The organism is Mesorhizobium sp. M0028, from assembly GCF_040323855.1.
GTDB lineage: Bacteria > Pseudomonadota > Alphaproteobacteria > Rhizobiales > Rhizobiaceae > Mesorhizobium.
Window position 1 is genome coordinate 55960 of sequence record NZ_JAMYVG010000021.1, and the last position, 53670, is coordinate 109629.

61 protein-coding genes and 1 pseudogene (1 of these 62 only partly in view) are annotated in these 53670 nt (G+C 63.2%); 29 read left to right on the forward strand and 33 right to left on the reverse strand.

Features of this window, described 5'->3' with window-relative positions; all coding sequences use genetic code 11:
• Positions 1-477: the 5' portion of a glutathione S-transferase family protein gene (locus NKJ93_RS27275; protein ID WP_023678968.1), read on the reverse strand. Its footprint begins 216 nt before the window's first position; only the first 477 of its 693 coding nucleotides appear in the window; the start codon lies at positions 475-477; its stop codon lies off the left edge, out of view.
• Between the two features lie 161 nt (positions 478-638).
• Here NKJ93_RS27275 and NKJ93_RS27280 point away from each other — a divergent pair, with 161 nt between their 5' ends.
• Positions 639-1445: an undecaprenyl-diphosphate phosphatase gene (locus NKJ93_RS27280; protein ID WP_023718827.1), complete on the forward strand. Its 807-nt coding sequence runs from the start codon at positions 639-641 to the stop codon at positions 1443-1445.
• Positions 1446-1539: 94 nt separating this feature from the next.
• Positions 1540-2775 carry a flavin-containing monooxygenase gene (locus NKJ93_RS27285; protein ID WP_352592275.1) on the forward strand — a complete coding sequence of 412 codons (1236 nt, stop codon included), beginning with the start codon at positions 1540-1542 and terminating at the stop codon, positions 2773-2775.
• 126 nt (positions 2776-2901) lie between these two features.
• Here NKJ93_RS27285 and NKJ93_RS27290 read toward each other — a convergent pair whose 3' ends face one another.
• From NKJ93_RS27290 to rsmI, 4 genes are all read right to left on the reverse strand, one after another.
• Positions 2902-3177 carry a metallothionein gene (locus tag NKJ93_RS27290; RefSeq protein WP_352495436.1) on the reverse strand — a complete coding sequence of 92 codons (276 nt, stop codon included), beginning with the start codon at positions 3175-3177 and terminating at the stop codon, positions 2902-2904.
• Between the two features lie 44 nt (positions 3178-3221).
• On the reverse strand, positions 3222-4259 hold the full coding sequence (locus NKJ93_RS27295) for a complex I NDUFA9 subunit family protein (protein ID WP_352495437.1): 1038 nt from the start codon (positions 4257-4259) through the stop codon (positions 3222-3224).
• Between the two features lie 216 nt (positions 4260-4475).
• Entirely contained in the window at positions 4476-4853 is a 378-nt protein-coding gene (locus NKJ93_RS27300; protein ID WP_023718831.1) for a YraN family protein, read from the reverse strand.
• Complete coding sequence (gene rsmI, locus NKJ93_RS27305) at positions 4846-5772, reverse strand: 16S rRNA (cytidine(1402)-2'-O)-methyltransferase (RefSeq protein ID WP_352592278.1); 927 nt, start codon at positions 5770-5772, stop codon at positions 4846-4848. The genes NKJ93_RS27300 and rsmI overlap by 8 nt, the downstream gene beginning before the upstream one ends.
• Positions 5773-5947: 175 nt before the next feature.
• Here rsmI and NKJ93_RS27310 point away from each other — a divergent pair, with 175 nt between their 5' ends.
• Entirely contained in the window at positions 5948-6130 is a 183-nt protein-coding gene (locus tag NKJ93_RS27310) for a hypothetical protein (protein WP_352592280.1), read from the forward strand.
• Between the two features lie 7 nt (positions 6131-6137).
• The gene (locus NKJ93_RS27315; RefSeq protein ID WP_023718834.1) at positions 6138-6326 is read left to right on the forward strand and encodes a hypothetical protein; all 189 of its coding nucleotides are present in this window, start codon (positions 6138-6140) and stop codon (positions 6324-6326) included.
• 187 nt (positions 6327-6513) lie between these two features.
• On the opposite strand, the pseudogene NKJ93_RS27320 reads toward NKJ93_RS27315, so the two are convergent.
• The 5 genes and pseudogenes from NKJ93_RS27320 to rph all read right to left on the reverse strand — a co-directional run bounded on the left by NKJ93_RS27320 (position 6514) and on the right by rph (position 9824).
• Positions 6514-6835 (reverse strand): annotated as a pseudogene (locus NKJ93_RS27320) (low molecular weight protein tyrosine phosphatase family protein).
• Positions 6836-6840: 5 nt separating this feature from the next.
• Positions 6841-8004 carry a radical SAM family heme chaperone HemW gene (gene hemW / locus NKJ93_RS27325; protein ID WP_352592286.1) on the reverse strand — a complete coding sequence of 388 codons (1164 nt, stop codon included), beginning with the start codon at positions 8002-8004 and terminating at the stop codon, positions 6841-6843.
• Entirely contained in the window at positions 8001-8663 is a 663-nt protein-coding gene (rdgB, locus tag NKJ93_RS27330) for an RdgB/HAM1 family non-canonical purine NTP pyrophosphatase (RefSeq protein ID WP_352592289.1), read from the reverse strand. The genes hemW and rdgB overlap by 4 nt, the downstream gene beginning before the upstream one ends.
• Positions 8663-9073 (reverse strand): VOC family protein, encoded by a 411-nt coding sequence (locus tag NKJ93_RS27335; RefSeq protein WP_352592292.1) that lies wholly within the window; start codon positions 9071-9073, stop codon positions 8663-8665. The genes rdgB and NKJ93_RS27335 overlap by 1 nt, the downstream gene beginning before the upstream one ends.
• 34 nt (positions 9074-9107) lie before the next feature.
• Positions 9108-9824 (reverse strand): ribonuclease PH, encoded by a 717-nt coding sequence (gene rph / locus NKJ93_RS27340; RefSeq protein ID WP_352592295.1) that lies wholly within the window; start codon positions 9822-9824, stop codon positions 9108-9110.
• Between the two features lie 132 nt (positions 9825-9956).
• On the opposite strand from rph, the gene hrcA reads away from it, so the two are divergent.
• The 6 genes from hrcA (at position 9957) to NKJ93_RS27370 (ending at position 15411) form a co-directional block, all read left to right on the forward strand.
• Complete coding sequence (gene hrcA, locus NKJ93_RS27345) at positions 9957-11069, forward strand: heat-inducible transcriptional repressor HrcA (protein ID WP_352592298.1); 1113 nt, start codon at positions 9957-9959, stop codon at positions 11067-11069.
• A gap of 33 nt (positions 11070-11102) precedes the next feature.
• Entirely contained in the window at positions 11103-11300 is a 198-nt protein-coding gene (locus NKJ93_RS27350; RefSeq protein WP_023718841.1) for a hypothetical protein, read from the forward strand.
• A gap of 101 nt (positions 11301-11401) precedes the next feature.
• Complete coding sequence (locus NKJ93_RS27355; protein ID WP_352592301.1) at positions 11402-12754, forward strand: PQQ-dependent sugar dehydrogenase; 1353 nt, start codon at positions 11402-11404, stop codon at positions 12752-12754.
• Positions 12755-12841: 87 nt separating this feature from the next.
• Positions 12842-13459 (forward strand): LysE family translocator, encoded by a 618-nt coding sequence (locus tag NKJ93_RS27360; protein WP_352495441.1) that lies wholly within the window; start codon positions 12842-12844, stop codon positions 13457-13459.
• 163 nt (positions 13460-13622) lie between these two features.
• Complete coding sequence (gene cysK, locus NKJ93_RS27365) at positions 13623-14603, forward strand: cysteine synthase A (RefSeq protein WP_023718844.1); 981 nt, start codon at positions 13623-13625, stop codon at positions 14601-14603.
• A gap of 184 nt (positions 14604-14787) precedes the next feature.
• Positions 14788-15411, forward strand: coding sequence for a glutathione S-transferase family protein (locus NKJ93_RS27370; RefSeq protein WP_023718845.1), 624 nt, complete (start codon positions 14788-14790; stop codon positions 15409-15411).
• A 15-nt stretch (positions 15412-15426) separates the two neighbouring features.
• Here NKJ93_RS27370 and NKJ93_RS27375 read toward each other — a convergent pair whose 3' ends face one another.
• Positions 15427-16683: an RNA polymerase sigma factor gene (locus NKJ93_RS27375; protein ID WP_352481371.1), complete on the reverse strand. Its 1257-nt coding sequence runs from the start codon at positions 16681-16683 to the stop codon at positions 15427-15429.
• Positions 16683-17036, reverse strand: coding sequence for a YciI family protein (locus NKJ93_RS27380; RefSeq protein WP_023718846.1), 354 nt, complete (start codon positions 17034-17036; stop codon positions 16683-16685). Before NKJ93_RS27380 ends, NKJ93_RS27375 begins: the two co-directional genes overlap by 1 nt.
• A gap of 259 nt (positions 17037-17295) precedes the next feature.
• On the opposite strand from NKJ93_RS27380, the gene NKJ93_RS27385 reads away from it, so the two are divergent.
• The 3 genes from NKJ93_RS27385 (at position 17296) to NKJ93_RS27395 (ending at position 20795) form a co-directional block, all read left to right on the forward strand.
• Complete coding sequence (locus NKJ93_RS27385; RefSeq protein WP_352592304.1) at positions 17296-18255, forward strand: TAXI family TRAP transporter solute-binding subunit; 960 nt, start codon at positions 17296-17298, stop codon at positions 18253-18255.
• Between the two features lie 63 nt (positions 18256-18318).
• Positions 18319-20415 (forward strand): TRAP transporter permease, encoded by a 2097-nt coding sequence (locus NKJ93_RS27390; RefSeq protein ID WP_352592306.1) that lies wholly within the window; start codon positions 18319-18321, stop codon positions 20413-20415.
• Complete coding sequence (locus tag NKJ93_RS27395) at positions 20412-20795, forward strand: DUF1850 domain-containing protein (RefSeq protein ID WP_352592309.1); 384 nt, start codon at positions 20412-20414, stop codon at positions 20793-20795. The genes NKJ93_RS27390 and NKJ93_RS27395 overlap by 4 nt, the downstream gene beginning before the upstream one ends.
• Here the strand turns inward: NKJ93_RS27395 and NKJ93_RS27400 are convergent.
• The 5 genes from NKJ93_RS27400 to NKJ93_RS27420 all read right to left on the reverse strand — a co-directional run bounded on the left by NKJ93_RS27400 (position 20708) and on the right by NKJ93_RS27420 (position 23143).
• The gene (locus NKJ93_RS27400) at positions 20708-21232 is read right to left on the reverse strand and encodes a DUF4166 domain-containing protein (protein WP_352592311.1); all 525 of its coding nucleotides are present in this window, start codon (positions 21230-21232) and stop codon (positions 20708-20710) included. The genes NKJ93_RS27395 and NKJ93_RS27400 overlap by 88 nt on opposite strands.
• Positions 21190-22308, reverse strand: coding sequence for a saccharopine dehydrogenase family protein (locus NKJ93_RS27405; RefSeq protein ID WP_352592313.1), 1119 nt, complete (start codon positions 22306-22308; stop codon positions 21190-21192). The genes NKJ93_RS27400 and NKJ93_RS27405 overlap by 43 nt, the downstream gene beginning before the upstream one ends.
• A gap of 50 nt (positions 22309-22358) precedes the next feature.
• Positions 22359-22739: a thiol-disulfide oxidoreductase DCC family protein gene (locus NKJ93_RS27410; RefSeq protein ID WP_502895944.1), complete on the reverse strand. Its 381-nt coding sequence runs from the start codon at positions 22737-22739 to the stop codon at positions 22359-22361.
• 129 nt (positions 22740-22868) lie between these two features.
• Complete coding sequence (locus tag NKJ93_RS27415) at positions 22869-22997, reverse strand: hypothetical protein (RefSeq protein ID WP_352592319.1); 129 nt, start codon at positions 22995-22997, stop codon at positions 22869-22871.
• The gene (locus NKJ93_RS27420; protein ID WP_023718851.1) at positions 22997-23143 is read right to left on the reverse strand and encodes a hypothetical protein; all 147 of its coding nucleotides are present in this window, start codon (positions 23141-23143) and stop codon (positions 22997-22999) included. The genes NKJ93_RS27415 and NKJ93_RS27420 overlap by 1 nt, the downstream gene beginning before the upstream one ends.
• A 407-nt stretch (positions 23144-23550) precedes the next feature.
• On the opposite strand from NKJ93_RS27420, the gene NKJ93_RS27425 reads away from it, so the two are divergent.
• The 3 genes from NKJ93_RS27425 (at position 23551) to ligD (ending at position 27545) form a co-directional block, all read left to right on the forward strand.
• Positions 23551-24057 (forward strand): YciE/YciF ferroxidase family protein, encoded by a 507-nt coding sequence (locus NKJ93_RS27425; protein ID WP_023718852.1) that lies wholly within the window; start codon positions 23551-23553, stop codon positions 24055-24057.
• Positions 24058-24182: 125 nt separating this feature from the next.
• Positions 24183-25034 (forward strand): non-homologous end joining protein Ku, encoded by an 852-nt coding sequence (gene ku / locus NKJ93_RS27430; RefSeq protein ID WP_352592321.1) that lies wholly within the window; start codon positions 24183-24185, stop codon positions 25032-25034.
• Between the two features lie 9 nt (positions 25035-25043).
• Entirely contained in the window at positions 25044-27545 is a 2502-nt protein-coding gene (gene ligD / locus NKJ93_RS27435; RefSeq protein ID WP_352592324.1) for a DNA ligase D, read from the forward strand.
• Between the two features lie 224 nt (positions 27546-27769).
• On the opposite strand, the gene NKJ93_RS27440 is transcribed toward ligD, so the two are convergent.
• Entirely contained in the window at positions 27770-28444 is a 675-nt protein-coding gene (locus NKJ93_RS27440) for an ArsR/SmtB family transcription factor (protein ID WP_352481377.1), read from the reverse strand.
• A gap of 68 nt (positions 28445-28512) precedes the next feature.
• Here NKJ93_RS27440 and NKJ93_RS27445 point away from each other — a divergent pair, with 68 nt between their 5' ends.
• The 3 genes from NKJ93_RS27445 (at position 28513) to NKJ93_RS27455 (ending at position 29497) form a co-directional block, all read left to right on the forward strand.
• The gene (locus NKJ93_RS27445; protein WP_352481378.1) at positions 28513-28728 is read left to right on the forward strand and encodes a DUF1127 domain-containing protein; all 216 of its coding nucleotides are present in this window, start codon (positions 28513-28515) and stop codon (positions 28726-28728) included.
• Between the two features lie 95 nt (positions 28729-28823).
• Complete coding sequence (locus NKJ93_RS27450) at positions 28824-29156, forward strand: NIPSNAP family protein (protein ID WP_023718857.1); 333 nt, start codon at positions 28824-28826, stop codon at positions 29154-29156.
• Positions 29153-29497, forward strand: a complete 345-nt coding sequence (locus NKJ93_RS27455; protein WP_352592326.1) for an antibiotic biosynthesis monooxygenase family protein — start codon at positions 29153-29155, stop codon at positions 29495-29497. Before NKJ93_RS27450 ends, NKJ93_RS27455 begins: the two co-directional genes overlap by 4 nt.
• 6 nt (positions 29498-29503) lie before the next feature.
• Here the strand turns inward: NKJ93_RS27455 and mbfA are convergent, their stop codons facing one another.
• Positions 29504-30487, reverse strand: a complete 984-nt coding sequence (mbfA, locus tag NKJ93_RS27460; protein ID WP_023718859.1) for an iron exporter MbfA — start codon at positions 30485-30487, stop codon at positions 29504-29506.
• A gap of 181 nt (positions 30488-30668) precedes the next feature.
• On the opposite strand from mbfA, the gene NKJ93_RS27465 reads away from it, so the two are divergent.
• The 3 genes from NKJ93_RS27465 (at position 30669) to NKJ93_RS27475 (ending at position 32912) form a co-directional block, all read left to right on the forward strand.
• Positions 30669-30986 (forward strand): hypothetical protein, encoded by a 318-nt coding sequence (locus tag NKJ93_RS27465; RefSeq protein WP_023718860.1) that lies wholly within the window; start codon positions 30669-30671, stop codon positions 30984-30986.
• Positions 30987-31188: 202 nt separating this feature from the next.
• Positions 31189-32166 (forward strand): threonine/serine dehydratase family protein, encoded by a 978-nt coding sequence (locus NKJ93_RS27470; protein WP_352495447.1) that lies wholly within the window; start codon positions 31189-31191, stop codon positions 32164-32166.
• 92 nt (positions 32167-32258) lie between these two features.
• A complete protein-coding gene (locus NKJ93_RS27475) occupies positions 32259-32912 on the forward strand; it encodes a glutathione S-transferase family protein (RefSeq protein WP_352495448.1) in 654 nt (217 codons plus the stop codon).
• A 36-nt stretch (positions 32913-32948) separates the two neighbouring features.
• Here NKJ93_RS27475 and NKJ93_RS27480 read toward each other — a convergent pair whose 3' ends face one another.
• Genes NKJ93_RS27480 through NKJ93_RS27495 form a run of 4 tightly spaced genes read right to left on the reverse strand, consistent with a single transcriptional unit; the run spans position 32949 to position 36677 of the window.
• Entirely contained in the window at positions 32949-34085 is a 1137-nt protein-coding gene (locus NKJ93_RS27480) for an ABC transporter permease (protein ID WP_023718863.1), read from the reverse strand.
• An 8-nt stretch (positions 34086-34093) separates the two neighbouring features.
• On the reverse strand, positions 34094-35014 hold the full coding sequence (locus tag NKJ93_RS27485) for an ABC transporter ATP-binding protein (RefSeq protein ID WP_352592329.1): 921 nt from the start codon (positions 35012-35014) through the stop codon (positions 34094-34096).
• Entirely contained in the window at positions 35011-35964 is a 954-nt protein-coding gene (locus NKJ93_RS27490) for an HlyD family secretion protein (protein WP_023718865.1), read from the reverse strand. The genes NKJ93_RS27485 and NKJ93_RS27490 overlap by 4 nt, the downstream gene beginning before the upstream one ends.
• On the reverse strand, positions 35961-36677 hold the full coding sequence (locus NKJ93_RS27495) for a CerR family C-terminal domain-containing protein (protein ID WP_023718866.1): 717 nt from the start codon (positions 36675-36677) through the stop codon (positions 35961-35963). The genes NKJ93_RS27490 and NKJ93_RS27495 overlap by 4 nt, the downstream gene beginning before the upstream one ends.
• Positions 36678-36765: 88 nt before the next feature.
• Here NKJ93_RS27495 and NKJ93_RS27500 point away from each other — a divergent pair, with 88 nt between their 5' ends.
• The 3 genes from NKJ93_RS27500 to NKJ93_RS27510 are packed head-to-tail and all read left to right on the forward strand — an operon-like array spanning position 36766 to position 39034.
• A complete protein-coding gene (locus NKJ93_RS27500; RefSeq protein WP_023718867.1) occupies positions 36766-37239 on the forward strand; it encodes a CYTH domain-containing protein in 474 nt (157 codons plus the stop codon).
• On the forward strand, positions 37236-38180 hold the full coding sequence (locus tag NKJ93_RS27505) for a CHAD domain-containing protein (protein WP_023718868.1): 945 nt from the start codon (positions 37236-37238) through the stop codon (positions 38178-38180). The genes NKJ93_RS27500 and NKJ93_RS27505 overlap by 4 nt, the downstream gene beginning before the upstream one ends.
• Positions 38181-38221: 41 nt before the next feature.
• Entirely contained in the window at positions 38222-39034 is an 813-nt protein-coding gene (locus NKJ93_RS27510; RefSeq protein WP_023718869.1) for a C40 family peptidase, read from the forward strand.
• 109 nt (positions 39035-39143) lie between these two features.
• Here NKJ93_RS27510 and NKJ93_RS27515 read toward each other — a convergent pair whose 3' ends face one another.
• On the reverse strand, positions 39144-39938 hold the full coding sequence (locus tag NKJ93_RS27515) for a DUF6647 family protein (protein WP_156948065.1): 795 nt from the start codon (positions 39936-39938) through the stop codon (positions 39144-39146).
• Between the two features lie 365 nt (positions 39939-40303).
• A complete protein-coding gene (locus NKJ93_RS27520; RefSeq protein WP_352592331.1) occupies positions 40304-41107 on the reverse strand; it encodes a helix-turn-helix domain-containing protein in 804 nt (267 codons plus the stop codon).
• A 115-nt stretch (positions 41108-41222) separates the two neighbouring features.
• Between NKJ93_RS27520 and NKJ93_RS27525 the strand changes: the two genes are divergently transcribed.
• Positions 41223-42083: an SMP-30/gluconolactonase/LRE family protein gene (locus NKJ93_RS27525; protein ID WP_023718873.1), complete on the forward strand. Its 861-nt coding sequence runs from the start codon at positions 41223-41225 to the stop codon at positions 42081-42083.
• 13 nt (positions 42084-42096) lie between these two features.
• On the opposite strand, the gene NKJ93_RS27530 is transcribed toward NKJ93_RS27525, so the two are convergent.
• The 4 genes from NKJ93_RS27530 to NKJ93_RS27545 all read right to left on the reverse strand — a co-directional run bounded on the left by NKJ93_RS27530 (position 42097) and on the right by NKJ93_RS27545 (position 45633).
• On the reverse strand, positions 42097-43809 hold the full coding sequence (locus tag NKJ93_RS27530; protein ID WP_352495449.1) for a SulP family inorganic anion transporter: 1713 nt from the start codon (positions 43807-43809) through the stop codon (positions 42097-42099).
• Positions 43810-43990: 181 nt separating this feature from the next.
• Positions 43991-44260, reverse strand: coding sequence for a helix-turn-helix domain-containing protein (locus NKJ93_RS27535; protein WP_023718875.1), 270 nt, complete (start codon positions 44258-44260; stop codon positions 43991-43993).
• Positions 44261-44578: 318 nt separating this feature from the next.
• Positions 44579-45280 carry a phosphatase PAP2 family protein gene (locus tag NKJ93_RS27540; protein WP_023718877.1) on the reverse strand — a complete coding sequence of 234 codons (702 nt, stop codon included), beginning with the start codon at positions 45278-45280 and terminating at the stop codon, positions 44579-44581.
• A 14-nt stretch (positions 45281-45294) separates the two neighbouring features.
• Positions 45295-45633, reverse strand: a complete 339-nt coding sequence (locus NKJ93_RS27545; protein ID WP_023679017.1) for a hypothetical protein — start codon at positions 45631-45633, stop codon at positions 45295-45297.
• A gap of 202 nt (positions 45634-45835) precedes the next feature.
• On the opposite strand from NKJ93_RS27545, the gene NKJ93_RS27550 reads away from it, so the two are divergent.
• Entirely contained in the window at positions 45836-47842 is a 2007-nt protein-coding gene (locus NKJ93_RS27550; RefSeq protein ID WP_352592334.1) for a PhoX family protein, read from the forward strand.
• 101 nt (positions 47843-47943) lie between these two features.
• On the opposite strand, the gene NKJ93_RS27555 is transcribed toward NKJ93_RS27550, so the two are convergent.
• The 4 genes from NKJ93_RS27555 to NKJ93_RS27570 all read right to left on the reverse strand — a co-directional run bounded on the left by NKJ93_RS27555 (position 47944) and on the right by NKJ93_RS27570 (position 50952).
• Positions 47944-48624, reverse strand: coding sequence for a GNAT family N-acetyltransferase (locus NKJ93_RS27555; RefSeq protein ID WP_352592336.1), 681 nt, complete (start codon positions 48622-48624; stop codon positions 47944-47946).
• Positions 48621-49112, reverse strand: coding sequence for a MarR family winged helix-turn-helix transcriptional regulator (locus NKJ93_RS27560; protein WP_352592339.1), 492 nt, complete (start codon positions 49110-49112; stop codon positions 48621-48623). The genes NKJ93_RS27555 and NKJ93_RS27560 overlap by 4 nt, the downstream gene beginning before the upstream one ends.
• Positions 49113-49249: 137 nt before the next feature.
• Positions 49250-50011 carry an ABC transporter permease gene (locus tag NKJ93_RS27565; RefSeq protein ID WP_023718882.1) on the reverse strand — a complete coding sequence of 254 codons (762 nt, stop codon included), beginning with the start codon at positions 50009-50011 and terminating at the stop codon, positions 49250-49252.
• Between the two features lie 14 nt (positions 50012-50025).
• Positions 50026-50952: an ABC transporter ATP-binding protein gene (locus tag NKJ93_RS27570; RefSeq protein WP_023718883.1), complete on the reverse strand. Its 927-nt coding sequence runs from the start codon at positions 50950-50952 to the stop codon at positions 50026-50028.
• A gap of 263 nt (positions 50953-51215) precedes the next feature.
• Here NKJ93_RS27570 and NKJ93_RS27575 point away from each other — a divergent pair, with 263 nt between their 5' ends.
• Positions 51216-52589, forward strand: a complete 1374-nt coding sequence (locus NKJ93_RS27575) for a cytochrome ubiquinol oxidase subunit I (protein WP_023718884.1) — start codon at positions 51216-51218, stop codon at positions 52587-52589.
• The gene (locus NKJ93_RS27580; protein ID WP_352481386.1) at positions 52586-53590 is read left to right on the forward strand and encodes a cytochrome d ubiquinol oxidase subunit II; all 1005 of its coding nucleotides are present in this window, start codon (positions 52586-52588) and stop codon (positions 53588-53590) included. Before NKJ93_RS27575 ends, NKJ93_RS27580 begins: the two co-directional genes overlap by 4 nt.
• The last annotated feature ends 80 nt before the right edge of the window (positions 53591-53670 follow it).

The following is a 53670-nucleotide window of genomic DNA, read 5'->3' on the forward strand; positions in this document are numbered from 1 at the left end:
ACGGGTGCCGGCCAGCCAGTTGGTGTATTTCATGTGCTGGCGGATATTGGCGCGGGCGGCGCGGATCGCCGCCGAATCGGGCGAGCCGCCGCCCGCTGTTTCCGGCATGACCGGCTTCAGAACGCGCTCGCGCACCAGATGCCGGGTAACCTCGCTTTCCGCCTTGTTGAGGTACCAGTCGGTCAGCCGGCGGATTTCGGCGCGTTCCATCGGGTCTTCGGCGAATAGCCGCTTGTCGCGCTTGAGTACGCCGCGCGTCTCGTCGAGATATTCGGCAATGACCACTGCGCCAACAATCGGCACGTCGCCCTCGGCAAGCAGGATCGGCAGCGTGCCGGCCGGGTTCAGCGCCAGGAACTCCTTGCGCCGCGTCCACGGCTTCTCTTCGATCAGTGCCAGTTCCTCGCCATACTCGCCAAAGGCGAGGCGGACGAAGCGGCAGCTGGCGAACATCGGATGGTGGAAAAGCGTTAGCATGGTCCCGCGATAATAGAGCGCACTGGCAAATCGCCGGCTGCGCCGGTAAGTCTTGGCCGCCCGATTCAGGGGCTGTCAGGGTGCTGCGACCTATAGGGGGAGTTCCGCGCCGTGACAAGCAAGCCGTTTTCTCAAGCCCTCCCTCCAACGCCGAGGTTGCCATGGAAAGCCAGACCGTCGTCGAAGCGCTGCTGCTCGGCATGCTCGAGGGCCTGACCGAGTTTATTCCGGTGTCTTCGACCGGTCATATCCTGCTCGCCGGCCATTTCCTCGGCTTTCATTCGACCGGCAAGGCCTTCGAGATCCTGATCCAGCTCGGCGCCATATTGGCGATCCTCAGCGTCTATTTCCACCGGCTCTGGAAGATGCTGCTCGAACTGCCATACGATCGGCTGACGCGGCATTTCGTCCTTGGCATTCTCATCGCGTTCCTGCCGGCGGCCGTCGTCGGCGCGCTGGCGCATGATTTCATCAAGACGGTGCTGTTCGAATCGCCGCGGCTGATCTGCATCATGCTGATCATCGGCGGCGTCATCCTGCTGCTGGTCGATCGCATGAAGCCGAAGCCATATTACCACGATGTCGAGCGGTTCCCGACCAGGCTCTATCTGCAGATCGGGCTGTTCCAGTGCTTGTCGCTGATCCCCGGCACATCGCGCTCGGGTTCGACCATCGTCGGCGCGCTGCTGCTCGGGGTCGACAAACGGGCGGCGGCGGAATTCTCCTTCTTCCTTGCCATCCCGACCATGGTCGGCGCCTTCGCCTTCGACCTGTTCAAGAACCGCAATGTGCTGAGCAGTGCCGACCTGCCTATCATCGCCGTCGGCTTCGTCGCCGCCTTCGTCACCGCGCTAATCGTCGTGCGCTTCCTGCTCGACTATGTCTCGCGCCATGGCTATGCGCTGTTCGGCTGGTGGCGGCTGGTCGTGGGCATCGTCGGCCTGGCGGGGCTGGCAATCTGGGGGTGAGCCGGCGCGGATAGCGCAATCCCAGCCGGAACTCTGTTCTTGCCCGAAGCCGAGCCATACGATCTTGTGGACGTATGGTTGGCAGGGGGAATGCATGAGCGAAGTTCTTGACGCCCTCGTTATTGGCGCCGGTCCGGCGGGGCTCGGCGTCAGCTACTTCTTGAAACGGCAGGGCCGCGACCACCGTGTGCTCGATCGAGGCCGGATCGGCGAAACGTGGCGAACGCAGCGATGGAATTCGTTTCGACTGAATTCGCCGACCATTCGCTCCATCTTACCCGGTGATTCCTACGAGGGGCCGGAGCCCTGGGGCGCGATAACCCACCACGAATTTGTCGCGTATCTCGAAGGCTATGCCGAGCGGCACCGCCTGCCGGTAAGCACCCAAACTCCGGTTCAAGAGCTGACGAGAGACGATGGGATCTTTCGCGTCACTACGGCGGCTCGTGGCGTGCTTCTGGCGCGCAATGTGGTGATCGCCACCGGCGACCAGAACCGACAGGTCCGGCCACCAGGGTCGGCGGACTTGCCGGCGGCAGTTCGCCAAGTCGATTCTTCGGCTTATCGCAACCCGGCCGAGTTCGAGAATGGCGCGGTGCTGGTGGTCGGCAGCGGCCAGTCGGGCGGCCAGATCGCCGAGGATCTGGCGGTGGCCGGACGTGCGGTCTTTTTGGCGACCAGCCGCAACGGCCGTTGGGTGCGGCGCTACCGCGGGGGCAACATACTTAAATGGCTGACGCTGTCCGGTTTTCTCGACGTTCCGCGCAAGGAACTCGTCCTCCCCTCCGGCAAGCTGCAGGCCCGCGCGCTGGTCGGCGCGACCCATACAATCAGCCTGCAATCGCTGAGTGCACAGGGCGTGGTGCTGCTCGGCCGCTTCAGGGGCGTGGAGAATGGCAGCCTCGTCTTCGGCGACGAACTCGACGACCATATGCGATTTGCCGACGAGGTTTCGGCGAATGCCAAGCGCCTGGTCGACGAGTACATTGAGCGCGCCGGCCTCGATGCGCCCCTGGCCGAGGATGATCCAGCCGAGACGGTTGCCCCGCGCTTGCCCGATCCTCCGATCCGCTCCCTCGACTGGACGGCGAGCGGCATCAGATCAGTGATCTGGTGCACGGGTTTCACCGGCGATTTCTCATGGGTCCGGCTTCCTGGCGCGCTCGATGCGGCCGGCCAGCCCGTCCACGAGGATGGCGTCGGCGCTGTTCCAGGTCTCTTTTTCGCCGGCCTCGATTTCGGGTCGACACGGAAATCGGGCACCATACCGGCCATTCCAGAGGAGGTGGCTGGCATTGTGGAGCGACTTGTCCAGGTGCGGCGGCCTTGACCTCGGCGCGTCTGGACCTCGGCTGGTCGTCGTCGGGCTGACAGCACTGGCCATATAGGGACCATATAGGGATGAGCCGGCGCAGTCATTCGGAATGGTCGCCCTGGAGACGCCAAAGGAGGTGCATCAAGGCGCGCGATCGGTCAGCGCGCTCGCACCTTCCTCAGCGGCGCAATGTGCGCAGCAGTAGATGATGTCATCCTGTTCGACGCCATGTCCGATGATCCGGCATCCGCAATGCGGACACGTCGGAGCAAGTTTCTGGACCGCGCATTCGAAGCTGTCGAATGTGTAGGTCTCCTCGGCCATCGTCACTTTGAAAGCCTTGTCGTAGTCATTCCCGCATTGATCGCATCTGGCCATGGTTCTTTTCCTTCTTTCATTGGCTTCAAGCTCGACCAACCTGTCGCGCGGCGATAGGTTCCCGCCAGGATCAGAGGGCCGTCCTAAGGCGGAGACGAGCGCGAGCCTACGCCACGGCGCTGTTCGATCACGCGGATCACCTCGTCGATATCCCGCGGCTCGATGTCGAGTTCCTTCAGGCCCGGCGCGTCGATTGCTGCCACATTATCCTGACGCATAAGATCGATCTGGTTGCGCGTTATGGGGGCAGCCGGGAGGAGTTCCGCGACGCCAGCCAAGGCGTTCCATACAGCAAACGGCACCGGCATCAGCTTTACGTGCGTATCGAGCTGTCGGGCGATCTCCCGAAGCAATTCCTTATAGGTATAGATACGCGGGCCCCCGAATTCGAATATGGATGAACCCTTGTGGCTTCGCCCGTCGATCAGCCGGCTCACTGCTTCCGCGACGTCGGCCACATAGACCGGCTGAAGCCGTGTGCCACCATCGCCGAACAGCGGATAGACCGGCAGGAGGCGTATCAGCCTCACAATGGTCGTGAGGAAAGCGTCGTCAGGTCCTGTCATGACGGCGGGACGCACAATGAAAGCGCCGGGAAATGCGTTTCCCACGGCAACTTCTCCGCGCCCACGTGCCCTTATATAATTCGAATCCGATTGAGGATCGGAGCCGATCCCTGAAATCTGGACGAACTGATCGATCTCGACCTTGCGCGACACGGCAGCGAGATCGGCCGCGGCTTTCACATGGACGCGTTCAAAGGTCTGGACGCCCTGCTCGACGTAAAGACTGATAGCATTCACGACCGCCTGTGATCCGGTAATGGCCGACCCAATCGAGGACGCATCCAATATATCCGCCTCGACTGCTTCGGGCATCCTTGTAATCGAGGAAAAGACCAGGGCCACGCGAGCCGGATGGCGAGATGCGGCGCGCACCGTGAAACCCCTTTCCAGGAGCCGCGTCACGATCCTGCGCCCGAGAAAGCCAGTTCCGCCGAACACGGTGACGATCCGTTCCTGGTTGAGATCGTCAGGATCCATTTGCCTCGCCATCCCTTGTCCTCGCACGCCTGCCACGAGGACTGCCCTGATCGGCATTTGAACCAGCCCGTCGAACATCAGGACGGTTGGAGAACAACGCAGGAACGCTTTTGTTCCAGTCAGTGCTGGGCGGAGACGAGGTCGACAAACCGATCGATTGAGCGAATCCAGGTGAGCGTCGGCACATGATCCAGGCAGCAAATGGCGCTACTTGCTTGTTCCTATCGACGAGACGACAGGCAATCGAATCTGAACCGGAGATCGCGGCAAAACCGACCCCACTTCGGGAATGACCTAGTTCCCCCCGTAAAAAACGTTCTCGACATGCACCGGCCAGCGCCACGGCAATACCGCCACCATGTCGAAGCGCACCGATAATTTTCCGTAGTCGGATTGGCGCGACAGCCAGAAATCGGCCGCGCCTTCGATGCGGCGCTCCGATTCGCGGCCGACGGCCTCCATCGCCTCGATCAGCGTACGGCGTGCCTTGACCTCGACGATCAGCACCAAATCGCCACGCCGCGCGATCAGGTCGATCTCGCCAAACCTGGTACGGTGGCGGCGGGCAAGAATCCGGTAGCCCTTCAGCATCAGCGCCGCCGCCGCCAGCCATTCACCGTGATGGCCGCGCCGGTAGGCCTTTTGCCGGCTGGCGCTCCGCCGTTCAGCCATCGCGGTCTCCGCCGGCCCCGTCTCTTCCGGCATTCCTGAGGTCGAGCAGCCGTCGGTAGAGCGTCTGTTTTTGGCCACCCGTCATCTTGGCGGCTTCCGCCGCCGCCTTGGAGGCCGGCATCTCGGCCGCCAGCGAAAGCAGCAGCCGGTCGATGTCTTCAGGCTCATCAGCGACCGCATCGGCCGGGCCGACGCAGATGACGATTTCGCCCTTAGGCGTATCGGCTGCCGCGTAATGGCCGGCGAGTGACTGCAGGGTGCCGGTCCGCATCTCCTCGAAAGTCTTGGTCAGCTCGCGGCCGATCGCCGCCTTGCGGGCGCCGCCCAGCACCTCGACCATGGCACTGAGCGTCTCGGCCAGCCGGCGCGGCGATTCGAAGAAGATCAACGTTGCCGGCACCGCCTTCAGCGCTTCCAGCCGCGTCAGCCGCTGGCCGGTCTTCACCGGCAGGAAGCCGGCAAACAGAAAGGCGTCCGAAGGCAGGCCGGATGCCGTCAGAGCGGCAAGTGGCGCCGACGGTCCGGGGATCGGCACGACACGAATGCCGCGTTCCAGCGCCTCGCCAACCAGCCGGTAGCCGGGATCGGAGATGAGCGGTGTGCCGGCATCAGAGATCAGCGCTACGCTCTGCCCGGCCAGCAGTGCCGCGATCAGCTTCGGCCCGGCCTCGCCGGCATTGTGCTCGTGATAGGCGGTGGTGCGGCGGCGGATGCCGTAGCGGTCGAGCAGGACGCGCGAAACACGCGTGTCCTCGCAGGCGACGATATCTGCGGCGGCGAGCGTTTCCAGCGCGCGCAGCGTGATGTCGGCGAGATTGCCGATCGGCGTAGCCACCAGATAGAGCGCCGGCTCGAGCGGCCGGGCGGCGATCTCGGTCTGCCCGACCACATAACTGCGTTTGGCCAATTCGCCGGTCACCTGCACAACTCCGTTCGACCCTGTTTGGCACGGCTCATGCCTGGTTGCAAAAGCCTGGGTTGCAAACGCCCGGTTCCAAACGGGGTCCCGACGTGAACCGGCCGCCATGCCTTTGCCATAGTAGGGAACGAAACCGTTGCCGGCGAATTTTAACCCTGATCTTGGGAGGAGCAGGATGGACAGCCTGACGATACAGGACGTTTTCGAACCCTATTATGCCGGCCGCAAGCGCTTCGCCGCGCCAGGCGACAAGAGCCTGCGTGGCAACGCGGATGGCGAGGCCAGGAAACCGCTCGCACGCCAGCCATTGGCAGAGAGCAAGCCCGTAACCGAAACCGACAGCCCGACGGAGCACTGACCGGACGATGCCCAATCGCTTCGATATTTTCATCACCCGTCTCGAAACAAAAAGCGCCCGCGATGGCGCAGCATCACATCCCACAGGCGACCAGCATTCTGCCCCGCGCGACAAGAGCGAGATCAAGCAGACCCGCTCCGGAGAAGCGCATGCCGAGAAGGACCGCGGCAAGCGTCGTTTCAAGCACGACGCTTGATCCTCTTTTCGTCATCCTGGGACGGAGCAAGGAGCGCAGCGACGCGGCGCAGACCCCAGGATCCATGCCGTAACATTCAAGCGTTTCGACAGTTCAGAATTCTACCGCAGCATTCTTCGACAAGGGTAGCGGCATGGATCCTCGGGTTAAGCCCGAGCATGACGAAGGCGCGGTAGCGCGACAGCCTTCAGAGATATCGCGATACCTTGACCCGCCAGCAACCAGACCAGTTCCTGGTCCATGAATTCATAGTCGTCGGGAATATCGAGGCAGATCACCCGAGCCTTCCTTAGACTGGCCCTGAATTTCCGCTGCAGTTTGCCGCGGTGCGCCTTTTCCATCACGAAGATGATATCGGCCCAGGCGACGAGTTCGCGCGTCAACGGAGTGTCGGCATCGTGATTGGTGCCGGCTGAAGCGACCTCGATGTCCCTGCGACCGGAAAACACCTGCTCCGCCGTCGGGCTGCGCAAGCGATTCTGGCTGCAGACGAAGAGAACGTTCTTCACCGGTACTATCTAGCCAAATCCGCCACGACCGCATCGAGCACGATCATGCCGGCCGGCGTGGCGCGCAGGCGGGCATTGCCGATCGGCGCCACCAAGCCTTCGTCCTGCAGCACCGACAGCCGTGCCGTCGACAGGCCGCGCCCTGAAAACGCCTCGTAGCGGGAAAGGTCGATGCCTTCCGCCAGCCTCAGCCCCATCAGCAGGAACTCGTCGGCTTCTTCCGATCGCGTCAGGATCTCGCCGCCGGTGACGCCATGGCCCTTGGCCTCGACCAGATTGGCCCAGGTCTCCGGCATTTTCTCGGCGATTGTCACCACGCGCCGGCCGCTCTCGACGAAACGGCCATGCGCACCGGGACCGACGCCGACATATTCGCCATAGCGCCAGTAGGTGAGATTGTGCCGGCTTTCAGCGCCGGGCCTGGCGTGGTTGGAAATCTCGTAGGCCGGCAGTCCGTGCGCGGCGGTGATCTCCTGCGTCAACGCATAGAGATCGGCGGCAACATCGTTGTCTGGAATGATGAATTTCCTTGCTGCATGCAGTGCATGGAACGGCGTGCCTTCCTCGATGGTCAGCTGGTACAGCGACAGATGGTCGGCGGCGTGGCCGATCGCCTGCTCGAGTTCCGTCTGCCACGCTTCAGGCGTCTGGTCCGGCCGCACGTAGATCAGGTCGAAGGACAACCGTGGGAAAATCTCGCGCGCCAGGCCGATCGCATGCAGGGCCTCATCGACATTGTGCAAACGGCCGAGAAAGCGCAGATCCTTGTCGTTCAGCGCCTGCACGCCAAGCGACACCCGGTTGACGCCCGCCGCGCGATAGCCGCGAAAGCGCTCGGCCTCGACCGAGGAAGGATTGGCCTCCAGCGTCACCTCGATGCCATCTGGTACCGTCCAGTTCTTCGCCACGGCATCCAGCACCGCCGCCACGGTCTGCGGCTTCATCAGCGACGGCGTACCGCCACCGAGAAAGATGCTTGTCACCTCGCGCGGCCCGGTGCGGCCGCGCATGGTCGCCAGCTCGGCCTCGAAGGCGCGCGCAAAACGCTCCTGGTCGACCGGCTGGTGGCGGACATGGCTGTTGAAGTCGCAATAGGGGCACTTGGCCGCGCAGAACGGCCAGTGGATGTAGACGCCAAAACCCGGGCTGCGGTCGAGCAGCATGGTCATGCGGCGGCCAATCGGGCTTGCGCGAATTTCTGGAAGGCGCGGGCGCGGTGCGACAATGCTGTCGGCTGGCCGGGCTTCCAGCCATGTTTTTCCTCCGCGCTCATCTCGCCGAAGGTCTTTTCGAACCCATTGGGCAAGAACACCGGGTCGTAGCCGAAGCCGAGTTCGCCGCGCGGCGGCCATACCAGCGTACCTTCGACCTCGCCGCGAAAATATTCAGCCTGGCCGTCGGGAAAGGCCAGGCAGATGACCGCGACAAAGCGGCCCTTGCGCTGAGCAGGCGCGATCGCGCCAACTTCCTGCAAGGCCACTTCCGTGCGCTGCATGGCCATGCCGAAGTCGCGGGGGCCGTCCGGCGTCTCGGCCCAGTTGGCAGTGTAGACGCCGGGTGCGCCGTCGAGCGCATCGACACATAGGCCGGAATCGTCCGACAGCGCCGGCAATCCAGTGGCCTTGGCAGCGGCCAAGGCTTTTATGAGGGCGTTCTCCTCGAAAGTGGTGCCGGTCTCGTCCGGTTCCGGCAGGCCGTACTCCTTGGCCGACTTCGCTTCTATGCCGAACGGCGCCATCAGATCGGCGAATTCGCGCAATTTGCCGGCATTGTGGCTTGCGACGACGATCTTATGCCCATCAAGCGAATGAACAGTTGGCGAATGCATCAGATGCCCCAAATTCTTGGCTCGGCGAATTCGATCGAATTGCCCGAGGGGTCGCGAATATAGATCGAGCGGCCGCCTTGCGGCCACTCGAACTCGCTTTCGATGGCGATGCTCTTTGCTTCCAGGTGCGCTTTCCAGCGCACGATCTCGTCGGCGCTTGCGGCGAAACAGAGATGGCCCTCGCCGACCGCGCCATGCGGCGGCACCGGCAGCCTGGCATCGGACGCCGGCGGCACTTTGGTCGCCTCGGCATTGAAGATAAGCAGCACGCCGTCGCCGCAGCGGAAGAAGAGATGCCTGCCGTCGACCCTGCCGAGCGGATCGAGCCCGAGGGCGCCCGAATAGAACTGTTCCGCGGCAGCAAGATCCGTCACGTAGAGTGCTGATTCCAGGATTGCGGAAGGGGTCACAGGATTATCAATCCTCATCGTCATAAACTGAAGATCAGTCCACCGCCATCTGCTGCAGGCTGACCAGGCGCTGAATGCCCTTCTTGGCCAGCCCCATCAAGGCCGCGAACTGCTCTTCCGAGAACGGCTCGCCCTCGGCCGTGCCCTGGATCTCGACGATACCGCCCTTGCCGGTCATGACGAAATTGGCGTCGGTGCCGGCCGAGGAATCCTCGACATAGTCAAGGTCGATGACCGGCTGGCCATCATGGATGCCGCAGGAGATCGCCGCAACGTGATCCTTCAGCACCTTGCCCAGGCTCGCCATTTGGCGGGCTTCCATCCAGCGCAGGCAATCGTAAAGCGCCACCCAGCCGCCGGTGATCGAAGCGGTGCGCGTGCCGCCATCGGCCTGGATCACGTCGCAGTCGACAGTGATCTGCTGCTCGCCGAGCGCCTGCAGATCGACCACGGCGCGCAGGGAGCGGCCGATCAGCCGCTGGATCTCCAGCGTGCGGCCGCCTTGTTTGCCGGCCGAAGCCTCGCGGCGCATGCGCTCGCCGGTCGAACGCGGCAGCATGCCGTATTCCGCCGTCACCCAGCCCTTACCGGAGTTGCGCATCCAACCCGGCACCTTTTCCTCCAGGCTGGCCGTGCACAGCACATGCGTGTCGCCGAACTTCACCAGGCACGAGCCTTCCGCATGCTTGGAGACGCCGCGCTCGAAGGAGATGGGGCGCATTTCGTCGAACTGGCGTTTGGAAGGGCGCATTCAGGCTTCTTTCTTTCTTCGGAATCTTGGCCGGCTTGTAGCCGCACGGGGCGTGAGGCGCAAAGGAAAATGGACCGGTTGCGCCGACGCCGCGGAAGTCTATATCTTCGGGCCGGAGGTTTTTGGCTCGAAATGACCAAGGCAGTCGATCCCGGTTCGCAATCGCACGTGCTCCCGTCGCACGCGCTGCAATCGCCCGCGCTTCAATCGCTCGACATGCGTTCGCGCGACATCTTCCGGCGCATCGTCGATTCTTATCTGAGGGATGGCGAGCCGGTCGGCTCGCGCAGCCTGTCGCGCATCCTGCCGTCGTCGCTATCGCCGGCCACCATCCGCAACGTGATGAGCGACCTCGAGCATCTCGGCCTGATCTATGCGCCGCATATTTCGGCCGGCCGTCTGCCGACCCAGGCTGGCCTGCGCTTCTTCGTCGATGCGTTCATGGAACTCGGTGACCTCTCCGACGAGGAGCGCCGCACCATCGAGGCGCAGGTGCGCGCCTCCGGCTCGGGCGCGACGCTGGAGCATATGCTGACCGAGGCCAGCCAGATGCTGTCCGGCATGTCGCGCGGCGCCGGCCTTGTGCTCGCCGCCAAGAACGAGGTGGCGCTGAAGCACATCGAATTCATCCAGCTCGAGCCGACCAAGGCGTTGGCCGTGCTGGTCTCGCAGAACGGCGACGTCGAAAATCGCGTCGTCGATCTGCCCGCCGGCATCACCGTCTCGCAATTGCACGAAGCCTCCAATTTCCTCAACGCCCATATTCGCGGCCGCACCCTGGCCGAAGCGCGGGTCGAGATCGCCCGCATCAAGGAAGAGACCAGGGCAGCCCTCGATACGCTTTCACAGGATCTGGTCGAGAAGGGCCTGGCGGTCTGGGCAGGCGCCGAAAGCGGGGTGCCTGGGCGGCTTATCGTGCGCGGCCGCGCCAATCTCCTGGAAAACGTCACTGCCCAGGCCGACATCGAATTGCTGCGGCATCTCTTCGAGGATCTCGAAACCCAGGACGGACTGATCCAGCTCCTCGACCTCGCCGAGGACGGCCCGGGCGTGCGCATCTTCATCGGTTCGGAAAACAAGCTGTTTTCTCTGTCGGGCTCATCACTGGTGGTGGCACCCTATCGCGACAAGGACGCCCGCGTCGTCGGTGCGCTCGGCGTCATCGGGCCGACGCGGCTGAATTATGCGCGCATAGTACCGATGGTCGACTATACCGCGCAGCTGATTTCGCGCATGCTGCGCTAGGAGCCGCCGCGGCCTGCCGCAAGGAGAAAAAGAATGGCGCTGGAATCGTTCAAGGCCCAGATCAGCCTGCTGCTCGAAGAAATGATCAACCAGCCAGAGGATCAGCACGAGGTGCAAGAGCAGTTGCGCGAGAAGCTGCAAGAGATGCGGGCCATGGGCTTGCCGCTGCCGGCCGATCTGGTCGCGCTGGAAAAGCGCCTCGACGACGATTTCTACGCCGCCGGCAAGTGAATCGGGGTTCGGCTTCAAATCCTCGTGTGCTGGACGGCCGCTTGGAACGACCAATGCCTCATCCCGTTTGCCCTTTTCGAGGCGAATCCCGGAGGACGTTGATGATCCGATCTGGCGGCTTTGCGGCCATTGCCGCTGCTCTCCTTGTTGCGACACCGGCAGCCGCCCAGCAGGCGGATCAGAAGGTGCTCAAAGGCGAAGCCGCTTTTGGCGATTGGCACGCCGACAGGCCTGGCACCCGCCGCCTGATCGGGGCGCAAGACATGCCGCCAGCCGATCCCGCCCAATCCGCTTCGAACGGCGCCGGCGTGGCGGAACGGCCCGAAAGCGCCAAGCCAGATTTGCCGCCGGGCTTTTCGGCCGAACTGATCGCATCCGGCATCGTCAATCCGCGCGTCGTGCGCGTCGCTCCGAATGGCGACCTGTTCGTTGCCAACAGCCATGCCGACCAGATACGTGTCTACCGTCTCGCCGAGGACAGCGCCAAGCCCATCGAGAAAGCGATCTTCGCCAAGGGGCTCAGTTATCCCTACGGCATCGCCTTCTATCCGCCAGGAGACAAGCCGCAATGGGTCTATGTCGCAAACAGCGACAGCATCGTCCGCTTTCCTTATCGCGACGGCGACCTGAAGGCATCCGGCAAACCAGAAACCATTGTCGCGGAAATCCCGTCGGGTGGTCACACGACCCGCGACATCGCCTTCTCGCCGGACGGCAAGACGCTTTATCTGTCGGTTGGCTCCGCGTCGAACGTCGGCGAGGACATGGAGGAGCCGGATGATGGCTTGGACGCCTGGGTGAACTCAAAGCCGCTCGGTGCGGCCTGGGGCTCCGAGGACGGCCGTGCCGATGTGCTCGCCTTCGACCCGGATGGGAAAAATCCCCGAACTGTCGCCACCGGCCTGCGCAACTGTACGGGCATGACCGTGCAGCCCGCCACCGGCGCATTGTGGTGCGTCGTCAATGAGCGCGACGAACTCGGCGACAATGTGCCGTTCGAATTTGCAACTGCAGTCAAGGACGGCGGATTCTATGGTTGGCCTTGGTACTACATCGGCAATCACGAGGATCCGCGCCATCAGGGCGAGCGGCCCGACCTCGCCGGCAAGGCCACTGTCCCCGACGTGCTGATGCAGGCGCATTCGGCGCCGATGAACATAGCCTTCTACGACGGCAACAACTTTCCGGCGGATTATCAGGGTGACGCCTTCGTCACCATGCATGGTTCGTGGAACCGTGGCGCCAGGACCGGCTACAAGGTGGTGAGGCTCAAATTCAGGGATGGCAAGCCGACCGGCGAATATGAGGACTTCATGACCGGCCTCGTTATCTCGAACGACGCCGTCTGGGGCCGCCCGGTCGGTATCGCCATCGCCAAGGACGGCTCGCTGATCGTCACCGAGGACGGCAACGGCACCATCTGGCGCGTTACCTACGAAGACGGCCGCTCTTGAACGGCGGTGTCGCCTGCTGCGCTGGCGCAATCGAATCCGGGCCGAGGGAATTCACCCAACTTCCACATTGTGCGACAAGCGCGAATCATGACGCTCACCGGGTTCCTCGCCTATAGTGCTGCCCTCGGCATCGCCGCAGCCATCCCCGGCCCCGGCGTCACCGCGCTCGTTGCGCGAGCGCTGGGTTCGGGCTTCCGCGCGTCGCTGGCCATGTCCTTCGGGCTGATGCTCGGCGACCTGACCTATCTCACGGCCGTGGTGCTCGGCCTGGCTTTCGTCGCACAGACCTTTGGCATGGTCTTTCTGGTCATCAAATGGCTGGGCGTCGCCTACCTCGCTTTTCTTGGCTGGCGTTTCTGGACGAGCGGCATCACGCCCGAAACGGTGGAGGCGAAGAAAGGCAAGGGCGGGTTGGCATCCAGCTTTGTAGCTGGTCTCGCCGTCACGCTCGGCAATCCGAAGACGATGATCTTCTACCTCGCCATCACCCCGACCATCGTCGATCTGAAGACGATCACGCTGGTCGATTACGGCATCCTTGTCGCGCTCACCATCGTCGTCCTGCTCGTGGTGCTGGTGCCTTATCTGGCGCTCGCGGCCAAGGCGCGCTGGTTCCTGAAGTCGCCGCGGGCGCTGAGGGCACTCAATCGCACCGCCGCCGGTTTCATGATCGGGGCAGCGGCAGCTATCGCCGCCCGCCAATAGACCTCTTTCGCCAAGCCGGCCAGGAATTGTCACACCTTTCCAAGGCGGGGTATTCGGCACGAACTTCACTCGGATATTTTCGATCGACAGCCTATCTTGCGCGGCGGATGGCTCTATCTTATGCCGCCCGACTCTTGCCGCTTGACCTCTGGGAGGAAAATCAATGAACAAACCCGCCACCCCCACACACGTGCCCGGCCGCGGCCGCATCTATAATTCGATCACCGAGACGATCGGCGACACGCCGTTGGTGCGGCTCGACAAATTCGCCAGGGAGAAGGGTGTCGTCGCCAATCTGCTGGCCAAGCTCGAATTCTTCAACCCGATCGCTTCGGTCAAGGACCGCATCGGCGTGTCGATGATCGAGGCACTGGAGGCTTCTGGGAGGATTACGCCCGGCAAGACCACGCTTATCGAGCCGACCTCGGGCAATACCGGCATCGCGCTCGCCTTTGCCGCCGCCGCCAAAGGCTACAAGCTGATCCTGACGATGCCGGAAACCATGTCGGTCGAGCGCCGCAAAATGCTGGCGCTGCTCGGCGCCGAGCTGGTGCTGACCGAAGGGCCGAAAGGCATGAAGGGCGCCATCGCCAAGGCCGACGAGCTGGCCGCGACGCTGCCCGATGCCGTCATTCCGCAACAATTCGAGAACCCGGCCAATCCGGAAATCCATCGCCGCACCACAGCCGAGGAAATCTGGAACGACACTCATGGCGAAGTCGATATCTTCGTTGCCGGCATTGGAACCGGCGGCACCATCACCGGCGTCGGCCAGGTGCTGAAGAAGCGCAAGCCCTCGGTGCATGTCGTCGCCGTCGAGCCGGAGGCCTCGCCGGTACTGTCCGGCGGCCAACCCGGCCCGCACAAGATCCAGGGCATTGGCGCCGGCTTCGCACCAAAAATCCTCGACACGACGATCTACGACGAGATCGTCAAGGTCTCGAACGAGGATTCGGTCGCCAATGCACGGCTCGTCGCCCGTCTCGAAGGTGTACCGGTCGGCATCTCGTCGGGTGCCGCCCTGCAGGCGGCGATCGTCGTCGGCTCGCGGCCGGAGAACAAGGGCAAGAACCTCGTCGTCGTCATCCCCTCCTTCGCCGAGCGCTATCTCTCCACGATCCTATTCGAGGGATTGGGTGCTTAGAGTCTGGACAGGAGTTTTTGGCCGGTTCGTAGCGATCCTTCGCGCTGCCCCTCCGGCATAAAAAGTTCTGTTTCGACGCCTTCGGCGTGGACTGCTGAAAAACCACCTGTGGCGGGCGTCGTTCGCTTGAGCGGCGAGTCACTTCCATATCAAATCGTCGCTGCACCGGCAGGTGGAGGACTTCATGTACAAGCTCTATACGCGTGCCAATACCGGCGGCTTTGTCGTCGAGGCGGCGCTTGCTTTAGCGGGAGTGCCTTTCGACCAGATCGATGTTCCAAAAGGCCGACCCAACCAAGCCTTCCTCGACATCAATCCCTTGAACCAGGTCCCGGTCCTGGTCTTGCCGGACGGGCATTCGATGACCGAGTCGGCGGCAATCTGCATCCTGCTCGCCGAACGCTATCCGGAAGCAGCTCTAGCGCCGGCAGCGAACACACCTGACCGTGCCGACTTCCTGCGCTGGATGTTTTTCATGTCCTCCGTCATCTATTCGGCTGACCTGCGGTTCTTCTACGCTCATCGCTACACGACAGATCCCGGCGGCGTGGAAGCCGTCAAACAGGCGGCGGTCTCGGAAATGGATCGCGGCTTCGCCATTCTCGATGCCGCCCTCGAAGGCCGCGACTGGCTGGTCGGCGACCGGCTCTCGCTGGCCGACATCTATCTCGTCATGTTGGTGGCTTGGCATCCCGAGGTCGCGAAGATTCCAACCGCTTGGCCGAACATCGAACGCCTGTGGGCCAATTTGCGGGAACATCGGGTGATAAAGAGGCTGAATGCTTCCCACGACATGTGGCCGGCCTAAGCACTCCGCCTTGTCTCAGTGTCTTTCCGCGCGGTCGAGACCTGCCCGTCGTTCCTGCAGGAACCGGCGCACGGCCGGATCGCGTTCGAGGCCGATAGCCCGGTCATAGGCCTCGCTCGCTTGCGGAACTCTGCCGAGTCTTGCCAGCAGGCCCGCTCGGGCGGCCCAGTAAGGTTGATAGTCATACAGCCGCTTGTCGCCGCTGAGTTGATCAAGGGCGCCCAATCCTGCCGAAGCACCTTCGGCCTCGGCAATCGCCACCGCACGGTTGATCGACACCACCGGCGAGCCGGCAATCACCGACAGCGCGTCGTAGAGCTCCTTGATCGCGACCCAGTCGGTGCCGCCGGTCAGCCGCCTTGTCGCATGGGCTGACTGCACGGCGGCCTCGAGCTGGTAGCGGCCGACCACGCCCTTGGCAGCGGCGCGCCCGAGCAGCATCTCCGCTTCGTCGATCATTGTATCGTCCCACAGTGCAAGATCCTGCTCCGCTAGCGGCACATAGTCGCCTGCCGCATTGCGCCGCGCTGCGCGCCGCGCTTCGGCGAACAGCATCAGCGCCAGCAGGCCGAGTGCTTCCGGCTCATCCGGCATCAGCGAGGCGACCAGCCGGCCGAGCCAGATGCCTTCGGTCGCGAGATTGCGCCGCTGCGCTTCGGTGCCGGCGGGGTCGGACCAGCCTTCGGCAAACGCCGCGTAGATCGCTTCCAGAACGGTGCCCAGCCGCTCGCCGAGTTCGGCCCGCTCCGGCACGCGGAACGGAATGCCGGTCTCGCGGATGCGGGCCTTGGCGCGCACCAGGCGCTGGCTCATCGTGGCCGGCGAGACAAGAAAGGCCGAGGCGATGGTCGCTGCGTCGAAGCCCAGAACCGTCTGCAGGATCATCGGCGCGCGGGTACCGGCCTCGATCGCCGGATGAGCGCAAGCAAACATCAGCCTGAGCCGCTCGTCCGGCAGGTCTTCGTCGGCCATGCGTGCCTCCATCTCCTCCGCGATCAGCCTGAGGTGGTCGCGGCCCGCCTCGCTTGTCAGCCGCCGTCTGAGCGCGTCGACGCGGCGCCGGCGCGCCACCGCCAGCAGCCAGGCTTCCGGCTTGTTGGGCACGCCCGCCTGTGGCCAACGCTCGAGCGCCGCTGCAAAGGCATCGGCCAAGGCGTCCTCGGCAGCGGCCACGTCGCGCGTGCGTGCGGCGAGATAGGCGACCAGCTTGCCGTAGCTTTGCCGGGCGGCCGCTTCCGCCGCCGCCCGTGCGGTGTCGGGCAGTTCAGGCATCACATGGTGAGTTCCCAGATCGGCCGCACCTCTACCGTGCCGGTGCTGGCGCCCGGGCAGCGCGCCGCCCAGGCAATAGCCGCGTCGACGTCCTCCGCTTCGATCATATAGAAACCGGCAAGCTGCTCCTTGGTGTCGGCATAGGGGCCGTCGAGCACGTTGGTCTTGCCATTGGCCATCCGCACCGAGGTAGCGGATTGCGTCGGCTTCAGCCGGTCGCCGGCGAGCCAGGCGCCGGATTTCTTCAACGCTTCGGTGTAGGCGACGTACGCGCTCGACATCTGTGTCACCGCATCTGCCGGCGCCGCTGCCATCCCCGCTTCGTTTCCGTAGATCAAAAGCATATATCGCATGGTCTTCTCCCGTTTCTCGAAGGCCGCATCGTTGCGAGCCGGACTTATGTCGCGCGGCCCTGCCGGATTTCGACAGGTGCTGGAAAAATCTTTCTGCCGCGACGCGACCTCGCGCAAGCGCCAACCTGTTGCGGCATTGCTTAGCCGTTCGTCTAATCGCTGCTATTGCGGGTTGGCATTTCCCGCCCGCTGTCTAAACTCGCTTCGCTTCGTGCCGCAGAGGAGGGCACGGCGGCGAGTTTTTCAGGGAGGAAATCGCATGCTCAATTTCAGGACGAAATTTGTTGCAGCCGGCGCGCTGGCGCTGTCGCTTGGCCTTGGCGCGGTATCGGTCAAGGCACAGGAATTCATCAACGTGCTGACCGGCGGCACGTCGGGCGTCTACTATCCGCTCGGCGTCGCGCTATCGGAAATCTATAGCAAGGGCATAGAAGGCGCGCGCACCCAGGTGCAGGCGACGAAAGCGTCGGTCGAAAACCTCAATCTCTTGCAGCAGGGCAAGGGCGAGATCGCTTTCGCGCTTGGCGATTCCGTCAAGCTGGCCGCCGAGGGCAATACCGAAGCCGGCTTCCCAGGCAAGCTCGACAAGCTGCGCGGCATTGCCGCCATCTATCCCAACTACATCCAGATCGTCGCCAGCAAGGAGTCCGGCATCAAGACGCTCGCCGACCTCAAGGGCAAGAGCCTGTCGGTCGGCGCGCCGGCCTCGGGCACCGAGCTCAACGCCCGCACGATCTTCGCCGCTGCCGGGCTGAAATACGAAGACCTCGGGCGGATCGAATATCTGCCCTTCGCCGAATCGGTGGAGCTGATCAAGAACCGCCAGCTCGACGCCACGCTGCAATCGGCTGGCCTGGGCGTTGCCTCGATCCGCGACCTCGCCACCTCGGTCCCGGTCAACATCGTTGCCGTGCCGGCGGAGGACGTCGCCAAGATCGGCTCGCCCTATCTTTCCGTGGTCATCCCGAAAGGCACCTATGAGGGCCAGACCGATGATGTCGCGACCGCCGCCGTCGGTAATTTCCTGATCACCAGCGCCGATGTCTCCGACGAGACCGCCTACCAGATGACCAAGCTGCTGTTCGAGCATCTCGACCAGCTCACCGCTGCCCATGCCGCCGCCAAGGCGATCGACCCCGCCAAGGCGCTCGACGGCATGCCGGTGCCGCTGCATCCAGGCGCCGAGAGGTATTACAAGGAAAAGGGATTGGTGAAGTAAGGAGCCTCGCCTCGCTCGGCACCCTCCCTCGGGGAGGGGAGCGCCCCGCCAGGAACCCCGCCAATGACCGCAACCCCGACCGTTCTTTCCCCCACAGCGGAAGCTCCTGTCGAAGGATTGCCGCCGGGCTTCGGCGAAGGCATCGCCGGCAAGGCGGCTTTTCTCATCGCCATCGCCTTCTCCATCTTCCAGATCTACATCGCCGCCTATGGCAGCCTGCCGAGCCAGGTCGTACGCGCCATGCATGTCGGCTTCCTGCTGCTGCTCGGCTTTGCCCTAATCGCCAATCTGCGCGCCAAAAGCGTCCCGGCGAAAGCAGTGTTCTGGACGCTCGGGGTGCTCGGCTTCGCCACCGGTCTGTACAATTGGGTGTTCTATGCCGACCTCATCCGCCGCTCCGGCTTTCTCACCACGCCTGACCTGATCGTCGGCGCGGTGCTGGTCGTGCTGGTCTTCGAGGCGGCGCGGCGGTTGATGGGACTGCCGCTCGCCGTCATTGCCTTCATCTTTCTCGCCTACGCATTTGCCGGCAATCATCTGCCGCCGCCCTTCATCCATCGCGGCTATGATTTCGCCCAACTCGTCGACACCTTCGCCTATGGCACCGAAGGCATCTACGGCACGCCGATCTATGTTTCGGCCGCCTACATCTTCATCTTCGTCGTCTTCGCCGCCTTTCTTGAGCGCGCCGGCATGATCGCGCTGTTCAACGATTTTGCGCTTGGCCTGGTCGGCTCGTGGCGCGGAGGCCCGGCACAGGTCTGCGTGCTGTCCTCGGCGCTGATGGGCACCATTTCCGGCTCTGGCGTCGCCAATGTGGTGGCCAGCGGCCAGTTCACCATCCCGCTGATGAAGCGCTTCGGTTTCCGCTCGGCTTTCGCCGGCGCCGTCGAGGCGACCTCGTCGATGGGCGGCCAGATCATGCCGCCGGTGATGGGAGCGGTTGCCTTCATCATGGCCGAGACCCTGAACATCCCCTATGCCGCGGTGGTCAAGGCGGCGATCATCCCGGCGCTGCTCTATTTCGGCGCCTGTTTCTGGCAGGTGCACCTGGAGGCAGGCAAGGCCGGCCTGCACGGCATGGCCAAGGCCGACCTGCCCAATCCGTGGGATGCGGTGAGACAGCACTGGCCGCTGGTACTGCCGCTCGCAGCACTGATCTATCTGCTGTTTGCCGGCTACACACCGGTGTTCGCCGGCACCATGGGCCTCGCGTTGACCATCGTGCTCATCCTCGGCACGCCGCTGGCAGCATCGATCGGGCCGCTCGCCTTCCGCATCGTCTTCTGGCTGGCGCTCGGGCTTGCCGCGGCTTCCTTCATGAAATTCGGCGCCGACATCCTCAGCCTGGTCATCGCCGTGCTGGTCGTCGCCTGCCTCACGTTCAAGGGCGGGCGCGAGACGCTGCGCATATGCGTCGATTCCCTTGCCGAGGGAGCAAAGAACGCGCTGCCGGTCGGCATTGCCTGCGCCATCGTCGGCATCGTCATCGGCACGCTGACGCTCACCGGCATCGCCTCGACCTTCATCGGCTGGATCATCTCGATCGGCGAGAACAATCTGTTCCTGTCGCTGCTTTTGACCATGCTCACCTGCCTGGTGCTCGGCATGGGCATCCCGACCATTCCCAATTACATCATCACCTCGTCGCTAGCCGGGCCGGCGCTTCTGTCGCTCGGCGTGCCGCTGGTGGTCAGCCATATGTTCGTCTTCTATTTCGGCATCATGGCTGATCTCACCCCGCCCGTGGCGCTGGCCGCCTTCGCCGCCGCACCCATGGCCAAGGAAAGCGGCCTCAAGATCGGCATCCAGGCCACCAAGCTTGCCATTGCTGGCTTCGTGGTGCCGTTCATGGCGGTCTATACCCCGGCGCTGATGCTGCAGGACCCCGGCCCGATCGCCGCCCAGTTCGGCTATCCCGTCGAGGTCGCCTACATCGTCATCAAAGCCTGCATGGGCATCGTCCTGTGGGGCGCCGCCGCCGTCGGCTTTCTCGCCCGGCGCATGGCCTGGTGGGAACGCCTCGTCGCCTTCGCCGCTGGCGTGCTGCTGGTTGCGGCGCTGCCGCTCACCGACGAGGCGGGCTGGGCGCTGTCTCTTGCCTGGATCGGGTGGCACTGCTGGCGCGCGCGGCAGGCGTCACTGGCCAATTCGGCATGAGCCTCTGCATCGTCGCGGCCGGCAAGACGATGACGCTCGCGGTCGCCGCCTTCACGCTCTCCTGGACGCATTCTGTGGAGAAGACCCAGTGGCAGGAAGACTGGAAGGTGCTGCCGTCCGGCCTGCAACTCGTCGAGGCACGAATCAAGGGCTCGGGCGCCGGCATGGAGCCGCCGCAAGGCTCGGCGCTGCGCGACGGCTGGTGGGTCTATGCGCCCCGGGTCGGGCCACAGCGGCGCCTGGTGCTCGCCGCCTCGGGCGCCACGGGTCAAGGCTGGACGCTGTGCACGGCTCAGGACTGCCGCGAATTTGGCAAGGTGGCAGGCGACACGATCTCGCTGGAGCCGTGCGGGTCGGAAGGCTCTAGCCAGCCACGGTAGCGGGCGATCATGCCGGCAAGCGGATGCGAGATATCGACATGGAAGCGGAAGCGGCCATCCTCCACCGTTTCGTGGGAAGTCGAGCGTGGACCGAGCCAGATCGGCAGCGGCAAGCCAAAAAAGCTCCAGCGGCGCAAGACCAGTGCCAGCCGGCCGTCCTCGGCAACCAGTGCCATCGCGAAGGTCAGCGGGCCGAAGCGTTCGCACAGCAGGCGCTGCGATCGACCCCGGCCTGCGAACTGTAGGCTCGAAAAACTGTGCTTGCCGAATGTCCGCGTCCAGGTCTCGCCGTCCTTGTCGGTGTCGAAGCGGACATGAACCGGGATGTCCTCGCTTGCTCCGGGGAAGCCGACCATCCAGGCCATTAGCCGGCCAAGAACATTGTGCCCGCGTTCTACGCTAGCGCGGCCTGCGGCCGTGATCGTACGGTCATGCATTGACCGAATTGCCTCGGGAAGGCCTTGCCAGGCGGCAGCGAGCAGCTCGGTATAGAGCGGCTTGTCCTCGTCCGCGGCCCCGTTCCTGAAGCCGGTGTAGATCGCGTCCGCCCGGCGAACAGGGCCTCATAGTCCCGGAGCTCTAAATCGCGCACCGCCGCCCGTGCGCCCGGCGCGGGCTGATGTCCGGCCAGCACTTTGCGGACCAGCGCTTCAACCGCCATCGACGGGATCAGCGGCCCATCGTTGCCCTCGGCCAAGAGATGCCACGAGCGCTTGCCGGTGGCGCCCGCGCGGTCCGATCCCTCCACCTCGACGAAAATGCCGCCGCGATGCTCGCCCCAGCGCAGCCGGTTCGTCGCCTGATGCATCAGCGGCGCCAGCGGCGAAAGCGAACCGATCAACCCGGCGCGCACCAGCCAGGCGAGGCCGATCAGGGCGCGGTGCAGCACCTCGGGTACCGGCCCGGCTCCCATCCAGATGGTCCTCGCCTCCGGCCAAAGCTCGGCCAGAGCACGCAGGTCCGGAACGTCGACCAGCGAGAACAGCGTGTTTCGAAGCGGCAGCTGGCCCGGCGGCGCGATAGTATAGCGCAGCTGCTCGGTAAACGGACAGCCTTGTTCGGGACGGCCATTACGAACAAGGCGCACCGGCTGACCGGTGTAACCGGCGATAGCGCGAATGACGTTTCCGCCGACACCGGCGAAGGGCGACGGCGCGATGCCGCCGCGAATTCCGTCGACCCGCGTCAGGTCCGAAGACAGGCGGCGCACAACCGCCGCCGTCAGCACCGGAAAGCTCGAGACTCCGGATAGCACGAAGACGCCGGCGTTTCGCGCCGCCTCGTCGAACGCAGAGACACCGGCGACGAAATCCGAGCCGACGGCGAGATCGCCGTCACGGTCGAACAGTGCCGGCAGCAGTTGCGCTGCCGTCGGGGCGCGCTTCTTGCAATACGCGTCAGCCTTGGCGAGCGAGCGCCCGGCGACGAACAGGATCAGATGGGGCTCGCCCTCCAAAAGCTCGACGGTGCGACCGCCAAAGGTGCCATAACCGCCGACGACAAGAACCTTCATCCGCAGTTCCCCCAAAATGCCCCGCGCCGCTCCCGGCCACGGCGATGAGCCTAGCCGATCAATCTTGCCCTCACCTCGGCGGAAGGGATTTCACAATTGTCCTTCTTGCCGAACAGGGCGTAGCGGTTCTTTGCGATGCGATCGTAGAGCCAGTCGCGAAGCGGGCGCGGCAACAACAGCAGGATCCGCGCCGCTCGCCATGGCCAGGCGAGTTCGGCCATGACGGCAACGAAACTGTCCAGGCGTGTGAAAGCCGCGCCATCGATGATGACGAGATTGGTCTCGTAGCGATCCGTCTGCAGCCCGTATTTCTTGAACAGCATCTCGCCGAGCGGCGATTGCGCCGTTACGAAATGGAAGTGGCCCTTGCGGTCGAGCTTTACCACCGTCCGCACAAAACCCGAGCACAACACGCAGACGCCGTCGAACACGATCAACGAGCGACTTGATTCGAATTCTGGCGGCTCAGGAGAATGGTTCGGCTTGACGATCACGTGGCGCCCGGCAGCTGGTGTCAGGCGACACTAAGCCTGCCGGCGGCTGGATCAAAGCCCGGAATGTTAGAGGCTTGGCGTTGTCGCCCGCCGTCTGTCGGTCAGCGCAGGGCGCTCGGCGCGATAGGTCGTTGACCGGTTGTCGGCGTCGGGCCGGCAGATACGGCTGTCGTGACGGCTTTCCATGGTCATCATCAGTGCACGCTGATCCCAAGCGTGTTGCCACGGCGTGCGCAGGCGGGGCCTGGGCCGCGCATGTAATAGCGCTCGGGCCGATAGGTCGGCGCGACGAATTCGCGAATGGCGGCGGCATAGCCGGCGATTTGATTCCAGAAGCTCATTTTACTCGGTCCCTGTCCCGTTTCGGATGTCCCTTCCGAATTGCGGGGATCATAGCGTCCAGGCGTGAATAGTCGGTGAACGCGATGTTAATCTCTGGTCGAAAATGCCTTTGTTCATGGCTGCAATGCGGCTGATTCGCGGTGTTTCCGTGCTGTCCGTCGGCATTTCGCCCAGTGTGACTTTTGCATCACATATGTTTCGCCTGAATGTCGCCGAGGCGCGCGTTTGTTTCACTTTTGCTGCCACGGCGAAATTTCCGTGCACGTGGTCGAAAAACCAGGAACCCGCCCGTCAGCCGCACGTTGATTTCCCAGTGCCGGGACGAACCGGCTGCGCGGGCTGCAGCTTCCGGCTGGAGCCGCAGCCAAAAATCCGAAACAGCAAGAGCAATGGAAAGGCAAAGGCCATGGGCTTCTTTTCGAAGGACATCAAAACACTCGACGATCTCTTCGTGCACACGCTGCGCGACATTTATTACGCCGAGAAACAGATCGAGAAATCGCTGCCGAAGATGATCGACAAGGCGAGTGATCCGCAGTTGAAAGCCGGCTTTGAGAAGCATCTCGCCCAGACCAAGGGTCATATTCAGCGTGTCGAGCAGGTGTTCGAGCTGCACGGCGTGAAGGCCAAGGAAGTCGACTGCCCGGCCATCGATGGCATTCTCGAAGAGGCCGATGAGGTCAGCGGCGACATCGCCGACAAGGAGGTCCTCGACGCTGCACTGATCGCGTCCGCCCAGGCGGTCGAGCATTATGAGATGACCCGTTACGGCACCTTGATTGCCTGGGCCAAGCAACTGGGCCGCAGCGACTGCGCCAATGTGTTGGCCAACAACCTCAAGGAGGAACAGGCAACCGACCGCAAGCTTACCGAGATGGCGGAAAGCAAGATCAACCTGCAAGCCGCCGAGTAGGGCCGCGATCGAGAATGGAGTTCAGGCAAGGCTGGGCCGAAAGCCCGGACTTGCCTTTTGCGCCGCCGGAACCGGAACGGACTTTGCCCGTTCTCGGTTGAACGTTGTCGCGCAGGGAGTTTGTCATGGCGCCGCGCCCCGCCTGGAGAGGGTACCTCAAGCTTTCGCTGGTCACCTGCGCGGTCGAAGTGACCAATGTCGTCACCCAGGCCGAAAAAGTTTCGTTCCGCGTGCTCAACCGCAAGACTGGCAACACTGTCAGGCGCGTCTATGTCGATTCGGCAAGCGGCAAGCCGCTCGATGAAGGCGACGAGATCAAGGGCTACGAGATCGGCGACGGCGATTTCGTCCAAATCGAGGAGGAGGAGATCGAAGCCGTCCAGATCGAATCCTCGCATACGATGAGCCTCGACGGGTTCATCGAAAAATCTTCGATCCAGCAGATCTATCTCGACACGCCCTATTATATGACGCCTGCGGACGATGTCTCGGAAGAGGCTTTTGCCGTCATCCGCGACGCCATGGCCGCCAAGAAGACGGCGGGCCTTGCCCGCATCGTGCTCTACCGCCGCGAGCGTCCGGTGGTCATCGAGCCGCTGGAGAAGGGCCTGCTGCTGACGACGCTGCGCTATGGCGATACGGTTCGCAGGCCGGAGATGGTGTTCGGCGACATCAAGCCGGTGAAGACCGACGCCGAGATGATCAGGCTGGCCGAACACATTGTCGATGAGAAACAGGCGAAGTTCGATCCTTCCGAATTCGAGGACAAATACGAAAACGCGCTGATCGAGCTGGTCCGCGCCAAGAAGGCCGGCAAGAAGGCACCGAAGACCAAGGCAGAACCGCGGCCCTCCAACGTCGTCAATCTCTTCGATGCACTGAAGAAGAGCCTTTCGTCGGAGGCCAGCCCGCCGGCAAAGGCCAGACGCCCGGCAAAAGCCGCCAAGCCCAAAGCCGCCCGGCGCAAATCGGCTTAGGATCAGACCATGGCCGGCCTCGAGCAATATCACGCCAAGCGCGATTTCAAGAAGACCGCCGAACCGGCCGGTAAGCTCGCGCGCGGCAAGAAAGCCGTGCCGGGTGGCATTTTCGTCATCCACAAGCATGCCGCCACCAGGCTTCACTACGACCTTCGCCTTGAGCATGGCGGCGTGCTGTGGAGCTGGGCGGTGACGCGAGGCCCGAGCCTCGACCCGCATGAGAAGCGGCTCGCCGTGCATGTCGAGGACCACCCGATCGACTATGCGCCGTTCGAAGGCACCATCCCCAAGGGCCAATATGGCGGCGGCTCGGTCATTGTGTGGGACGAAGGCACGTGGGTCCCCGAAGGCGACCCTGCCAAAGGGATGAAGAAAGGCCATATCAATTTCGAACTGCATGGCCACAAATTGCATGGCGCCTGGCATCTGGTGCGGCTGAAGCCGCGGCCCGGCGAAAAACGCGACAACTGGCTGCTGATCAAGTCCGACGATGCCGCCGCGCGTCCCGGTGAGGACATTTTGCAGGAGGCGCCGCAATCGGTGAAATCCGGCCTGACCATCGAGGAGGTCGGCGAAGGCAAGACCGCCGACGGCAAGAAGCCAAGCGTCTGGCAGTCCGACAGGCCGGCCGCCGGCAAAGCGAAGGCTGTCGCGGCAAGGCGGCTCGAATTCGTCGAGCCGGCGCTCGCCACGCTGGAGCGGGACGCCCCGCCCGGTAAGGACTGGCTGCATGAGGTGAAGTTCGACGGCTATCGCATGCAGGCGCAGCTTGCCGGTACCGAGGTGCGGCTTTTGACACGCACCGGCCTCGACTGGACCCACAAATTTGGTGGCTCAATTATCGCGGCACTTGGCGGCCTGAAATGTACCGATGCCGTCATCGACGGCGAAATCGTCGTGCTGGCGGATAATGGCGTGTCGTCCTTTTCGCTGCTTCAGCAAGATCTGTCGGCGGGCCGTACGGACCGTTTCATCTACTATGTCTTCGACCTGTTGCAGCTCAATGGTCAAGACATCCGTTCCGAGCCGCTGGTCGAGCGCAAGGAAAGGCTGCGCAGCCTGCTCGCCGGACAGACCGAAGAGCAGGCCGTGCGCTTCAGCGACCACTTTGCCGAGCCCGGCAAGATCATGCTGGAGCATGCTTGCCGCCTGGGCCTCGAAGGCGTCGTCTCCAAGCGTGCCGATGCGCCCTACCGCAGCGGGCGTGTTCCCTCGTGGGTGAAGTCGAAATGCACGGCGCGCCAGGAATTCGTCATCGGCGGCTACATGCCGTCGGACAAGACCGGGCGTGGCCTGCGCTCGCTGCTGGTCGGCTATCACGAGGGCGGCAAGCTGCGCTATGCCGGCCGCGTCGGCACCGGCTTCACGGCCAAAAGCACCAACGAGTTGAAGAAAAGGCTTGATGCGCTGAAGACGACAACCTCGCCCTTCGACAGCGCGGTGCCAAGGGGCAAGGGGCTGGTCTGGGTCAAGCCCGAACTTGTCGGCGAAGTGGAGTTTCGCAGTTGGACGTCGGACCGTATAATACGCCACGCGTCCTTCCAGGGATTGCGCGAGGACAAGCCGGCGGAGGAAGTCGTGCAGGAGAAACCGAAAGCACGCTCAGCCACGGCAGAGCCGAAGCCAAAGCCCACCAAAACCGCAGGCGCGGCGAAAACCTCGGTTACGCTGTCCCGCCCTGACAAGCTTCTGTGGCCCGAGGAGAACGTATCGAAGCAGGATCTGGTCGATCACTACGCGCTGGTCTGGCCGCGCATGAAGCAGTTCGTCATCAATCGGCCGCTCAGCCTCGTGCGGGCGCCGGACGGCGTCGGCGGCCAACGCTTCTTCCAGAAGCATGCCTCGGCCGGCATGCACGACAAGATCGCCGTGATGAAGGATCCGACCGACGGCGAGGAGATATTGTTCATCCGCGATTTCGACGGTCTCGTGGCACTGGTGCAACTGGGCGTCGTCGAGATCCATATTTGGGGCTCGACCACCGACGAGCTGGAAAAGCCCGACCAGATCATCTTCGATCTCGATCCCGACGAGGGCGTCGACGTGAAGGCGGTGCGCGCGGCGGCACTCGACATCCGCGGCCGGCTCGACGAACTGTCCCTGCCGAATTTCGTCAAGACCTCGGGCGGCAAGGGCTACCACGTCGTCGTGCCGCTGAAGCCGTCGGCGGATTGGGACGAGGTCAAGGGCTTCGCCCATGAGTTCGCCCGAGCGCTCGAACAGGCCGCACCCGACCGCTACACGGCGACGCTGTCGAAGAAGGCACGCACGGGCAGGATTTTCGTCGATTATCTGCGCAACGGCCGCGGCGCCACCACCGTCGCCCCCTATTCGTCGCGCGCCAAAAAGGGCGCCACGGTATCGATGCCGGTGACCTGGGCGGAGATCGAGGCCGGATTGCCGCCCAACGCCTTTCCGATCGGCGACAAGACGACGCTGAAGCGGCTCGGGCAAGCCGACCCCTGGGCGGATTTTTTCAAGCAGGCCAAGCTGCTCAAGCGCGACTAGTGCATGTCGCGCAAAAGTGTGCAGCGGTTTTGCGATAACGACATGCATCAAAACAAGGACCTAAAGCGCATCGCATGAGGCCGGTCGAACGCGACGCGCTTTAAAGCAATTCCAGGAAAAGTATGAAAAGGTTTTCCGCCCGGAATTGCGTCAAAACAAAAAGACAGAGCGGTTCGGCGTTTCCGTGAAACGACGAATGCGTACTAGCGCGTCGAAGCGATCTGTCAGGCGAGAAACGTGTTCTCGAAGGCCTGCTTGCCTGCCGGTGAAAAGATCACGGCACGGCTGTCCTTCTCGCGCCGCGCCCATTTCTCGGCGAGGATCTTGTCGAGAATGGCGGCGCCCAGCGTGCCGGCAAGGTGCGAACGCCGCACGCTCCAGTCGAGGCACGCCCGGCACACCGGTCGCCGCGCTTTGGTATGGATGTCGATGCCGATCGCGGCGAAATGCGAGGCGGCCGACGGCCCAAGCTGGATCTCCTTGTCGTCGCGCAGGAGCACTTGTCGAGCGACAAGACGGTCCAGCATCGCCACCGCCTGCTCGCCGGCGAGGTGGTCGTAGCAGACCCGCGCCACGCGCATGGCCGCGTCGCGAGGGCCGGGTCGCACCCTCTGCGGCCCGACAGCAGCAGCGACGCCGGTGATGGCTTCGATCATTCCTGCCACCTGCGGGCCGGCGAGGCCGTAATAGCGGTGCCGTCCCTGGCTCGCCAGCGTCAGCAGCCCGCCTTCCATCAGCTTCGATAGATGGGAGCTCGCTGTCGGAAGCGACACGCCGGCTTCGAGTGCCAGTTCGCTCGCCGTCAGTGCTGTGCCGCCCATCAGTGCGGACAGCATGTTTGCCCGCGCCGGATCGCCGACCAGGCTGGCAATGCGGGCTATGTCAGGGCCTTCGCGCATAGTTCGTTCCTCATCGAAGCATCCTCGTCAGACAAGCATTAATCTCGATGCAAATCAAGGAGACGACGATGCCTGCAAGGACCATTCTCAGCGCCGCGCCTGCTCGCCGGCCGTTCCCGTTAATTGTCTTGCGCCGCTTGCGGCTGTGGCTCCTGAAGCGGTGGTACGACCGTCATTCGCAGCGCCTCGATCTCGCCGAAATCGACGATCATCTGCTGCGTGACCTTGGCCTGACACCCGAAGACGTCCGTCGCGAATACGCGAAATCCTTCTGGCAGGCATGATCAGCGAGGGATTGCCTAGCATATCGATCTTCGGAACGTTTCGACCCGGCTCGAACTGTGGTCGCAAGAAACATCCACCCGCCAAGGAGGCGAAAATGACCATTACCTGCTTCATCCGCTACGAGATCGATCCGTTCGGCAAGGCGGCGTTCGAGGAATATGCCCGCAATTGGGGGCAGGCGATCCCGCGCTGCGGCGCCGATCTGATCGGCTATTTCGCGCCGCACGAAGGCTCGGCCACCACGGCTTATGCCGCCTACAACATCGACAGTCTTGCGGCCTACGAAGTCTACCGCGCCCGGCTCGCCGCCGATCCCGCCGGCAAGGCGAATTACGAGTTCGCCCGGCGGGAAAAATTCATCCTGAAGGAGGATCGCATCTTCCTCAAGCTGGCCTCCGCGCCGCATGGTCCTTTGGTGAAGCCATGATCGCCGTCATCTTCGAGGTCGAGCCGGCGGCGGGCAAGCGCGAAGCCTACCTCGGCATCGCCGCCGACCTGCGGCCGCTGCTCGACGGCATCGACGGTTTCCTGTCGATCGAGCGCTTCCAGAGCCTTGCCGATCCGAACCGCATCCTGTCGCTGTCCTTCTGGCGCGACGAGGAAGCGGTGAAGGCCTGGCGCAACACGCAGGAACATCGGCAGGCCCAGAAAGCCGGGCGCGGCGGTATCTTTGCCGACTATTGTTTGCGCATCGCCCACGTCGTGCGCGACTACGGCCTGACCGAACGCGCCGAGGCGCCAGCAGACAGCCGGGTGGTGAACGGATAGGGGCTGCTATGCATTCCCGATCAGCACCCCTGCCGCAAACACCAGCGCGCCACCCAGCACCACCTGGAAGGCGGCGCGCCAGAATGGCGTCTGCATATAGCGGTTCTGCACGAAGGCGATCGCCCACAGCTCGAAGAAAACCACCACGGCGGCGACAATGGTCGCCGTCCAGAAAAGCGGGATGAGATAGGGCAGCGCATGGCCGAGCCCGCCCAGCGTTGTCATGACGCCGACGGTCAGACCGCGTTTTGCCGGCGAGCCGCGGCCCGACAACTTACCGTCGTCGGAGGCCACTTCGGTGAAACCCATCGAGATGCCGGCGCCGATCGAGGCAGCAAGCCCGACCAGAAAGGTCTGGAACGTGTCGTGCGTGGCAAAGGCGGCGGCAAAGATCGGCGCCAGTGTTGACACCGACCCATCCATCAGCCCCGCCAGCCCCGGTTGTACGTAGGTCAGGATGAACTGGCGCTGCTCGGCCGCCGCCTCTTCGTCCTTGACCGCGCCCGGCACATGCTTTTGTTCGAGCCGCTGCGCTAGTGTCTCGTGGCCCTGTTCTGCGATCGCCAGATCGTCGAGCAGCTTTCGCGTCGACGCATCGCCTGTGCGCTTGGCCGCCTCGACATAGAACAGGTAGGCCTGCCGCTCCATGGCCTCGGCTTGGCTGCGCACATGATCGACGCCGAGCGGCCTCACCAGCCAGTCCGGTTTGCGCTCGTAATAACCCTTCACATGTTCGCGCCGGATCAGCGGTATCCGCTCGCCGAAACGCTTGCGGTAAAGCTCGATCAGTGAATCGCGATGGCCGTCCTCTTCCTCCGCCATCTCTTCGAACACCTTGGCCGATTGCGGAAAGCTTTCCGCCAGCCCGTCGGCATAGGCGCGATAGATGCGCCCGTCATCCTCCTCGGAGGAGATGGCGAGCGCCAGGATCTCCTGCTCCGAGAGCGATTCAAAGGAACGGCGGCCGAGGCCGAAAACGCGGGAAAGCATGAGAAATTCACCCTAGTTTAGAATAGTTCTAAACTATGACCTTGCACGTCGCCGGTCAATCGTGCGTGCTCCACTCATGCTCAAAAGCTACAGATTTCGAAACCTCGAGCAGGTCGTCGTTTGCTATCGGTGAACGTTCACTTATATAACCGAATCTGAACCAAGAGAAAGGAACCCGCAGATGCCGGAAAAACAGCAGCCGTTTGATCCCAAACCAGTCCTCGACCTGATCGCCAACATCGAGGCGGATCTGCAGCGCCTGAAAGGCCTGGTCGAGCAGCAGGTCGAAAAATTCGATCCCGCCAATCCGCACAACAAGGCTCCCGATGGCAAGTTGACTGAGGAGGGTGTCGAGTGCTGCTATCGCCTGTTCGACGAGGGCAAGTCGCGCTATTCGGTCGCCCAGCAGATGAAGATCTCCTTCGCCGCCGCCACCCACCGCTTCAACACCTGGCGTAAGATGGGCGGTCCCAAACGGCAAAAGACGCTGTTGGGGTGAGGAGCGGCGGCCAAGCCGGTCAATCGGCAACGATTTGTCGATTGAAGCGACGACCGCATGGCGGAGAGACGAGGAGGCGGCAGGTGGCAGGCACGCTCCTCTCCTGCCTGCAAGACGAATTGTAACCGTCACATTTTTTCATTGGTGCGCGGCCTCCCTTTCCGTGCACCATAGGCGGTCTCATTTCTTGCAGGACCTCGCCATGACCACCCCTCCCGGCATCGCCGATATCCGCAGCGCAGCAGCGCGATTGTCCGGCCTGATCGTCGAAACGCCGCTGATCGAATCGCCGGAGCTGAACAAGCGCTTCGGCGCCAGGATCCTGTTCAAGCCCGAGACGTTGCAGCGCACCGGCTCCTTCAAGTTCCGCGGTGCATACAACAAGCTCTCCTCGCTCTCGGCGGAAGAACGCGCTGGCGGCGTCGTCGCCTTCTCGTCGGGTAATCACGCGCAAGGCGTTGCCGCCGCAGCGGCGATGTTCGGCGTCAAGGCCGTCATCGCCATGCCCACCGATGCGCCGGCGATGAAAGTCGGCAATGTCAGGAAGATGGGCGCGGAAGTGATCACCTTCGACCGGGTCCGCGACGATCGCACTGCCGTCGTCCGTTCTTACGTGGAAAGGGGCATGGTCCTGGTGCCGCCCTACGACGATCCGGCCATCATCGCCGGCCAGGGCACGATCGGCCTCGAATTGATGCGCCAAGCAAGCGCGCTTGGCGTCAGCCTGGATGCGGTAGTCGTTCCCTGCGGCGGTGGCGGCTTGAGCAGCGGCATTTCGATCGCGGTCAAGGACGCCTCACCGGGCACCGCCGTCTGGGCCGTGGAACCCGAGCATTTCGATGACACACGCCGCTCGCTGATCAAAGGCGCCAGGGTGTCGAACGCGCCCGGCCACACCTCGATCTGCGATGCCCTTCTCGTCGCCGAGCCGGGCGCGATCACTTTCGAGATCAACCGCAAGAATCTCGCCGGCGCCATCACCGTTTCCGACAAGGCGGTGGCACAGGCGATGCGCGATGCCATGGCTTGCCTGAAGCTGGTCGTCGAACCTGGCGGTTGCGTCGGCTTGGCCGCGCTGTCGTCAGGCGAGATCGACCTTGCCGGGAAATGCATTGCCGTGGTGCTCTCCGGTGGCAATGTCGATCTCAGCACCTATGCCGAGATCATTGCTGCCGGCTAGGATAGCAACCAGTTCCAGGTCATGTGCCGATTCGAGGTGCTTGAGCGTCCGTTGCGCCCGGTCGAACCGGTACCCTTCAAAGACTGAGATCAATGAAACTGTTCTTCAGCCGCAATCCCAATCCTCGCCTCGCGGTCGCGGTGGCACGGTATCTCAAAGCCAAGGTCGAGTTCGAATTCGCCTCTCCCTTCGCTCCGGGGCAGGCCGAGCGCTTTCGGCCGCTCAATCCAAATCTTTCATTGCCTATCCTTGTGGGCTTGGGAAAAAGCCTCTGGGAGGCCGACGCCATAGCCTGCCGGTTTTCACGCGACACGCATTCGCATTTCTGGCGCACCGGCGACGACGAGCCCGAGATGATCCGATGGCTGAGTTGGGGCAAAGAGAACTTCGCAAGAGCCTGCGACGTCGTGCATTTCGAACGCGGGACCAAACAGCGCTATGGGCTCGGCCCGATCGATCAGGCGCGGGTTGAGGAGGGCCTGAGCGACTTCAGCACCGCCGCCGCAATACTTGATGCCGAGCTTTCCGAGCGAGATTGGCTGGTCGGAAGTTCGGTTTCCTATGCCGACTTTCGAATGGCGACGTTTCTGCCCTTCAACGACGTCGCCCGATTGCCGCTCGATGATTATCCTTCTGTCGGTCGCTGGTATCGGCAGCTTGAAGAAATCGACGCCTGGCGCGATCCCTTCGAAGGGCTCAATGCGCCTGAATTGGCGCCGGTCCCGGGTCAGGCCAAGCCGGTGTGAATCTCGGTCATTTGCACAAGCGGATCGAGTTCGACCCTAATCCAACGTCCGGCGGAACCGCACCAGCGCCACGCCGGCGAACAGCGCCACGAACACCACCAGCCAGCCGATCTCCGTTGCCACCGCCGGCAGCTCGGCGCCCTTCAGCATCACCGCGCGGATGATGCGCAGGAAATGCGTCAGCGGCAGCACCTCGCCGAAAATCTGCGCCCAGTCCGGCATGCCGCGATAGGGGAACATGAAACCGGACAGCATGATCGACGGCAGGAAGAAGAAGAAGGTGAGCTGCAGTGCCTGCATCTGCGTGCGGGCAATCGTCGAGATCGTATAGCCGAGCAGCACCAGCGCCAGCACGAAGATCAGGACGGCCGTCAACAGCAGCGACATCGATCCGGTGAAGGGGATGGCGAACAGAAGCTTCGATGCCGCCAGCACCACCAGCACCTGCACGGCGCCGACCGCCAGATACGGCAGCACCTTACCCAGCATGATCTCGAGCGGGCTGGACGGCATCGCCAGAAGGTTCTCCATCGTGCCGCGCTCGGTCTCACGCGTCAGCGCGATCGAGGTCATCATTACCATCGTCATCTGCAGGATGACGCCGAGCAGGCCGGGCACGATGTTGTATTGCGATACGGCTTCCGGATTGTAGCGCCGGTGCACTACGACCTGGAGCTGGCCCCGGGCAGCTTCGGCCGCTGTCTCCTGCATGCCGCGCGCCCTGAGCAGCGCCTGGTTGGCAACGGTGCCGAGCGTCGAGATGGCGCCGCTGGCGACGGCCGGGTCGGTCGCATCCGCCTCGATCAGGATCTGCGGGCTGTCGCCACGCTCGACCCGTCGGGCGAAATCGGCGGGAATGGTGACGACGAAGGCAACGTCGCCGCGCGCCATCAGGAATTCGGCTTCGGCGGCACTTTGCGCGACATGGTCGAAGCGGTAATAGCCGGTGGTCTGCAGCGCCGAAACCATGGCTCGCGTGTAAGGATCGCTGCTCATCGCCACCAGCGCTGCCGGCAGGCTCTTCGGATCGTTGTTGATGGCATAGCCGAACAGCACCAGCTGCATCAGCGGCACGCCCAGCATCATGGCGAAGGTGATGCGGTCGCGCCGCATCTGGATGAACTCCTTGATCAGCAGCGCACCGAGCCTGGCGAAGGAAAAGACGCTGTTTATCCCGTTCTTCATCCCATATTGTCCTTCGAACCGGACATGAACTGGATGAACACATCCTCCAGGCTGGTCTCGCCGGGCGAGACCCTGACGCCCTTGTGGTCTTTCTCGACGTCGGCGAGCGCTGCCTGAAGCGCCGTCCTGTCGGAGCCGACTACATGCAGCGCCGCGCCGAACGGCGCCACCTGGTCGACGCCTGGGCGGCCATGAAGTGCGGCAGCGACCTGATCGAGCCGCGGCCCTTGCAGGACGAAGGTGGTCAGCCCGGCATTCCTCACCACGTCCTCAACCGTGCCGGTGGCCAGCATCTTGCCATAGGAGATGTAGCTGATGCGGTGGCAGCGCTCGGCCTCGTCCATGTAATGGGTGGAGACCAGCACGGTCAGCCCGCCGCTCGCCAGCCGGTGGATCTCGTCCCAGAATTCGCGCCGCGCCTTCGGGTCGACGCCAGCCGTCGGTTCGTCGAGCAGCAGCAGTTTCGGCTTGTGCATGATGCAGGCGGCCAGCGCCAGCCGCTGCTTCCAGCCGCCGGACAAGGTGCCGGCCAGTTGGTTTCTGCGTGATGTCAGGCCGAGCTCCTCAAGCGTCTTGGCCACATGTTCGTCGAGCGGCTTCAGCCGGTAGAGCCGTGCCACGAATTCGAGATTCTCGCCGATGGTGAGGTCTTCGTAGAACGAGAATCTCTGCGTCATGTAGCCGACTTCGCGCTTGATCCGCAGGCTGTCGGTGCGGATGTTGAAGCCCAGAACCGTGCCTTCACCCTCATCGGGCGTCAGCAAGCCGCACATGATGCGGATGGTCGTCGTTTTGCCCGAGCCGTTCGGCCCGAGGAAGCCGACGATCTCGCCCTCGGCCACGGTCATCGTCACATGGTCGACGACAGTCTTGTCGCCGAAGCGTTTGACCAGGCCGTGCACGTCGATGACGTTCATTTTCCGATGTCCGCCAGATCGACGTCGACGATCTGCCCGGGCTGCAATGCGCTGGCGTCGCCTTCCGGCCGCGCTTCGACCAGATAGACCAGCTTTTGCCGGGTCTCGAGCGAGTAGATCACCGGCGGCGTGAATTCCGGATCCGGCGACACATAGCTGACGCGTGCCTTCACGCCCGATCCGCAACCATCGCAATGGACGTTGAGCAGCGTGCCGACCTCGACCGAGGAGAACGCGCTTTCCGGCACATAGACGCTGAGCTTCACTGCGCCGTCCGGCAGTATGGAGATGACCGGCGCGGTCGGCCCGGCTGTATCGCCGGGATAGCGGATGACATCGTTGACCCTGCCGGGCGAGGGCGCCGTGAGCACACGCTTCGACAGTCGCCATTGCGCTTGCTCCAGCGCCGATTGCGCCTGCCTGACCTGATTGTCGGCGGCCTTGATCGTCTCCGGCCGTGCCGGCAGGCCGCCGACAGCGAGATTGGCTTCCGCCTGGCCGACCTGCGCGTTGGCCGTCTCCAGCGCCGCGGAAGCCGTATCATAATCGGCCTGCGTGCCGGTGCCGCGTTTGAACAGATCGCTGGCGCGGCTGTATCTGCGTTTGGCGTCGGCGGCCTGCGCTTTGGCCATGTCGACCTGCGCCCTGAGCACTGCAATCTCTTCCGGCCGCTTGCCGACCTGCAGGTCGGCAAGTTGCGCCTGGGCCTGCGCGAGGGCCGCCTCGGCCTGCGCGATGGCGATCTTGGCGTCGGCGTTTTCCAGCGTCACCACCGGCGTGCCGGGCGCTACGCGGTCGCCGCGCTTGACCGCAATCGTCTCGACCTGGGCCACCTCGATCGGCGCCAGCAGCACATAATCGCCCTCGACGTAGCCGACGGCGAGCGGTGCTGCCGGCGCGCAGGCGCTGAAAAGCTGGGCGGCAAGCGGCAAAGAACAGAGCAGGCTCATGATCCACGATCCTTCCGGACAGCCAAATCGCGCCGAGCTAAAATCGCGCTGAGATTGTCGGTTACTGTTGCCGCGATCTTGCCGGCCTCGTCATCGCCGATCTCGCGCCAGCCCATCCGGCGCATAACCGCCTCGCGGCCGATGCGGAAATAGACGACCTGGCCAATCAGCGTGAATACGGTGAGTTTAGTGCGCTCGCTCTCGGCCGGCTCGCCCGTCGACTGTTCCCAGATCAGGCAGAGCCGGTGATGCGCCGGTTCGAACACGCCGTCATAGATACGGTCGAGCGCGGCGGTTGGATGCGACAGCTCACGCAGGACGAACTGTACAATCTCGCCGGCTTCCGGCCTTGCCGCGATGAAGGCGACCATCCGCTCCAGTGCGACGGCTAAATGTGCCCGCGCGGCCTCGGTGTCCGCCAATGCCGCGGGCGGCGCTTGCAGATTGCCGATCGCCTGGCCCGCAATGGTCTGGATGGTGTCTACGATGTAGTCGGCCGCCGCGTTGCGGAGCCCTTCCTTGCCGCCGAAATGATAGGCGATCGAGCCGATATTGGCCTTGGCCTCAGCCGCGATCTGGCGCGTCGACGTGCCGTCGAAACCCTGGCGTCCGAACAGCTTCAGCGCCGCGCGCACGAGGGCCGTCCGCGTCATATCCGCGGCAGTCTTGGGCGCTTCATGAGGAAGGCCGCTGGCACTGGGCGATTTGATCATGGTCTATACTTTAATCAATCGAATGATTAAAGTCAACTGCGGTCAAGCGGCTTGCCAACTCTGGCCGTGCGCGCTTTAGTGCCTCGCCATGGGCAAGGAAATCGAGCGTAAATTCCTGGTCTCAGGTGAGGAATGGCGGGGAATGGTCAAGGCGGACATTCATATCCGTCAATTCTATCTTGTCGCCGAGCCTACCCGCACGGTGCGTGTGCGCATCAGCAATGATGCCGCTGCCAAGCTGACGCTCAAGTTCGGCAGCCAGGCCCGCGAGCGCGATGAATTCGAATATCCGGTGCCTTTGGCGGAGGCGCAAGAGATGCAGGCCTTTGCCATCGGACGTGTCATCGAGAAGACACGCCACCATGTTAGACACCGCGGCTATCTCTACGAAGTCGATGTCTTCGGCGGGACGCTTGCGGGGTTGGTGATCGCCGAGCTCGAGACGCAGGAGGATGTACCGGACGAAATGCTGCCAGATTGGCTCGGCCGCGAAGTCACCGGCGAGCCGAGATTTTACAACGCGTCGCTCGCCCTTGGGGGGATTCCGGAGATCGTCGCATGAGCTTTCGTATCGATCCGCGCATGTCGCTGACCGGCGAGGTCAGGCGCATCCTCGCCGAGGAGATCGGCAGGGCGCTCGTTCATCTGGACGCGGCGCATGACAGGCCCGAACAGGCGCTGCACAAGTGCCGCAAGCGGTTGAAAAACGTCCGCGCTTTACTGCGCCTAGTTCGTTCCGGGGACGAAACATTCTGCGTGACCGAGAATCAGTGCTACCGCCAGGTGGCGGCCCTGCTTGCCGGTCCGCGTGAGGCGACTGCGCTGGTCGAAACAATCGACCGGCTGGCGGCAAGCTTTCCCGAGCAAAGTGCCGGCGGCGGTCTCGGTGCCGTCCGCGACAGGCTCGTCGCGCGCCAGCATGAGCTGCATGTCGGAGCGGGCCTCGACGCTGCGATAGGCGCGGCGGTTGCCGCTTGCGAGGAAGGTGTCGTCCGCATCGACAAGCTCGCTTTGCCCGACCAGCCGGAGCAGGCTGCCGACGTGCTCGCCGAAGGCGCGCGCATCACTTTGCGCCGCGCCAGGAAAGCGCTGGACAAGGCCGCTTCGCGCGGCGCGGCCGATGATTTTCACGATCTGCGCAAGGCGGCCAAGACGCATGGCATGCATCTGTCGCTGCTCGGCAGGCTGTGGCCGACGCCGATCAAGACGCGGCGCAAGGCCGTCGACGAACTGGGCGAGCGGCTCGGCGAACTGCACGATGTGCTCGTCATGCGCGCGCTTCTCGATGCCGAGGACCAGCCGCTTGGCCCCGCTGAGGAGACGCGGTTGCTTGGCAAGCTGCTGAAGCGCTCGGAAAAGGGCCTGAAAAAAACCTGCCTCGCCGAGGCGGCCGAGCTTTTCGGCGACAGTCCGAAGCGCTCGACGAGGAAGCTCGCCCGTAAGGTGCGCGAGGATCTCATAGCGGTACCGCACGAAGACGCCGGCGCGCCTGGCGTGGGCTGATCATGGTCTAATTTGTCGCCCTGTGGTAATCGCCGTCTGGCATGACCGAGCCCGGCGACACGCTTCTGGACCGACTTGGCCGCTGGCTTGCCGGCCGGCTGCAGGAGGAATCGTCCGGCTACGAGCCTTACACGCCGTCGGACGCCGAAACGCTACGCCGCACGCTCGAGCCCGGCGACATCCTGCTCATCGAAGGCAACCAGAAGATCTCGGCGGCGATCAAATACCTCACCCAGTCGACCTGGTCGCATGCCGCCTTTTATGTCGGCGATGCATTGCCGGAGCCCGAGGACGGGTCGGAACGGCGGCGCCTGATCGAGGTCACGCTCGGCGATGGCTGCATCGCCGTGCCGCTGTCGCGCTACCGCAGCTACAACACCCGCATCTGCCGGGCGAGCGGCCTGGCTCCCGACGATCGCGAAGCGGTCGTCGCCTTCATGATCGGCAGGCTGGGTCTCAGATACGATCTCAAGAACATATTCGACATGCTGCGCTACTTCTTGCCGACGCCGCCGGTGCCGGTGCGCTGGCGCCGCCGCATGCTGGCTTTCGGTTCCGGCGACCCGACGCGCGCCATCTGCTCGTCGCTGATCGCCGAGGCTTACGGCCAGATCCGCTACCCGATCCTACCCGAGATTACCCGCGCGCCCGGCCGTGCCTCGGCCCAGTCGAGCTATTCGCGCAAGGAAATCCTGCACATCCGCCATCACTCGCTCTACACGCCGCGCGACTTCGACCTGTCGCCCTATTTCCGCATCGTCAAGCCGACGCTGGAATACGGCTTCGACTACCGGCAGATGGTCTGGGATGACAAGGCGGTCGCGGCCGCTCCGGAGACGAAGACCGCCGGATAGCCGCTCGATCTTGTGGTTTGAGCATGGGGCCTCCGAGAACCGGTTTTGCGGCCGATACTCTGGGGTAAGAAGCTCAGTCAGACTGGCTGCCCCCGAAGCGGCTTCAGCATCAATACAGGCAGTTCGTGCGAACCAACAGCGTGAAAGGATCGAGCTCAAATTCCTTCAGAAGGTCGCTGCCGAACAAGGCAAGCCACCGCTCTTGCGCCTCAAAGGCCGCCTTCTCGCGTTCTTCCGCGCATGCAAACTTCAGCCCGGCCACGGTTTGGACGTGATGGACCAACTCATGCACAAGTACCGACAGCTCCGCCGGGGTGCCGCCTGTCCAGCCCTCCGGCAAGAAGATAGTCCGTGCTTCGTCATCGTAGATAGCAATAACAGTGGGCTGCTTGCCAACATTGTCCGGACTGGCAAAATTGGGGCTGCTGTTCCAGCGATCCGCCGCCACGTCGCGAAACCGCAAACCTGCCATCCTGCGCGCAGGTACGAAGCTTACCGCCGGGGGCTCTTCGATCGACGGAAGGCCGAGTTCAGACGAAAGCCATACCGCTATTGCCATTAGCGCGGCCGGCTGCGAGCGGTCAGACATCTTCATGGGAGCAAGAGCACCAGGTGCGCCGGGCAATTGGATGCCGGGCCGGGCGGGATCGGGTCCCATAAGCTCCGAGTCGCCCGCGGGCGCGGCAAGCGTCGCTGATGCTACTACACCGGGTGCGCTGAGCAATTCGATATAAGGCAGGACCAACGGCGGCAATCCTGAGCCTGGATCGGCATTGGGTCCTCTAAGCTCCGGCTCGTCCGCGGACGCGGCAAGTGTCGCCGCCAGGATCACGCTTAGGACGCAAGGCAAGCATGCCCTTAAGAGCGCGCTCATGGTCACGACCTCCTTGATCGGCAGCGCCATCAATTTGGGAGACACCGCCGTGATGAAGAAACAACGCCACGAAAGAGCGTTCAGGTTTGCATTGCGGTCAACGAATGCGACGGCTTCGCGACGTGCTCCCGTAACCTGCGAAGCGATGCATAAATTACTGGCCGGTGTCCCGTGCGCACCTCCTGACGCCGGCCCCGGACTGCAAAGCAGCCTGGATAATCACAGGCTCACCCTACGCAAGCCGATGTCCATGCACATCGGCACGGTCACCCAATTTATAGGCGCCGCTTGCCTAGTTTTCGGCGCGCCTGCCTAGTCTTCGCGGCTTACAAGGCGTCTGTGGAGGACAGCAGCCTAAACCCAAGAATCCGACCTCAGTCGTTCCGTGATTTGACCTAGGCCGGCAGACGTCGTCCGTTTGCGGCGGCCGCAACTCGATCGTCCGTCCGCGCGCCTGCGTCGCGCGGATGTGGCCCGATCGGCATGATCACCGGGAACGGCGTTGCGCCGAACGCAAACGTCCATTTGTAGCCGACCAGCCCGTCTTCGGGCGTCGTGTGCTGGTCGTGATGAGCAAGCAATTTGGCGCGCTCCGCCAATTCCTCCGCCTCGCGCCTGACCATTTCCGCCGTTTCCGGCCGCATCCGCCTGGAGAAGCTGACGAACGTCGCCTCGCGCTCAAGATGGGTGATGGCCCAGCCGATGAAATTCTTGTTGGTCATCTCGAACAGCGGCCGCAATGGCCCGTCGAAATTCCACTGGATCGGCGCCTCGACCAGCAGCCTTGCCGACAGGCCGCCACCAAGCGCGACCAGGCCGAGTTCCTCGAGGTCGCGCAGATAGAGGAACATCGAAGCCTCGCTCAACCCTTGTGAGCGCATGATGCCTTCTGGCGTGAATTTCTCGGAAAGCATGACGAATACGAACAGCAGTGCCGGCCGCCCGGCGAGCCTGCGCTCGATCTCCGGCGCGATCCGGTTGGCAGGTCCCGGTCCCCTGTTCATCGAGCCGAGCACGTTCTCCAACTCCACGCCGGCGGCATCGCAGATCTCGATCAGCCGGTCGAGCTTGCAGTTGCGCTCATGGAAGATGCGCTTCACCGTCGGCTCGGAAACGCCCATCCGCTCGGCAAGGACACGGTAGGTCACGCCCTTGGCCTTAAGCGTCCGCTTCAGCGCTTCGAAGATCGGGCCGTTCATGGGATGCACCTCTTTTACGCGATTTGGTATCAGCCTTCGGTACTAGTCCCGATACATCTTCCCGAAAAGTATCGAAAAGCCTAGCTCTCCCCCATTCCATTACAGGAGACTAGCCATGAAGAGCCTCTTCACCTCGATACTTCTCGCCCTGGTCGGCATCGCCGCCGCGCCGGCAGTTCAGGCGGCCGAACTCTGGCGCGCTACCGGGCTTGAGCAACCGGAATCGGCGCTGTTCGATGCCGCCGGCAAACGCATCATCATCTCCAATATCGTTGGCAATCCCGGCGACGCCGACGGCAATGGATACCTGTCGGTCCTGTCTGTGGACGGCAAGATGGTTACGCAACATTGGACCGACGGCATGGACGCGCCCAAGGGCATGGCGATTGCCGACGGCAAACTCTACGTCGCCGACCTCACCCATGTGCGCGTCGTCGATCTCGCAAGCGGCAAGCTAACATCGACGATCGACTTGCCGAACGCGGTCTTCCTCAACGACGTGACCGCCGACGCGTCCGGCAAGGTCTACGTCACAGATATGCTTGCCGATACGATCTATCGCATCGACGGCGACCGGCCCGAACTGTTCGTCAGGGATGCGGCGCTTGCTTCGCCGAATGGCATCTTCGCCGATGGCGGCCGGCTGATCGTCGCTTCCTGGGGCAAGGGCATCAAGCCCGATTTCAGCACCGCGGAGCCGGGCGGCCTGCTCTCGGTCGATCTCGCCACCAAGGCAATTGCGTCACTGCCCGGCGCAGAAAAGTTCGCTAACCTCGATGGCGTCGTCGCCATCGGCGGCAGCGTTTACGCCACCGCGTATATGACCGGCACGCTCTACAGCTACAAAGCCGGCGGCACGCCGCAAGCGGTTGCGACGTTCAAGCCGGGCAGCGCCGACATCGGCACCGACGGCAAGTCGACAATCTTCGTGCCGCTGATGAACGACGGCGAGATCGCGGCATTAGGCCTCGACTAAGCCAGCCATCGGCTCAGGCGGCGGGCGCGGCTTTCTTCAGCTGCGCCCGCGCATCCGTGATCGAGGCGGCATAAGTCACCAGCGGCCGCTTGACGCCGTGGTTGATCAGCATGCGGCGTATCTGCGGTGAAGCGCCTAATATAATGAAGCGAACGCCGGCGCGGCTGGCCTTGTGGGCCGCGCCCTCGATGACATTGGCCGCCGTCGAATCGAAGAACGGCACCGCCGAACAATCGAGGATGAAGTTCCTGCGCTGGTCGGCGATGCGGTCCAGCACCGTGCCGACGGTCGAGGCGGCGCCGAAGAAGAAGGCGCCCGATATCCGGTAGACGACAGTATCGGCATCGCTCGCCTCGCTGGAATCATAAGCGCTGGCGCGGTCGGCGACGTCTTCCTGCACCAAGGATTGATGGTCCGCCTCCACCGCGATGCTCTTGGCCATGCGGTCGATGAACAGGATTGAGCCCAGCGCAAAACCGACGACGATGCCTTCAGTCAGGTCGCGGAAGATGACGATCAGGAACGTCGCCATCAGTACCAGCGCATCGCCGCGCGAGGCGCGCAGCAAGGTGGCGAAGGCCTGTTTCTCGAACATGTTCCAGCACACCACCGCCAGCACGCCGGCAAGTGCTGCAAGCGGGATATAGCTGGCCAGCGGTGCCGCCACCAGCATCAGGGCAAGCAGGATGGCCGAGTGCATCATGCCTGAGACCGGTCCATGCGCGCCGGCCCGTACATTGGTCGCGGTGCGGGCAATGGTGCCGGTGGTGCAGATACCGCCGAACAAGGCGGAGGCGATATTGGCGAAGCCCTGCGCCACCAACTCGCAATTGGAGCGATGCCGCCTTCCGGTCATGCCGTCAGCGACGACGGCCGACAGCAGCGATTCGATCGCCCCGAGCAGCGCAAAGGCGATGGCGTCCGGCAGCACGTCGATTATCCTGTCGAGGCTGAGCGGCGGGAAGGCCGGCCATTGCAGGCTGCGCGGGATGCCGCCGAAGCGCGTGCCGATCGTTTCGGCCGGCATGGCGAGCAATGCCACGACGAGTGATGCCAGCCCGATGGCAATCAGCATGGCCGGCCACTTCGGCCGAAACCGCTTCAACAGCGCAATGGTGATGATGGTCAGTGCCGCCACCGCGGTTGCGGCGAGGTTGATCGTTCCGGCCGCCTCGCCGATGGCCATCAGCTTGGGCACCAGCGGCCCCGGTTCCTTGCCGGCGAGCTTCAGCCCGAAGAGTTCGACGATCTGGCCGGAGAAGATGATGACGGCGATGCCGGCGGTGAAGCCGACGGTCACCGGATACGGGATGAACTTGATGTAGGTGCCAAGCCCGAGATAGCCGATGGCAAGCAGGAACAGGCCGGCCATCATCGTCGCCAGCAGCAAGCCGTCGACGCCAACTCGCGCCACCGTCGCAGCCACCAGCACAATGAAGGCGCCGGCCGGGCCGCCGATCTGGAAACGGCTGCCGCCAAGCGCCGAGACCAGGAAGCCGCCAATGATCGAGGTGTAGAGCCCGCGCTCCGGCGTCACGCCTGAAGCAATGGCAATTGCCATCGACAGCGGCAGCGCCACGATGGCGACAGTCAGCCCGGCGATGGCATCCGCCTTGAAGTGCGCGAGCGTATAGCCCTCGCGCAGCACCGTCACCAGCTTCGGCGTGAACAGTTCGGAAAATGTCGGCCGTGCCGGTTGATGCACTGCCCGCCGGGTCTGATCCATCGAGTGCCTTCCCCATGAAACCAAGGAGGCGGCGGGATCGTCGGCAGGACTGTCGGCGGTCGCCGTCGCGACTTGGAGCGGCGTGCGTCCAAATCGACGCACAGGTACGCTCCAACACTTTTGAACCGCGCATTGGACTATCCGAAAATCGATTTCGATTTTCGGCGATGCGGCAGTACCGTCAGCCTTGCGGGTTCTGCGGCGTGACAGGCTTGAGGCGAACGCCCCTGCCGCCACGCTCGCTCGCCTGGTTGTCGCCGATCAGCTCGACCCCGGCCTCTTCAAGGGCCTGGATGACCTTCATCAGCGTATCGACCACGCCCCGGACCACGCCGTCGCTCGCTTCCATGCGCTGAATGGTTGGAAGCGAAACCCCGGCGCGCTCGGCGAGCGTCTTCTGATCGATGCCGGCCAGCGCCCTCGCGGCACGCATCTGCGCGGCAGTGATCATCGGCCATAACCCCCGTCTGAGTCTGCGATATCACGTGTAATACCTTCATTATGATGGTTCAAGCATCATCTTGCATATGTGAAACATGCAGCACTCTTTGCCAGCCGATGCGCTAGCATGCTACAATTTCGGCATCGTTTGGCGGGACATCCATTGCGATCCCGATTTCACAGGCAACGACTCAAAAAGGATGAGCAGGTGAAGATATTCAATGCGTTGGCGACCTCGACAGCCTTGCTGTCGATGGTTTTCCTGCTGGCAGGCTGCGGTCACGGCCTGATCAACAGGCTGATTTGACCGCAAATCGACTGACATGAGTCAGGTGCCGCCGGCCCGCCCGAGCCATCGCTGCAGGAACCGGGCCGCAAGCCAGCACAGCATCGCCCAGGCAAAGCCGGCGCACCAGCCGGCCAATACGTCGGAGGGCCAGTGGACGCCGAGATAGATGCGGCTGATGCCGACCACCACCGTCGTCAGCACCGCCAGACCGAGCACATAGATCTTCGTTGTCCGCCCGGGCAAAAACCGCGCCGCCATGCTGCCCAGCGTCAAATATGTCACCGCCGACAGCATGGCGTGGCCGCTCGGAAACGAAAGTGATGCCACGTCGGCGAGATGCGAGACCAGATCGGGGCGCGGCCGATCTATATCGAACTTGAGCACGCTTGACAGGACCTGGCCGCCCGCTACCGCGATGAACATGAGAAGCGCCGCGCCTGGCCTGCGGATGAGGAGCAGATAGACGATCATTGCTGCCGTGATCAGCACCAACACGCTGGCGCTGCCGAGGCTGGTGATGTCGCGCATCGCTCCTTCCAGCCACGCCGGTCCGATCGGATTGTCGGGTTGGCCGGCCTTGCGGAAGGCAAGCAGGATTTCGGTATCGAAGGCATGCGGCGTAGTGGCCCGCGCCATCTCCATTAGCTCCTCGAACCCCCACAGCCCGCCGGCAATGATCAGCCCGGCCAGCAGAACCGGGAACTCCAGCCAGTTGCGCAGTCTGCTTGCGGTCTTCTTCATCGGCCCGATCGCAGTTACAGCCTTTGCAGATAGGGCCCGAGCGTGATCAGCGCCACAGCTGCGATGGCAAGCACAATGCCGGTTGCCTGCAAGGCATTGACGCGTTCGCCGAAGAAGACCAGCGCCACCACATTCACCGACACCAGCTGGATCACCGCCGACAGGCTGAACGACACCGACATGCCGAATTCACGGATCAGCCTCAGCATGATCAGATTGCCCAGCGAATAGAGCGCCAACGTCAGCACGATCTTGCCGAGGCTCGGCGCCAGCCCCCACTGTTTTGCGGCCATCGCCGCCAGCAGGAAGATCACCGTCGAAACGCAGAGCTGCCCAAGTCCCCAGAAACTCACTTTTGTTCCTCCCGATGCGGTCCCTACGCGCCTGCCGCAGCTCTTGTTTCCGAAGCGCCGGTCGCGGTCAAGCGGGACTGATGTTGGATACGAAATCGCAGGTGGCAATTAGCCGGCATGTCATCAAACTGTGACCTGCCGGTAATACCGGATTGGCCAGGCAACACGCTCCAGCAATCCATCCAGCCAGAGGCAGGCCCCCATGACTGAACAGCGCTCGACCGAACATCGCACCCCTGACGCCCATTTCCGCACCAGCCTGCTCGAGGAAAACGATGGGCCAGGAGCCAATCCCAGCGACAACCGCACCATGGGTGAGATCATCGCCGCGCGGTTCTCGCGCCGCGGCTTCCTCAAGGGCTCGCTTGCCGTCTCGGCCATAGCCGCTACCGTCAGCCCGCTGGCGCTGATCACCGCCGACAACGCCCGCGCCGCCGAAGGCTCCGCCTTCGCTTTCGACGAGCTCGAGGCCGGCATCGACGACAAGCATCACGTTGCACCCGGTTATGACGCCGACGTGCTGCTGCGCTGGGGCGATCCGCTGTTCGCCGATTCGCCGGAATTCGATCCGACAAAACAGTCGGCGGAAGCCCAGGCCAGACAATTCGGCTACAACAATGACTATGTCGGTTATATCCCGATCGACGGCTCGGCCGAGCACGGCCTGCTGGTGGTCAACCACGAATACACCAATCCGCACCTGATGTTTCCGGGCCTCGTCACCATCGTCGATGGCAAAGCCAAGCAGGCGCCTCTCAGCAAGGAACAAGTCGACGTCGAGATGGCCGCGCATGGCGGCACCATTGTCGAGATCCGCAAGGAAGCCGGCAAATGGCAGGTCGTTCGCGACGGCAAGCTCAACCGCCGCATCACCTCCAACACCGAGATCGCGCTGTCCGGCCCCGTCGCCGGCCACGACCGCGTCAAGACCAGCGCCGACCCGACCGGCACGAAAGTTGTCGGCACCGTCAACAATTGTGCCGGCGGCGTCACGCCGTGGGGCACCTATGTCATGGCCGAGGAGAACATCCACGGCTATTTCTCGGGCGAGCTGCCGCAAGGCCACAAGGAAGCGGCCAATTACAAGCGGCTCGGCATTCCCGAAGGTGCTTATGAATGGGCAGCGCATTACGACCGTTTCGACATCGGCAAAGAGCCGAACGAGCCGAACCGCTTTGGCTGGATCGTCGAGGTCGACGTCCAGGATCCGACTTCGGTGCCGAAGAAGCGCACCGCAATGGGCCGCTTCAAGCATGAGGGCGCCGAATCGATCGTCGCCAAGGATGGCCGTGTCGTCTTCTACCTCGGCGACGACGAGCGCTTCGACTATGTCTATAAGTTCGTCACCACAGGCAAGTTCAATCCGGACGACCGCGCCGCCAATATGGATTTGCTCGACGACGGCACCTTGCATGTCGCCAAGTTTGCCGACGACGGTTCGGTCGAATGGCTGCCGATCGTCTTCGGCCAAGGGCCGCTGACGGCGGAGAACGGCTTTGCCAGCCAGGCCGACGTGCTGATCGAGACGCGCCGCGCCGCCGACCTGCTCGGCGCCACCAAGATGGACCGCCCTGAAGACATCCAGCCCAATGCCGCCAACGGCAAGGTCTATGTCATGCTGACCAACAATTCGAAGCGCAAGGCCGATCAGGTCGACGCCGCCAACCCGCGTGCCGAAAATGCCTTTGGCCACATCATCGAGATCGTCGAGGACGGTGGCGATTTTGCCGCCACCAAGGGCAAGTGGGAGGTGCTCTTGAAATGCGGTGATCCCTCGGTTGCGGCAGTCGGCGCCACCTTCTCGACCGCAACCACGGCCAATGGCTGGTTCGGCATGCCGGACAATTGCGCGGTTGATTCGACCGGCCGCCTCTGGGTCGCCACCGACGGTCAGGGTCCGAAGGCCACTGGCCGCACCGACGGTCTGTGGGCGGTCGATACGGAAGGGCCGGCGCGGGCGACCTCAAAACTGTTCTTCCGCGTGCCGATCGGCGCCGAAATGTGTGGTCCCCTGTTTGCGCCGGACGACCAGACCGCTTTCGTTGCCGTCCAGCATCCAGGCGACGGTGGCGAGGACTGGGAGGCTTTCGGCCGTCCGTCCTACTATGAGGATTTGTCGACCCGCTGGCCCGACTTCAAGCCGGACATGCCGGTGCGGCCGGCGGTCGTTGCCATCACCAGGCAAGGTGGTGGCAAGATCGCGGTCTGACACGCAGCAAGGTCTTGCAGTCTCAAGGAAGGATTTCGGCGATACGAAATCCTTCCTTTCCGATACGGGATGCATCCATGCTGCGCATCATGCGCCGACTATCATTCGGTGCGCTGAACCACGGCCACATTCATTGTATTTCGCAACCTGAAGCCAATGGACTCGTACAATCTAATGGCCGTGGCGTTGCTGGCATAGGCGTGGAGATAGGGAACTTCGCCGCGTGCCACTATCCGGTTTGCCACGAATATTGACAACAGCTTGCCCAGGCCACCGCCGCGAAATTCCGGATGTGAGCACACCCCGCTGAGTTCGGTATAGCCAGGTTGCTTCATGCGCTCGCCGGCCATCGCCGCAAGTCTGCCCTCGATTTTCACACCCCAAAAATCGCCCAGGCTCAAGGCTTCGAGCGTGAATGGGCCAGGCTTGGTGACCAACGCCAGAGCCAGCATCTCAGCGGCGTCGTCTCGCGTCAGACGTTGCACGCGCTGGTCGGAGACGATCTGCAACGGCTGCTCGGCAATCATCTGAACCCCGGCTGCGGTCGACGTCGCGGAAAGCCCCGTGGGCAGAGCAATGGCGTCCGCTTGAAGCAGGATCACACTCTCGCCTGGGGAGACAAGCTTTTCAAGCGCCCGCAGGCTTTCCGCGTCGTCCGCGCCAGTGGCGGCGAAAGGAACAATCAACGGCCGATATCGCCTGGCGAGGTTTCCACCTTGCGCGAAGGCCTGATGTCGCGTCTGAAGCGCGCTCCAGATCGGGCGGTCAAGCAGGTGTTTCATTGCACGGCATCTCTCGGTTTTGGTGCACGACGGTCGAGAGGAGCCGCGGCGAGGCCGTCCTCGATGGCGGCCAACTGATCGAGAAGCGGCCCCGAAAGATCCGCGCACAGATCCGCGACGGCGTTCTCGATGCGCGACCAGACCTCGCGCTTTGCGACATCGACCAGCCGCCGGCCGTCCCTGGTGAGGGAGACGATCCTGCGCCGCTGGTCATCGATCGACGGACTGACCTCGAGCAATCCCAACTCGGCGAGAAGCGAGACGCTTCGCGTTACGCCTGGCTGCGCGATGCCAAGGGATTGCGCCAGTTCCCCGACAGGCAGGGGGCCTAGCCTGTCGAGCGCGGCCAGCAGTGGGTACTGGCTCGCCTGAACCGGAACATCCAGCCGGTCGAGAAGGCGCTGCGCCTCCGCTTGCAGTTGCTCGCCTATACGCTTCATCCTGCTGCCCAGGCACAGGAAGCCAAGCGATCGTATGACGTCTTCCATAGGCCAATCCGCCTCGCGATAAATCATAATATGATATATAACAAAACATGAAGGTCAAGGGGCTATCGTTGCAGGGGCTGCACTCAGTGCTGTTTCCGTTGATCGATAAGGCTGCTTTGCTTGGCAAGGCCAATCGATCAGTTGCGCAGCCGGTAGCCGGTTCTGAAGATCCAGGCGACGATCGCTATGCAGACAAGCAGGAAGACCACCGTCATGCCGAGGCTGACGCCGACCGAAACGTCGGATTTGCCGTAGAAGCTCCAGCGGAAGCCGCTAACCAGGTAGACCACCGGGTTGAACAGCGTCACCGTGCGCCAGATGCCGGGCAGCATGTTGATCGAATAGAAGCTGCCGCCGAGGAAGGTCAGCGGTGTGATGATCAGCAGCGGCACCAGCTGCAGTTGCTCGAAGCTTCTTGCCCAGATGCCGATGATGAAGCCGAACAGGCTGAAGGTCACGGCCGTCAGCACCAGGAAAGCGAGCATCCAGAACGGATGCTCGATCGTCAGCGGCACGAACAGCGAGGCCGTCGCCAAAATGATCAGGCCAAGCACGATCGACTTTGTCGCCGCACCTCCGACATAGGCGATGACGATCTCCAGATAGGACACCGGCGCCGACAGCAATTCGTAGATCGAGCCGACGAATTTCGGAAAGTAGATGGCGAAGGAGGCGTTGGAGATCGACTGCGTCAGCAGCGACAGCATAATCAGCCCCGGCACGATGAAGGCGCCGTAGCTGATGCCGTCGATCTCGGTGATGCGCGAGCCGATGGCCGAGCCGAAGACGACGAAATAGAGCGACGTCGAAATGACCGGCGAAACGATGCTCTGCAGCACAGTGCGAAGGGCGCGCGCCATCTCCACCCGATAAATCGCCCATACCGCATGAAGGTTCATGGCCGCGCGCGGGTTCATGCCTGTTTCCTCACCAGATTGACGAAGATCTCCTCGAGCGAGCTGTTTTCCGTATCGATGTCGCGGAACTGGATGCCGGCCGCCTCGAGCTCGCGGATCAGCGAGGCGACGCCCGGCCGTTCGCTCTGGTTGTCATAGGTATAGGTCAGCTGCCCGCCATCGGGCGAAAGCTCCAGCGCGTAGTGCGAAAAAGCATCGGGAACGGTGGCCAACGGGCTGCGCAGTTCCAGCACAAGCCGTTTGCGGCCAAGCTTGCGCATCAGCTCGGCCTTGTCCTCGACCAGCACGATCTCGCCGCGGTTGATGACGCCGACGCGATCGGCCATCGCCTCGGCTTCTTCGATGTAGTGCGTGGTCAGGATGATGGTGACGCCGTCTTCGCGCAGCCGGCGCACCATCGCCCACATGTCCTGGCGCAGCTCGACATCGACGCCGGCGGTCGGTTCGTCGAGGAACAGGATTCGCGGCTCGTGCGACAACGCCTTGGCGATCATCAGCCGGCGTTTCATGCCGCCGGACAGCGTGATCGCCTTGGCGTCCTTCTTGTCCCAGAGCGACAGGTCGCGCAGCACTTTTTCGACGAACGCCTTGTCCGCCGGCTTGCCGAACAGGCCGCGGCTGTAATTGACCGTCGCCCACACGCTCTCGAAGGCATCGATGGTCAGTTCCTGCGGCACCAGCCCGATCAGGCCGCGCGCAGCGCGGTAGTCGCGGTTGATGTCATGGCCGTCGACCGTGACGGTGCCCGACGAGCGGTTGACGATGCCGCAGACGATCGAGATCAGCGTCGTCTTGCCGGCGCCGTTCGGCCCCAGCAGCGCAAATATCTCGCCGCGCACGATATCGAGATTGATCTCCTTCAACGCCTTGAAGCCGGTGGCGTAGGTCTTCGTGACCCCGGAAATCGAGATGATCGGCTGCATGGCTGAAAACGGCTGCTTGAAACAGAGTTGTTGATTTAATCCGCTGAATGTCGGTGCGCAAATCCGGATGTCAATGGCGCTCCTGACAGTTCTGGACATCGAGGTTCGCCGGAATAGGCAACACCCGCCTGGTCGTCCAGCAAAATTCCACGCAAAAGCAGATTAACCGGCACTGCGGCGTTCCGCCTCGCGGCGGGACGCCGCTTTGACCGCCCGGCGCATGAAGCCTATCCTTGTACAAACAAGCAGCAGCTGGAGCCGCCATGGACCCGCTCATCCTGTCGCGCATACAGTTCGGCGCGAACATCTCGTTCCACATCCTGTTCCCGGCGATCACCATCGCGCTCGGCTGGGTGCTGCTGTTCTTCAAGCTCCGCTACAACGCGACAGGCGACTCCGCCTGGATGCGCGCTTATTTCACCTGGGTTAAGGTATTCGCGCTGTCCTTCGCCATGGGCGTGGTTTCCGGCGTCACCATGAGTTTTCAGTTCGGCACCAACTGGCCGGGCTATATGGAGACGGTCGGCAACATCGCCGGCCCGCTGCTGGCTTACGAGATCCTGACGGCCTTTTTCCTCGAGGCGGCGTTCCTCGGCATCATGCTGTTCGGCTTCCGCCGCGTCTCAAACCGCGTCCACACGCTGGCGACGGTGCTGGTAGCCGGCGGCACCACTCTGTCCGCCTTCTGGATCATCGCCCTCAATTCGTGGATGCAGACGCCGGCCGGCTTCGAAATTCGCGATGGTGTTGCGCACGCCACCGACTGGTGGGCCGTTGTCTTCAATCCGTCCATGCCCTACCGGCTCGTTCATATGCTGCTTGCTTCGGGGCTGACCGTCTCGTTCCTGATCGCTGGCCTGTCGGCGCTGCGCTATCTCTACGGCGATCGCTCGGAATCGATGTGGAAGGCGCTGCGCACCGGTGTCTTCGCCGCCGCGATCCTGATCCCGATCCAGATCTTTGCCGGCGACCAGCACGGCCTCAACACGCTTGAACATCAGCCGCAGAAGATCGCCGCCATGGAGGCCAACTGGAACACCGGTCCCAACGTGCCGCTGGTGCTGTTTGCGCTTCCCGACGAAGCGGCCAAGGAGAACAGGTTCGAGCTCACCATTCCCGACGGCGCCAGCCTCATCCTCAGGCACAGCGCCGGCGGCATCGTACCGGGGCTGAACGATTATGCCGGCAACCATCCTCCGGTGTTTCCGGTGTTCTGGGGCTTTCGCATCATGGTCGGCACCGGCCTGTTGATGCTCGTCGTCTCCTGGTCGGCGGCCTTCTTCCTCAAGCGTCGCCACAGCCTGCCTAAGCCGCTGGCGCTGGTCATGGTGCCGATGGCACTGTCCGGCTGGCTGGCGACGCTGGCCGGCTGGTACACCACCGAGATCGGCCGCCAGCCCTGGCTGGTCACCGGCGTGCTGCGTACCGCCGATGCTGTCGGCCCGGTCGCCGGCAGCCATGTCGCGCTGTCGCTCGCGGTCTATCTCATCCTCTACGTGCTGCTGCTGATCGCCTATCTCGGCGTGTTGGTGCATCTGGCATTGAAGGCGGCGAAGGATGGTGACACCTCGCCGCTGCCGGGCGTCATGAACAGGCCGCTGTCGCAGCCGGTTGCGCAACCGGGAGAAACATCATGAGCTTCGACTGGCCGACCCTGTTGCCTCTGATCTTCGCCGGCCTGATGGGCCTAGCCATCCTGATCTACGTCATCCTCGACGGCTTCGATCTCGGCATCGGCATCCTGTTCGCCGCAGCCGAAGACACCGAACAGGATACGATGATCGCCGCCATCGGCCCGTTCTGGGACGCCAACGAGACCTGGCTGGTGCTGGCGGTCGGCCTGCTGCTGGTCGCCTTCCCATTGGCGCACGGCACCATCCTGACCGCGCTCTACATTCCGGTTTTCGTGCTGCTGGTCGGCTTGATCCTGCGCGGCGTCGCCTTCGATTTCCGCGCCAAAGTGCCGGCCGGCAGGAAGCACCGCTGGAACCGCATCTTCTTCCTCGGTTCGGTCATCGCGTCGCTGGCGCAGGGCTATATGCTCGGCGTCTATGTGCTCGGCCTCGACGTCGGCCCTGGCGGCATGGCTTTCGGGGCGCTGGTGGCGCTCTGCCTTGCCGCCGCCTACGCGGCGATGGGCGCGGCCTGGGTCATCTACAAGACGGAAGGCGACTTGCAGAAGAAAGCGGTGCTGTGGCTGCGCACGGCACTGGTGCTGACCGCGCTCGGCATGGTTGCAGTATCACTGGCCACGCCCTTTGCCAGCGCGCGCATCTTCGACAAATGGTTCGTCTGGCCGGCCATGCTCTATTTGTCGCCGTTGCCGATCCTGTCGGCAGTGCTGTTCCTGTGGCTGTGGCGCCAGACCTTTCATCTGCCGAAGCCCGACGATCGCCACGCGCTGCTCCCGTTCCTGACATTGGCCGCGATCTTCACGCTTGGCTTTGCCGGGCTCGCCTGGTCGTTCTACCCCTTCGTCGTGCCCGACCGGCTGACCATCTGGCAGGCTGCTTCGGCACCCGAAAGCCTGGCCGTCATCCTGGTCGGGACAGTCGTCGTGCTGCCGATCATCATCTTCTATTCGTTCTTTGCCTACCGCGTGTTCGGCGGCAAGGCGACGGATCTGACCTATGACTGACCGGCTTCGCCGGCGCCGGCCGAAACAGAATATTCATCTTCAAGCGGAATAACCTTCTCTGGCCGGCCCAGCAGAATCGC

Excerpts from the sequence above, each read along its gene's own strand:
- NKJ93_RS27280 (WP_023718827.1), top strand. The coding sequence starts at position 639 with ATGGAAAGCCAGACCGTCGTCGAAGCGCTGCTGCTCGGCATGCTCGAG.
- NKJ93_RS27285 (WP_352592275.1), top strand. The coding sequence starts at position 1,540 with ATGAGCGAAGTTCTTGACGCCCTCGTTATTGGCGCCGGTCCGGCGGGG.
- NKJ93_RS27295 (WP_352495437.1), bottom strand. The coding sequence starts at position 4,259 with ATGTTCGACGGGCTGGTTCAAATGCCGATCAGGGCAGTCCTCGTGGCA.
- NKJ93_RS27300 (WP_023718831.1), bottom strand. The coding sequence starts at position 4,853 with ATGGCTGAACGGCGGAGCGCCAGCCGGCAAAAGGCCTACCGGCGCGGC.
- NKJ93_RS27310 (WP_352592280.1), top strand. The coding sequence starts at position 5,948 with ATGGACAGCCTGACGATACAGGACGTTTTCGAACCCTATTATGCCGGC.
- NKJ93_RS27315 (WP_023718834.1), top strand. The coding sequence starts at position 6,138 with ATGCCCAATCGCTTCGATATTTTCATCACCCGTCTCGAAACAAAAAGC.
- hemW (WP_352592286.1), bottom strand. The coding sequence starts at position 8,004 with ATGACCATGCTGCTCGACCGCAGCCCGGGTTTTGGCGTCTACATCCAC.
- rdgB (WP_352592289.1), bottom strand. The coding sequence starts at position 8,663 with ATGCATTCGCCAACTGTTCATTCGCTTGATGGGCATAAGATCGTCGTC.
- rph (WP_352592295.1), bottom strand. The coding sequence starts at position 9,824 with ATGCGCCCTTCCAAACGCCAGTTCGACGAAATGCGCCCCATCTCCTTC.
- hrcA (WP_352592298.1), top strand. The coding sequence starts at position 9,957 with ATGACCAAGGCAGTCGATCCCGGTTCGCAATCGCACGTGCTCCCGTCG.
- NKJ93_RS27350 (WP_023718841.1), top strand. The coding sequence starts at position 11,103 with ATGGCGCTGGAATCGTTCAAGGCCCAGATCAGCCTGCTGCTCGAAGAA.
- NKJ93_RS27355 (WP_352592301.1), top strand. The coding sequence starts at position 11,402 with ATGATCCGATCTGGCGGCTTTGCGGCCATTGCCGCTGCTCTCCTTGTT.
- NKJ93_RS27360 (WP_352495441.1), top strand. The coding sequence starts at position 12,842 with ATGACGCTCACCGGGTTCCTCGCCTATAGTGCTGCCCTCGGCATCGCC.
- cysK (WP_023718844.1), top strand. The coding sequence starts at position 13,623 with ATGAACAAACCCGCCACCCCCACACACGTGCCCGGCCGCGGCCGCATC.
- NKJ93_RS27370 (WP_023718845.1), top strand. The coding sequence starts at position 14,788 with ATGTACAAGCTCTATACGCGTGCCAATACCGGCGGCTTTGTCGTCGAG.
- NKJ93_RS27375 (WP_352481371.1), bottom strand. The coding sequence starts at position 16,683 with ATGCCTGAACTGCCCGACACCGCACGGGCGGCGGCGGAAGCGGCCGCC.
- NKJ93_RS27380 (WP_023718846.1), bottom strand. The coding sequence starts at position 17,036 with ATGCGATATATGCTTTTGATCTACGGAAACGAAGCGGGGATGGCAGCG.
- NKJ93_RS27385 (WP_352592304.1), top strand. The coding sequence starts at position 17,296 with ATGCTCAATTTCAGGACGAAATTTGTTGCAGCCGGCGCGCTGGCGCTG.
- NKJ93_RS27390 (WP_352592306.1), top strand. The coding sequence starts at position 18,319 with ATGACCGCAACCCCGACCGTTCTTTCCCCCACAGCGGAAGCTCCTGTC.
- NKJ93_RS27395 (WP_352592309.1), top strand. The coding sequence starts at position 20,412 with ATGAGCCTCTGCATCGTCGCGGCCGGCAAGACGATGACGCTCGCGGTC.
- NKJ93_RS27400 (WP_352592311.1), bottom strand. The coding sequence starts at position 21,232 with ATGCATGACCGTACGATCACGGCCGCAGGCCGCGCTAGCGTAGAACGC.
- NKJ93_RS27405 (WP_352592313.1), bottom strand. The coding sequence starts at position 22,308 with ATGAAGGTTCTTGTCGTCGGCGGTTATGGCACCTTTGGCGGTCGCACC.
- NKJ93_RS27415 (WP_352592319.1), bottom strand. The coding sequence starts at position 22,997 with ATGATGACCATGGAAAGCCGTCACGACAGCCGTATCTGCCGGCCCGAC.
- NKJ93_RS27420 (WP_023718851.1), bottom strand. The coding sequence starts at position 23,143 with ATGAGCTTCTGGAATCAAATCGCCGGCTATGCCGCCGCCATTCGCGAA.
- NKJ93_RS27425 (WP_023718852.1), top strand. The coding sequence starts at position 23,551 with ATGGGCTTCTTTTCGAAGGACATCAAAACACTCGACGATCTCTTCGTG.
- ku (WP_352592321.1), top strand. The coding sequence starts at position 24,183 with ATGGCGCCGCGCCCCGCCTGGAGAGGGTACCTCAAGCTTTCGCTGGTC.
- ligD (WP_352592324.1), top strand. The coding sequence starts at position 25,044 with ATGGCCGGCCTCGAGCAATATCACGCCAAGCGCGATTTCAAGAAGACC.
- NKJ93_RS27440 (WP_352481377.1), bottom strand. The coding sequence starts at position 28,444 with ATGCGCGAAGGCCCTGACATAGCCCGCATTGCCAGCCTGGTCGGCGAT.
- NKJ93_RS27445 (WP_352481378.1), top strand. The coding sequence starts at position 28,513 with ATGCCTGCAAGGACCATTCTCAGCGCCGCGCCTGCTCGCCGGCCGTTC.
- NKJ93_RS27450 (WP_023718857.1), top strand. The coding sequence starts at position 28,824 with ATGACCATTACCTGCTTCATCCGCTACGAGATCGATCCGTTCGGCAAG.
- NKJ93_RS27455 (WP_352592326.1), top strand. The coding sequence starts at position 29,153 with ATGATCGCCGTCATCTTCGAGGTCGAGCCGGCGGCGGGCAAGCGCGAA.
- mbfA (WP_023718859.1), bottom strand. The coding sequence starts at position 30,487 with ATGCTTTCCCGCGTTTTCGGCCTCGGCCGCCGTTCCTTTGAATCGCTC.
- NKJ93_RS27465 (WP_023718860.1), top strand. The coding sequence starts at position 30,669 with ATGCCGGAAAAACAGCAGCCGTTTGATCCCAAACCAGTCCTCGACCTG.
- NKJ93_RS27470 (WP_352495447.1), top strand. The coding sequence starts at position 31,189 with ATGACCACCCCTCCCGGCATCGCCGATATCCGCAGCGCAGCAGCGCGA.
- NKJ93_RS27475 (WP_352495448.1), top strand. The coding sequence starts at position 32,259 with ATGAAACTGTTCTTCAGCCGCAATCCCAATCCTCGCCTCGCGGTCGCG.
- NKJ93_RS27485 (WP_352592329.1), bottom strand. The coding sequence starts at position 35,014 with ATGAACGTCATCGACGTGCACGGCCTGGTCAAACGCTTCGGCGACAAG.
- NKJ93_RS27490 (WP_023718865.1), bottom strand. The coding sequence starts at position 35,964 with ATGAGCCTGCTCTGTTCTTTGCCGCTTGCCGCCCAGCTTTTCAGCGCC.
- NKJ93_RS27495 (WP_023718866.1), bottom strand. The coding sequence starts at position 36,677 with ATGATCAAATCGCCCAGTGCCAGCGGCCTTCCTCATGAAGCGCCCAAG.
- NKJ93_RS27500 (WP_023718867.1), top strand. The coding sequence starts at position 36,766 with ATGGGCAAGGAAATCGAGCGTAAATTCCTGGTCTCAGGTGAGGAATGG.
- NKJ93_RS27505 (WP_023718868.1), top strand. The coding sequence starts at position 37,236 with ATGAGCTTTCGTATCGATCCGCGCATGTCGCTGACCGGCGAGGTCAGG.
- NKJ93_RS27510 (WP_023718869.1), top strand. The coding sequence starts at position 38,222 with ATGACCGAGCCCGGCGACACGCTTCTGGACCGACTTGGCCGCTGGCTT.
- NKJ93_RS27515 (WP_156948065.1), bottom strand. The coding sequence starts at position 39,938 with ATGGCGCTGCCGATCAAGGAGGTCGTGACCATGAGCGCGCTCTTAAGG.
- NKJ93_RS27520 (WP_352592331.1), bottom strand. The coding sequence starts at position 41,107 with ATGAACGGCCCGATCTTCGAAGCGCTGAAGCGGACGCTTAAGGCCAAG.
- NKJ93_RS27525 (WP_023718873.1), top strand. The coding sequence starts at position 41,223 with ATGAAGAGCCTCTTCACCTCGATACTTCTCGCCCTGGTCGGCATCGCC.
- NKJ93_RS27530 (WP_352495449.1), bottom strand. The coding sequence starts at position 43,809 with ATGGATCAGACCCGGCGGGCAGTGCATCAACCGGCACGGCCGACATTT.
- NKJ93_RS27535 (WP_023718875.1), bottom strand. The coding sequence starts at position 44,260 with ATGATCACTGCCGCGCAGATGCGTGCCGCGAGGGCGCTGGCCGGCATC.
- NKJ93_RS27540 (WP_023718877.1), bottom strand. The coding sequence starts at position 45,280 with ATGAAGAAGACCGCAAGCAGACTGCGCAACTGGCTGGAGTTCCCGGTT.
- NKJ93_RS27550 (WP_352592334.1), top strand. The coding sequence starts at position 45,836 with ATGACTGAACAGCGCTCGACCGAACATCGCACCCCTGACGCCCATTTC.
- NKJ93_RS27555 (WP_352592336.1), bottom strand. The coding sequence starts at position 48,624 with ATGAAACACCTGCTTGACCGCCCGATCTGGAGCGCGCTTCAGACGCGA.
- NKJ93_RS27560 (WP_352592339.1), bottom strand. The coding sequence starts at position 49,112 with ATGGAAGACGTCATACGATCGCTTGGCTTCCTGTGCCTGGGCAGCAGG.
- NKJ93_RS27565 (WP_023718882.1), bottom strand. The coding sequence starts at position 50,011 with ATGAACCTTCATGCGGTATGGGCGATTTATCGGGTGGAGATGGCGCGC.
- NKJ93_RS27570 (WP_023718883.1), bottom strand. The coding sequence starts at position 50,952 with ATGCAGCCGATCATCTCGATTTCCGGGGTCACGAAGACCTACGCCACC.
- NKJ93_RS27575 (WP_023718884.1), top strand. The coding sequence starts at position 51,216 with ATGGACCCGCTCATCCTGTCGCGCATACAGTTCGGCGCGAACATCTCG.
- NKJ93_RS27580 (WP_352481386.1), top strand. The coding sequence starts at position 52,586 with ATGAGCTTCGACTGGCCGACCCTGTTGCCTCTGATCTTCGCCGGCCTG.